The organism is Xenorhabdus szentirmaii DSM 16338 (assembly GCF_002632585.1).
GTDB classification, from domain to species: Bacteria; Pseudomonadota; Gammaproteobacteria; order Enterobacterales; family Enterobacteriaceae; genus Xenorhabdus; species Xenorhabdus szentirmaii.
The window spans coordinates 1,745,904-1,803,574 of record NZ_NIBV01000002.1; the positions used below are offsets into that span (position 1 = coordinate 1,745,904).

The following is a 57,671-nucleotide window of genomic DNA, read 5'->3' on the forward strand; positions in this document are numbered from 1 at the left end:
TTCACTGATCTCACTAATACATTCGGTATAATCATCTGATAAAAGATCACTTGCAATTGATAGCCAAATATCAGGAAGCTCATCAGGCATGTAAGGTTCTTTTACTCCCAATTCCAGAAGAGGCCGAGTTTTTACATTATGTTGATACCATTCTTGAGATCCTTTCTTACCAAGTGCTTCAGCAAGTTTACGCTGCGAATGATAAGTCCAGTGGTCAACCGGAAAATCATCATCAGAAATCATTTGCTTAAACGTATTATCGCAAATTGCCCAAGGTGAAGGATCATCATTGAGCTTCATATTTTTTAATGCATCCAGATTCAGAATATTAGCCATTTAATATATCTCCAATATAATCGCAGATTAATTTTTTACATATTCAATCCAGAGATAAACGCCGCCCAAGAATATAATCAATCGTTTGTTTCTGGAGTAATGATGGATGAAGTTCAGTTAAAGAAATTAATTGCTCAGAATGTCTCATTCCAACCAAAACAGAAATAATATCCTTATTTGACAATATGACTTCTAGCGCCAATACAGATGGAGAACGATTTAATTGTTGTGCCGCATATATCAATCGTTCAATAATCTTTTTTGTATGCGCATTACGGTAACCAAGCCCCTTATAACCTGACAAAGGATGTGTTCGAGGAACATCCAGCACAGAGCGGTAACGCCCACTCAACAACCCACGGGCCAAAGGAAGTGCTGCAAGCAAACCAAGCTGGCATGTACTAAGGGAAGAACGTATCTCTTCATAACTCTGGTAATTCAATATATTGACGGGATTTTGTATACTAGTAGGCAATATTCCCCCCATTGCCCGAGCTATATTGCAATAATGTTCTATTTCTGAAGATCTAACGTTACAAATACCATAACTTCGAATTTTCCCTTCTTTTACCCATAATTGAAAGGTAGAAATAGTTTCTTCAATAGGTGTTGACGGATCAGGTGCATGTAGCTGGTATAAATCGATATAGTCCGTTTTCAGGCGCTTAAGGCTATTGTGTAGGCTTCGTGTCATGGCTGCCCGGCCCGCACCTTTTGCCTCTTCATCATGACCAAATTTTGTCGCAATAACAACACGATGCCGACGGCCATACACTGCATCACCTAATGCACTTTCACTTTCACCTTTACCATAAATATCGGCAGTATCAAAAAAATTAACGCCAAAATCTAATGCCGTAGAAACGATACGCATAACATCTTTTCTACTGGCGCTCACACCAAAATGACTTCCACCAACAGCCAAGCGAGATACCCGCAACCCTATGGTTTCCAAGAAATGGGAATTGAAATCAATCATTACCAGCTAACTCTCATTTGCTGGATGTGCCTATCCGCTAACCCTTCATTGATCAAAGCATCTATATTACCCTCTGAAAGTGCACGGTATTGTGATGGGGTCAATTGATATTCTTGCATTACTTTTTCAGGTTCGTTTTCCCAACATAGCTGTACTTCAGGTTTAGAGATTAAATCATCAAGTAAATCATTCACATCTTTCATTTTATTTGGCATAGTCGTTTTCTCATTGATTAATATAAAAACATTGTGGAAGTTCAATTCTTATCTCTATCCTATAGAGGATAAATAGTTTTTATAAAAAATTAAGAGAGCCTCTAAGTATTATCTTATTTAGATATATTTTCAAAGCAGTAGCCATACTTCTTGCCTTACCGCTCGCGAGGCAAGGAATGCTACATGCACATTATTCCTCTCAATATTATAAAAAGCATATAATGTATATTACAAAAAAACTAAATTAACGACTTAACAAACATGTTTATCTGTTTTCTTAAGGTCTTATTTATTAACAATGAAGCTTAACTTTATAAAAAGCAATTAGATTTTTTTTATGGTCATTAACTAATGTGTTAATTAAGATAAAATCTATTAAACTTTAAAGAACTATGATGAAAACCTGAACATCCCTTCCTAATAGTTTCAACAACTTTAATAGATGAGGTTATTAGCCCTGTATGAGATATAAAATGACAGTACTATCACAGGCCACAAAGTGGCCTGAAAGATAACACGCTCTACGGAAGACCTGTAAAAATTAAAGGGAACATAAAAAGACTCTGTCAGTGGATAGTCAGACAAATTTCTTTTTACCCGCCCAGTCATTATCAAACATTATTACAGCAATCCCTTACTTTGAAATATACGTTGATAAATTTCATGTACAACTTGCTCTTTACGCTTATTATAATCCATTACTTGCTTGACATTATCTTTAGCCGTTATCTTTGCCGCAATATATCGTTCACAATCTTCAGGATGTTCTTTGAGCCAATCACGAAACCAAATATGCCGGATATGCTCGGGGCAATCAAGGCCAAAAACATGAAGATTAACTCTGGGTTTTGCCAGACGAAGGCAGCGGTGTTGATAAAAGCTTGGTTCACGAACCGTCAAAGTGTAACCAAGCCGCTCCAATGCCGGTACATATTTCTCTTCCTGAGTTGGATCTTCCACAATGAGGTCAATATCAATAACAGGCTTGGCAACCAGCCCAGGAACGGCTGTCGACCCCACGTGCTCAATATTCAAGACAACATTGCCAAGTGTTTCTTTGATAACTGAAGAAACCTGTTGCCATATAACCACCCATTCAGGGTTATACTCGACAACATCAATCACCTCTGTCACCGGTTTACCCTGTACCCAAGGGTTTTCATTGGGATCAGGCTCAGGAAAGAAAATAATATCTTTAGCATTTATCATTAACTCACTCCTTATTTCTTTGCTTAAAAAGGAACAGTAACCTCTGACGAACAACCTATCTGATTTGATATACAAATATTGTACTATATGTAAAGTACTTTTAAACATTAAATATAAAGCTTATTCAATTTAACTATACTAGACCATAAAATCAATCAGCGTGTGTTTGTTCTTCCCGAAAAGAATTGGATATTTCTTCAGATTATTTAATGCTCGTGGATCATTAAATAATCATTGGACATCTGAAACCATGTTAAATAATCATTATGCAGATAACCCACAACATCTTTTTATCGCCAGCGGATTTTTATCCTATATTTTCAAAAACCAACCGTGTTTTAAGTTGAGCCATTTTAAAAGATTATTTATGCCAACCTGATTTCTCATATATTTTAACCAACTAAATCGTGAACCCTGAAAATAGGGAATGAGAATTTTGAGAAAAAACATGAGGTAATAATTTTTGAGCATAACCATTTACTTTATACTATTAAATTTTATTATTGTGTAACGGTTATCTTCATGTTAGTTTGTCGGCACTCACCAATATATCTAACTATTTCAACCACACCGATAAATTTAAAAACCAACATCCACCCCCTATCATCAGCAATGATGATAAAAAACGAGCACAGAGTGATAAAACTAATCATATCCACGTCAAATAGAATCCATGTTATAAAAACATAACTTTTAAAGAAACGCACTTTGGGTCTTACATTTCAGGGAAAATGTTCCAATAATAATTTACTCAATACTATAAATAAATTAATTAATATATTCAAAAAATGCCAAATACCAAAATGACCATCATGTGGCTATTGATGTGAATTGAATAAACAACTGTTGCGAAGTATCAATGGCCACGATTAATTTACCTATTAATTGGAGAAGTGATTGTGATTTCTACCGATTCTATTTTAAAAAGACTTGAATCCACGGTTGATGCTTGTATGGAAGTTGAATTTCGCAAGGATGAGATCATGTCCAAATTCCATCAGGAAGATTGGTTTAACGAAAGCTATTACAAACGTCATATTCTGGAGTGCGTTATTCGCATTCACATGAATAATGAACTCGATGCCAGAGCCGTACAAGTCGCTGCCGTCAATAATATTCCAGCGGCCAAAAAACTTTCCTATTACCTCTATGATGAATTCGGGCATGACGAAATGTTTGGGCAAGATCTCATGACATATGGTTATAAACCTGACGATATAAAACCAGAATGTGCTTTTCCGGAAACCTGGAAGTTAATGGGATACCTTAATTTTTGCGTGAATAAATTCGGCCCACTTGCCTCCATTACCTGGGATTGGTTTTTAGAGTATTACGGTGACAAATACAACCCATTCATCACACAAAAAGCGAGCGCGAATATCGGAGTACAGGCTGTCAGTGGTGCTTCATCCCACGTCGCTTTTGATGAAGCAGAAGATCACAGCGGCATGATGAATGACATGCTCTCTTCCGTTATCAAAAATGAAAGCGATCTGGATAAAGCGGTGGCCCATATCAACGTTTTTGTCCCCCTGGTTGGCGAGTACTTTCAGGCATTGCGCGCTGAAACCTTATAAGCCATAAGCCACTGTGGATGAATGTTATGACAAAGGTGAGTATCCGCATTGGAGAGCGAATTTTCACCGCTGATTGTGGGCAGCCGCTTATTGATGCTATCCCTGATGGAGAGATCGTAAAAGGCTGCCTAAAAGGAATTTGCCGGGTATGTCGCTGCAAACTGATGTCAGGATCTGTGTCAGAAAATGGAAAACAAGTTGCGCTTAATTCAACATTTCTGCCCTGCATAAGCCAGGCGGAAACCGATGCTGAAATCAAACCTGCCATCAGTGACTTTCAGAAAGCCAAAATCAAAAGCAAGACACTTTTATCCGATCAGGTCCTTGAAATCACACTCGGTGTTAAGAGAGTTTTCTACAATGCTAAATCAGTCATCACCCTGAAACATCCGGAGATGCCGGTATCAAGAAGTTATTCTGTGGTTTCGTTGGGGAAAAAAGCCTACGACAGTCTGACATTCCATGTCAAATTACGCTCAAACGGATTATTTTCCAGACTGTTTGAGGCGTTATCTGTCGGCGATGAATTGGACTACACGCTCTTGAGTCCGGTTTTAACTGAATATACCGCGCTTATTCCGAATCTAAATGTAGTCAGTGGCGGGAGTGGTATGGGAGCTGCGCTCACCCGCGCGCTTGATCTTGTCGAAAAATACTCAATCCGGCAGGTTGATATTTATGCCATCAACCGTGCTGGTATCAGCGATTACCACCTTAATTGCATCAATATTTTTCGAAACCTGACCGGCAGCGACATAAATATAACAAATATTCCCTTCTTAACGTGGACACATGAAAAATTTGATATTGCTTCACATTTGGCACCTAACGTGCTGACGGTGGGAGTCGGCTCTGATCTCATCATCAGCAAACTACGCAATCTACCTTTATGTGAGTTGGAAAGTTTTGGATAATCGGAGAGTGAGCAATGTCTATTGTTGTTATCGATCCTGTCTCTTCTGGTATCACTTATCTCGCTGCTGCTCAGCACCTTGGCATTGATTTATATGTATTCTCTGCCGATGAAGGTGAGCGTCAGCTCAGCCATGATTTACGCACCAAGGCTAAGCAGGTCATCAAAATCGATACCACTGATTTTGAAAGCCAGTTCGTTAAGCTCTCCGAGCTTGGTCAAATAGACGCCATTTTACCGGGTGTCGAATATGCCGTTCCTATGGCATCCCGATTGGGCGCTGCATCCGGAAAAATCCACCTGAACAGCAACGCGGTACAGTGGGTTCGCAATAAATTCAATTTCCGGGAACGATTAACTGAAACTGGTCTTAGCCATATCAGTTACTTGCAGCTCCATGTCGGGCAAGAAATTGACGTCCCCGACAATTTTCCTTTTCCTGCCATCGTCAAACCCGTTGATATGGCGGGAAGTATCAATGTTCGCAAAGTGAATAACCGTGAGGAACTGACAGAGGCGGTTGAAGCCATTTGGTGTTTAATGCCGAATGATGTGGGTTTCACCACAAGTGGCAGTATCATTGTCGAAGAGTATATTTCAGGGAAGGAGTACAGTGTTGAAGGTATTGTGCACAGGGACAATAACATCACCATTGCTTCTATCACTGAAAAAATATTGGGTTCTGAACCCTATTTCATTGAAATCGGCCATATTGTCGGCCGGCATTACGATGATGCATTCCGGACTGTCGTGACTGATTATGCACAAGCGGTGATTCATTCGATTGGTTTAAATATTGGCGCATTTCATCTGGAGCTCCGTGTTACGCCAGAAGGTAACCCCGTTGCGATAGAGCTGGCAGCCCGGTTACCGGGAGACAATATCGTCGAGCTCATCAAGCAAGCCAACGGCATTGATCTCGCTGCGGCTACCCTGTGTGAATATTTGCATCTCAACTATCAAATTTTCAACCACCAAACACCACCGCACAGCGCTTCTGTCTCCGCAATCGCGTTTATTCCCCGCGGCCAGCATAAGTTCTTCGGCAGTCTTCATGGCCTTGATGAATTCATCAACCGGCCAGAATATTTTTCTCATCATCTCTATGTGAAACCCGGGGATACTTTAGGTTGCGCCGAAGATTGGACCTCCCGAATCGGTTACGTGATGTTTGTGAGCCGGGACGAAATTTTGATGCGTAGCTTGGTCAAGCTGGTACATGAAAAGGTAAAAATAGTATGACACACATACTCATCATTAACCGTTACGACGATGAATTATCCGATTACAAAAAATACATCAACCACCGTGAAGCCCATGTATCCTATATTTCATTGCAGGGGAAAACCCGATTAATCGATCCTGCGGTGAGCGCCGAAGTGTGCGAGGTAGAGCAGCTTGATCCCAATGTGGTATATCAAGAAGCAACCCGCATTCATTGCAATCGCCCTATCGATTTCGTTATCGCTTTTTCCGAATATGATCTCGATACGGCCGCCAAAATACGCACTGAGTTGAACATCAGGGGAGCAAAGATAAGTGATAATCTGCTATGCCGTAACAAAACATCGATGAAGGAAGCACTGCTCGGCTCTTCGGTACGTTATCCACAATATCGCCAGGTTGCCTCACGTCAGGAAATTGAAGCATTTTGTCTTGAAAAAGCACGTCCTGTCATTTTAAAACCTCAAGTCGGTGCAGCTTCTGACGGCGTGGTAAAAATAGAAAAGCTTGCCGATATTCCTGATCTATTGGATTTTTCCGGTTATGAAGTGGAAGAGTTTATTGAAGGCGAAATCTATCATGTTGATGCTATTTTATCCGGCAATACGATCCCTGACCCCAATACTCGTCCTTATTCCAGCACCATGCCCTATTTCAAAGTGTCAAAGTATATCAACACTTGTCTGGATTTCCGCAATGCAATGCCCCTTGGCTCAGTGACGGTTGATGACCCTGAATTTATCAGTAAGGTCAGATTATTCACCGAAGAAGTATGCCATCGGATGCATTTAAAAGATCAGGCTATTCATCTGGAATTCATTAAGTCAAACGAAGAGCTTGTTTTTCTGGAAGTCGGCGGACGGGTGGGTGGAGGGGAAATTCCTTTTATCACCCTGAGTCATGAATCTGTCGATTTGTTTGAGATGTGGTTTCAGGCTGCCCTGGGGATATCACTGGCACCTGTTAACACCAAGATCACCGGATTTTTGATGATGCCAAATCCGTTTAAAACCGGCTTTGCTTTCGAACCCAACATGACACTCTGCCACCCTCTGATTACCTACCAGAACATCAAACAAAGCGGGGAATATAGCAGCTTCAGTTATGACGATATTCCCGCCAGGGTGCATTTTATGGGAGAAAGCCAAGCTGCGGTAGAAGAAGCAATCATACACTGTATGGAAACATTACAACGCGCTATACACGCGGTTTAGTATTCACTTTTTAATGCAAAGCTTTTGATGTAATGCCGTAATATCTTGTCGGGATTTATACCCATTAAAATTTAATGGGTATAAGTCCGATTTTTTTATCATTCTATTTAAGGGACAGAATACACATCAGAAAACGATATTTTCTTATCCAAAGTCGTGCAGGCTGGGCATTAATCAAATTCAATCTAGCGGCTCATTCTGAGTGAGAAAGTAACGCCAAACGCGGCAATCATGCCCAATGTACAACTCAGATACATAGCCCTACTCCGGATAAACTGAGTAAATGGCCGTTTTTCTAAAAAGCGTAAGAGCTTGGTGGAACGGATATTATTAATATGGTTTATTGACAAGAATGGCGTGCGGATATAAAGCATTACGAAATGCAAGCGAATTAATATCTATTCCCTCCCCAGATTTTGGTAAAACGTTAGATAGTGCGTGCCCCCCACCTTGACTCTCTGCTAATTTTATATCAAACCCCATTCCTTCTAAAAATTGATGCATTTTTTTTCGTGTGGCTTTGGGTATTTCTTCAGCATTAGGTCACTTAAGTGCTAACGAATGCTTCCCACTTCTTGCAGGAGATTCTACTTCATAAATCCACGATTAAAAACAAATGCAGCTTCTCTTCTTGCCTTATTCAGATTCAGAGCCATTAGAGCAGCGGACCCTAAAGTCAGATTAAAACCGGATACAGCAGAAGCAAACCAGCCAGAAGCCAGCGACACTTCAGGATAACTTTCTATGGTTGCACTGCTGACAAGACTAGCCACATCTCCCGTAACAACCCGTCTTCCTGTGAAAGAGTCGTTCGGGTTGCCAATTGCCCCGTCCGGCCGTATAGCTCTGCTCTAATTCCAGCACATTCGCGCCACTCTCAATCCGGCGATGGATTTCCCGGCCAAAAAATACCATCATCCACATTGGCATATATAAATATTAGTCTTCACACGGTTATCTTGCCAAAATTCATTTTAAAAAAACATTGCATTGATTAAATCGTTTAGACTGCATGATGAAAATAAAAATAACAACACATTATTATTTAATGAAGTATGTATTTTCAATGTTATCCAATGATAAAAATCCATTAATAAATCGTTTATATGGGCACCGGTTTAATTCTAATCCATGAGTCACTTTTTGTGCCAATTTTTTATGCCAACTTTTTATGCCAATATAGTTGCAAACAGACATTCAGTTTCAACAAACCACGATGAGTGTCACACAGCGAGCGCGGAGAGACGGATAGCATTTCACCTCCCATTGCTGGGCAAACCACCATCAGAATTGATGAAAGAAACGGGAGAGACTATCGGACACATGTTACAAGGATTATATGGGTGGCATCGATACCCATTCCAGATACCGCAATGTCATTAGCCCAAAATTGAATTCAAGCAGCAAAATGATGAAAAACGGCAAGTATCCCGGAATAAAATCAGCGAATATACCCCCGCAGCTTTTTAAATTACAGCTTTTGGGGTTATACGACTTTATTTTTACCCCTACACCTCCGGTATTTTATAGATTTTTAAAGGTCATAGAAAATGCAAGTTATTCACCCAACAGATATTCATTTAACTCAAAGCCGAGAACAAAAAATATTGGGTATAAATCCGTATGATAACTTTGACCTTGTTTGCGAAGAAATAGGAAAGAATCCGTCTCTTACCCAATCCAAACTCATTATTGTCTCAGGCGATATTGCAAATGATGGTGATGTCGAATCCTACCGCTATTTTTTGCATAAAATGGAATTATTGAAGATACCTTGTATTGTTATCCTGGGTAATCATGACCAGAAAAATAACTTCGATTTATCCCTTAAAAAACAACAAACTCAATATTGCCGTATTTATGCACCACCACGTACTACCTGTTGTCACACCTCTTGTGGACAGTTGCATGTTGAACAACGCTGAGGCCCTGTTAAAAATGGGCGAAAAACACAAGATTCAGTTTATTGGCAGCGGCCATGCCCATACCCCACGTGTCTGGCATCATCACAATATAACAACCGCTGTTGCCCCCGCAGTTTCATTCCAATGGTTATTCGGCACTGGGACGGTAAAAATATCAAAGGGCTTCGGTTTCAATGTGATAGAACTTGCATCACAAATATCCATTGCATCATGTATTTATTAATTTTTCGCTGAAAATGGCATGTTGATCACAATTCGCATTCTGTGTGACTCTCCAACCGTGCAATTTAAGGTAAAACTTAGCATTCATTGAACATATACAAATTCACACTCATTTTTATAAAAGAAGGGCTATATGAAATCGCGTGCTGCCGTTGCTTTTGGGCCAAACCAACCACTTGAAATTGTCGAAATTGACGTTGCACCTCCCAAGGCAGGTGAAGTTCTGATAAAAATCAGCCACACCGGTGTTTGCCATACTGATGCTTTTACCCTCTCAGGCAGTGATCCCGAAGGCGTATTTCCTGTTGTTTTAGGGCATGAAGGGGCCGGTGTCGTCGTTGAGGTGGGTGAAGGCGTCACAAGCCTGAAAAAAGGGGATCATGTTATTCCTCTGTATACCGCTGAATGTGGTCAATGTGACTTCTGCCAATCAGGTAAAACCAATCTTTGCATCTCCGTTCGTGACACTCAGGGAAAAGGCCTTATGCCGGATGGCACAACCCGGTTCTCATATAACGGGCAACCGATATATCACTACATGGGGTGTTCAACATTCAGTGAATACACTGTTGTTGCTGAAGTTTCTCTGGCAAAAATCAACCCGGAAGCCAATCATGAACATGTTTGTCTATTGGGTTGTGGCGTTACAACCGGCATTGGCGCTGTGCATAATACAGCTAAGGTTCAATCCGGCGATTCTGTTGCCGTTTTCGGCCTTGGTGGGATCGGGCTGGCTGTTATTCAGGGGGCCCGTCAGGCAAAAGCAGGCCGCATCATTGCCATTGACACCAATCCGGCTAAATTCGAACTGGCCAGACAATTTGGTGCAACAGATTGCATTAATCCGAATGATCACGGCAAACCTGTCCAGCAGGTCATTCTGGATATGACTAAATGGGGCGTTGACCACACCTTCGAATGCATCGGCAATGTCAATGTCATGCGTGCCGCCCTTGAAAGCGCACACCGCGGTTGGGGGCAATCCATCATCATTGGTGTCGCAGGTGCCGGGCAGGAAATTTCGACCCGCCCATTCCAGCTGGTTACCGGGAGAACATGGAAAGGAACCGCTTTCGGCGGCGTAAAAGGACGCAGCCAATTGCCCGGAATGGTAGAAGATGCAATGGCAGGTAAAATTGAACTTGCGCCTTTTGTCACCCATACACTGCCTCTGGAAAACATCAACGATGCTTTCGATTTGATGCACGAAGGGAAATCTATTCGGACAGTAATTCACTATTAATGGCTCCTGAATTGCCGCGTTACTGACCAACGCGGTTTCTGGCAAAATCGTCGGTATTGACGCCATGATCATAGAGAGAAGGTAATGGAAAGAATCGAACATCATGCCTGTTTTAACGGGTGGCAGGATGTCTATCAACATGAATCACAGGTGCTGGGTTGCGGGATGCGCTTTTCCGTATTCCTGCCCCCTCAGGTTAAAGACCAAAAATTACCGGTGCTGTACTGGCTTTCCGGGCTGACCTGCACAGAACAAAATTTCATCACGAAATCCGGCATGCAACGTTATGCTGCTGAACATGGCATCGTCATCGTTGCACCTGATACCAGCCCGAGAGGTGACCATGTGGCTGATTCCCCGTCGTATGATTTGGGGAAAGGCGCGGGGTTTTATCTCAATGCCTTACAACAGCCATGGGCACCACATTATCGCATGTACGACTATGTGGTTTCAGAGCTGCCTGCCCTGATTGAAGCCAACTTTCCGGTAACGGAGATACGCGGGATCAGCGGGCATTCTATGGGGGGTCACGGTGCCTTGACCATTGCATTGAAAAACCCTGCACGCTATTGCAGCGTATCCGCCTTCTCCCCCATTGTTGCACCCAGTCAGGTGCCATGGGGGCAAAAGGCATTCTCAGCCTATCTTGGCGACGATCCATCAGAATGGAAACAATACGATACCGTCGAACTCATCAAAAATGCGAAAGCGCATTTGCCCATTCTGATTGACCAAGGCCTTAATGATGATTTTCTGGATGAACAATTGCGCCCTCATTTATTGCAGGATATTTGCGATGAAGTTGGCTATCCCATCACGCTGAACCTTCGTTCAGGTTATGACCATGGCTATTATTTTATTGCCAGTTTCATTGAAGAGCATATTCTTCATCATGCCAAAATCATGCAGAAACATAGTGAGAAATAATACGTTTTAGGCATTGAATATTCATGTCTAAAAGTAACGGGGCAAGCATTCTGCCCCGCGGCTTGTCACCGAATACAATTAGTTAAAAAGTAAGCCAGCCCCACCCACAACACCGTTTCCTGCTTTTCATCATCAAGAAAAACCGGTAATTTATTGATTTTTCAGTTAAATAAGGGAAGTTAAATGGCGAAATTTACTATCCGTGTAGAACTTCGTAATGCTGACAGTTCAGATTATGAAAAACTCCACAAGAAAATGGCAGCCAACGGATTCAAAAATATTATTTCAAGTGGTAGTGGCAATGAATACCGTTTGCCAACCTCTGAATATATTCATGAGTCTTCCACCCTCTCCAGAAGTGAACTGGCAGATTTGGTCTATGACATTGCTGAATCCATCAAAACACACCCTGCTGTTTTAGTGACAGAATCGGTCGGCAGGACATGGTTAGGATTGAAAAAAGCCAATCCTTTGAGTTTGAATTGAATTCATGTCAGTTTTCTAATTTTCGGGGGCCGCAGCCATTATGTTGTATATCCAATGGGTATGGCCCGTTTCTGCATCTCATCATCAAGTATCCGATAACAAATAATGCCCTTTCTATCCGCCCCATTTTCATGCAGAGCTTCTGTCGGTTCATTTTCTCGGGAATAAGAAGAGAGTGTCGCAATAATTGATCCAGTTTTACTTTTCCTGAAAGCATTGTAGTCCTGAAAACGTTGTGGTCCTGAAAGCATTGTGGCTGCGCTTCATAAAAAAATCCGGCAAGCCACACAATGATGAATTTTTCCTTAATCTGGCCCCCGGCTAAAGCAAGTATTCTGGCGTTTTCTCCGGTGAAAATATATCAAGTCATCTTGATGGGAAATCCTGAATTCTCAAGATCAACCGATACTCCGGCATCCCACTCATGCCAAAAAGATGATCAACAAAACCAACTGTGCCAGCATATTGTTCCCCTATCTTACGGCCCGCTCCGTTTATCGTCGGGAACGAATTTGAACAGCCAAAGGTCGAGAGGCAGGAACCTCTCATCATCCCCGGGAGCATAGATAACCGTGTGTTTATAAAAACGGTGACCGGAGTGAAGGAACGCAGCCAACAAAAAGGCAACTTGAAAGACGGCGGGTATATAACAAACCAATAATATTCCATACCGATATTATAAACGTAATATTGTAAATGATGACGTTAATATATTCTTAGAAAAGATATCAAACACTTCTTCAGATAATTTTTAATGGTATTAAACACAGTAAAAAAATATAGAAAAACAATCAAAAAAAATAAAGTAGCATTAAAAAATAAAATCCCATAAAATAAATTATTCATTTTTCCATTTTGGGAGATGGGATATTAAAAAACATTATCCAGACGTCAAAATAAAATATGATTTAAATCAAAACATGCAAAACATAAATAACTGCATACTAATAGGTGAATTGATTAATTCGTTAGAGCAACAACGAACACCTTCACGCTAACATATTAAAATCATTAAGATAATTTCAGCCATAATTTGTTTCCCATGTCAAATTTAACAATAGAATTAAATCACGGAACGAAAATAAACTCCGGCAAAAATATAGAAAAATCAAAACAATATTCACAAAGCATAACATTAACAAAAATATTCCATATTATTTTTAATAAAACACATCAAAATAAATAAACCAAACTTCTTTCACAATGGAAATTATAAAAATAAAGTATCCACCTGTAAAAAAGTTAGCCTTACAACTTTTTCAGTCAGTAGCAATATCATATAAACCAAATTTAATTTAACTAATTTACTAGCGTAGTCCATCAGCTTCATGTCCAGGAGTTAAGGAATGTCTATGTCATGTCACCGTATTAACAACGAAGCTCCCTCCTCAATGAATAAGGAGTCTTCTCACGATCAATTTTCTCTCAGCACAACTCAGCAAGTTGTCTGGCTTGACCAGATACTCCGACCGGACAGCCCTTGCTATAACATAGGTTCAGTTGTGCTCATTGAGGGAGAGTTGGATGAAGCGCTGTTGATGCGTGCTTTTGAAACCGTTGTTGACCGTCATGATGCATTGCGTTTACGACTCCTAAAAACTCAGGGACTCCCACTGCAAACGTTCAGAAAAACGGTGCCTGTGGAAATGACAATCCATGACTTTTCAGACTACGCCGATGCGGAAGAACACACTAAAAAGTTCCTGCGCAATGCCTTCATGCACCCGTTTGATTTAAACGGTGAACTATGGTTCTTTAACTTGATACGGGTAGGCAATAAGCGTTGGTACTGGCAGTTCCTTTGCCATCACCTCATCGGGGATTCTATTACATTAAAACTGATCCCCGAATACATTGCCGATGCTTATAACCATCTCCTCAGGGGTGAAGAATTCACCGAGATCCCCCCCTCCTATCTCGACTTTATGCAAGAAGATAGTGGCTATCTCAACTCACAGCGCTATATACAAGACAAGCAGTTCTGGCAGGAACGCTATAAACACGTCTCCCCCACATTAATCTCCCCCTCACTATCCACTGAAGTCAGCCAGCCTGAATCCACTGAACCACTATTCTGGGAACTGGATAAGGATCTGTTTCAGCGCATGGAAGAGACGGTGGCAGCACAAGGGCTATCTGTCCTGCACTTTATGTATGCCGTTATGGCTTGCTATTTCTTCCGCACCCTTCATTTCTCACGTACAGACAGTGCAGAAGAGATTGTGATTGGCATTCCCGTGCATAACCGTAAAAACATCAGACAAAAACGCACGGTGGGCATGTTTTCATCTGTTATTCCGGTCGGCGTCACCCTTGCCCCCCATGATACTTTCCTCGATATCATGAACAAGGCAGCCGCAGAATTACGGCGCTGTTATAAACGCCAGCGAATGCCAATCGCCGATATTAACCGCCACATACAAGTCCAGCAAAAGACCGGGCATGCGCAGCTCTTTGACATTATGCTGTCATACGAATGGGTTGAAGTGAATGCAGGCATCCCCAACGCCGCACTCAGCTACACACAAATACAACGCGGCACACCGTTTCCCCTGCTGGTAGCCCTCTACCAATACGCCTTTACTGACAGTGAGGACATCCATAAACCGGCCACCCTTGAGTTTAATTTTTCCCCTGATCATTTGAGCCGGGCTGACATTGAGGCACTGAAATCCCGTTTACTGCTGCTGATGGAAGCGGCCATAACCGCCCCTGACACCCAAATCCGGCATCTGCCCATCCTGCCACCCGCAGAGCATCAACAATTGTTGGTCAATTTCAATGCCACTCAGGCGGATTTCCCACCGCCAGCATTGATACACCCACAGATTGAAGCGCAGGCAGCTCGTTGCCCTGAGGCCCCCGCCGTCTCATTCGGCGAAACGACTCTCAGCTACGGTGAATTGAACCGGCGTGCCAATCGACTGGCTCACCATCTGATTGCGCAGGGAATAGGCCCTGATGAGCGGGTGGCGATTTATGTCGGACGCAGCCCGGAGATGGTGGTCGGGTTGTTGGCTATCCTCAAGGCCGGTGGAGCGTATGTTCCCCTTGATCCAGCCTATCCGGCTGAGCGCCTGGCCCATATACTCAAGGACTCGGCACCCAAGGCAGTGCTCACTCAGACGGATCTTCTTGATGCGCTGAGCCACATCATGAGCACGTCTGAGCACCCGCTGGCCTCCGCCCCGCCAGTGATAGCACTGGATGAAATTGCACTGAATGACCCGGCCTCCTCTCTGGCCCTGCTTCCCGATGATAATCCGGATACACAGGCATTAGGTCTGACACCCCACCATCTGGCCTACGTACTCTATACTTCCGGTTCAACGGGTTTGCCGAAAGGGGTAGAAATGCCGCTGTCGTCATTATCAAACCTATTGCAATGGCACAACCAAACCATTTCCGGTAACAGTCCCGCATCACATCCTTCCGGAACAGGCAGGACACTGCAATTCGCCGCACTGGGATTTGATGTCGCCTTTCAGGAAATCTTCACCACGCTGGGTGAAGGCGGCTGTTTGATCCTGATTAATGAAGAGATGCGTCAGGACCCCCATCAACTTCTCAGCCTGATCCGGCAAAAACAAATTGACAGGATTTTTCTTCCCTACATCGCCTTACAGAATCTGGCCGAAACCGCGACAGAGCGTATTAAAAATAACAGCACGGAAAATGATTTTTCTTGTCTGTCCCATATTGTGACTGCCGGTGAGCAACTGCGCATCACCCCCGCCATTCGTCAATTTTTACAGCACGCAGGAAATTGCCGGTTGCATAATCACTATGGCCCGACTGAAAGCCATGTCGTCACAACCTATACGCTGGACGAAGATATTGAGCACTGGGCAGCGCTGCCGCCCATCGGCCGCCCGATTGCCAACAACCAAATCTATATTCTTGATCAGGGAAAACAACCGGTTCCTCCCGGTGTCACCGGCGAAATCTATATTGCGGGCAGCGGCGTTGCCCGGGGTTATCTGAACCGGCCTGAACTGACGGCCGAACGTTTCCTGCCTGACCCATTCGCCGCAAACCCGGACGCCCGCATGTACAAAACCGGGGACTTAGGACGATGGCTGCCCGACGGCAATATTGAATACTTAGGCCGCAATGATTTTCAGATCAAACTGCGGGGATTCCGTGTTGAACCGGGTGAAATCGAGTTTCAGTTACTGCAATGCCACGGTGTGCGTGAAGCGGTGGTGGTTGCCAGAACAGACGGCAATACGGGCCAGAAACTGATTGCTTATCTCTTGCCACAAGATGGGGTTAAGTTAGTGCCGGCCGAATTGCGTCAGCAACTTTCCCGACACCTTGCCGAGTATATGCTGCCCAGTGCCTTTGTCATTCTTGATGCTTTCCCGTTGACGCCCAGCGGCAAACTCAATCGGCAGGCGCTCCCTGCACCCGATATATCCGCTATGGCAACCCGCAGTTATGAAGCACCTGCCGGCAAAATCGAAACGACTTTGGCACAAATCTGGCAAGACCTGCTGGGAGTGGAACGCATTGGCCGCCATGACCATTTCTTTGAACTTGGCGGCCATTCTCTGCTTGCCATTCAACTTTGCGCACGTGTGCGCCAAAGTCTGGCCCGGGTGGTGTCACTCCGGCAGCTCTTCGAGAACCCCATTTTGATGGAGTTGGCGCAGGTACTCTCAGAGATAACCGAAATTTCCCGGATTGTTATTCATCCGGCAGACCGAAGGCAACCACAGCCCCTGTCTCTTTTCCAACAACGCCTGTGGTTCTTGAGCCAACTTGATCCGGCGGCGAATTTGGCTTACCAGATCCCGGTGACATTGCGCCTGAGCGGTCAGCTAAATCGCCATGCGCTGATCTCTGCACTTGATCGTCTGGTTGCCCGTCATGAAAGTTTACGCACTCGCTTTATCTCAATACAAGCCCGGCCTTATCAATACATTGCCCCTGCCGATACCAGGTTTTCGTTATCCTGCCACGATTTGCGCCAATCAGACCCTGCTTTGCAGGCTGAGCATATTGCAGAATTTGCCGTTATCGAATCCCGACGTCCCTTCGATTTAACACAAGGCCCGTTAATTCGGGGGCAATTGTTGCAATTGGCGGAGACAGAACATGTTTTGCTGCTGAATCAACACCATATGATCTCTGATGGTTGGTCCATCGGCATACTGGTGCGCGAATTGGGCATGCTTTATCATGCCATTCTTAACGATGAGAATGATCCTTTGCCTCCTTTACCGGTCCAGTACATCGATTATGCCATTTGGCAACGCAAGGAATTATTGTCCGACAGTACGCTCACCACGCCTGTTTTCACGGCCCAGCGAGAATTCTGGCTGGAACAGCTCACAGATGCCCCTGCTCTGTTATCGCTTCCCACTGATCGCCCACGTCCGGCAACACAAACTTATGCGGGGCATTACCTTCCTTTCCGCCTTGGGCCCGGTTTACTGGAAGCACTGAAGACACTTGGGCAGCGCCATCACACAACCCTGTTTATGACCCTGCTGGCAGCCTGGAGCATTGTTCTTGCCCGGCTCAGTGGTCAGGATGATGTGGTTATCGGCACACCCGTTGCCAATCGTACCCATCATGAACTTGAAGGCATTATGGGGCCCTTTATCAACACACTGGCCTTGCGCATCAAATTAAGTGATGAACTGAATGTCGCCGATCTTTTGGCACAGGTACGGAAACAAGCACTTGCCGCCTATGCCAATCAGGATCTCCCTTTTGAACAAGTCGTGGAAGCACTGCAACCTGAGCGTAATTTAAGCTACAGTCCCATTTTTCAGGTGATGCTGACGCTGGATAACACACCCATTCAAGAGCAAATGCCCTCTGGTTTACAGATTTCCAGGGAAGAGCAGGCCTACTACACCACGCATTGCGATTTGATGTTGCTGCTGACTGAAACCGATGCCGGCGTATCGGGTGGATTGCAATATGCTATTGATTTGTTTGATGCCGCCACCGCTGAGCGTATGCTTGGTTATTTAACCCATGTACTGGCAGAAATGGTGGCGGATGATACTCAGGCCGCTGCTTTCCTGCCCATCATGCCCGGATCAGAGCGGAACCGGCTACTGACAGCATTTAACGACACTCAGGCTGATTTCCCGCACGATGCCTTAATTCACCAGTTGTTCGAAGCTCAGGCGGCACAGCACCCTTCAGCGACCGCACTCATATTCGGCGATCAGGCACTCAGTTATGATGAACTGAACCGCCGTGCCAATCGCTTGGCCCATTATTTGATTACACAAGGGGTGCGCCCTGATTCCCGGGTTGCAATTTGTGTCGAGCGCAGCCCGGATATGGTGATTGGTTTACTCGGCATCCTCAAGGCAGGGGGCGCTTATGTGCCGCTCGATCCTACTTACCCGACCAAGCGTCTGGCCCATATGCTCAAGGATTCAGCCCCCAACGTAGTGCTGACCCAGACTGACAAGCTTGATGCACTCAGCGAGATCATCGCTGAATCTGAATCACAAATGACCGCCCTTCCGTCAGTCATTGTGCTTGATGACCCCAATCCATCGCTGGCACAGCAACCGGATGATAATCCTGATATACCGGAATTGGGGTTAACACCACACCATCTGGCCTATGTCCTTTATACCTCCGGTTCAACAGGGTTGCCGAAAGGGGTGATGGTAGAACATATCAATGTCGTGAATCTGCTTTGCTCCATGCAAGGCATCTTGCATATCACTGCTGATGATACGATGCTCGCCTCAACAACCATCGGCTTTGACATTGCCGGTCTGGAACTTTATCTTCCTTTGATCAGCGGCAACCGCCTCGTTTTGGCTCCCTCTAAGGCAATCCAAAATCCGCAGAAACTGGCCACATTAATCACCGCCCACAATATCAAAATCGTGCAGGCAACCCCTTCTGCGTGGCGCATATTGCTCGCTTCCGGCTGGGCTGACACCACTATCAAGGCAATCAGTGGCGGAGAGGCATTGCCTTACGAACTCGCTCAACGTCTGAAAGCCAAAACCCACAGTCTCTGGAATCTGTACGGGCCAACGGAAACCACAATCTGGTCAACAGCCTCCGCCAACCTGTCCATCAAACAGGAAAACGAACGCCCTCAATGCCAGATAACGATTGGCCGACCCATCGCCAATACCCAGATTTACATACTGGATAAGTATAACCAACCCGTTGCCATCGGAGAAACCGGAGAACTTCACATTGGGGGAACCGGTGTGGCACGCGGGTACTTAAACCGCCCTGACCTGACAAACGAACGTTTCCTGCGTGATCCCTTCTCATCAAGCCCAAGCGCCCGCATGTACAAGACCGGCGACTTGGGTCGCTGGCTGCCGGATGGCAATATCGAATACCTGGGCCGCAATGACTTTCAGGTCAAGGTCCGTGGTTTCCGCATTGAACTGGGTGAAATCGAAGCTAAATTGATGGAATACCACGGCGTGCGTGAAGCGGTCGTCCTCGCCCGCCCGGATGAATCCGGCCAGCAAAATCTGGTCGCCTATTCGCAGCCGCACACAGGTATTGAACTGACGCCCGCAGAACTGCGCCAATACCTGACCCAGCATCTTTCCGACTCTATGCTGCCCGGTGCTTATGTCATTCTGGAAAATTTCCCGCTGACACCGAACGGCAAACTGGATCGTCAGGCGCTTCCGGCACCGGATGCATCCGCCGTCGTGATGCACCGCTATGAAGCCCCGGAAGGGGAAACAGAAACCGCACTGGCCCAGATTTGGCAAAAGTTACTGAAACTGGAACGCGTGGGTCGTCATGACCATTTCTTTGAGCTGGGCGGGCATTCCTTGATTGCCATTCAACTCATTGCACACATCCGTCAGGATATGGCACGGGAGCTGTCACTCCAGCAACTCTTTGACCAGCCTGTTTTGTTGAGCTTAGCCAGAACACTCACGGAACTCCCGGTAACGAACCAGATAACGATCCCCGTCGCTGACCGCAATCAACAGCTGCCTTTATCTTTTGCCCAACAAAGATTGTGGTTCTTGTGCCAGATCGATCAGGCTGCCAGTCTGGCCTATAACATTCCTTTCGCCCTGCGCCTGACAAGCCAGCTCAATCACCTTGCTTTATCCGGTGCACTGGACAGTCTGGTTGCACGGCATGAAATTCTGCGTACCCGCTTTGCCGTCGTTGCGGGTCATCCTTACCAACATATTGCCCCTGCTGACAGCGGCTTTACCCTGTCTCACCAAGATCTGCGCTCACTGGCACCCGAAACGCAGACTCAGCGCGTTGAGGAACTGACGGTGCTTGAGGCACAAACACCGTTTGACTTCACCCAAGGCCCCCTGATCCGTGGAAAACTGTTGCAGTTGGCCGATGAAGAACATGTATTGCTGATCACTCAGCACCATATGATTTCTGATGGCTGGTCGGTTGGGGTACTGATGCATGAACTGAGTGCCCTTTACCACGCCGCTCTCGACGGTCGGGAAAATCCGCTGGCGCCATTGCCGGTTCAGTATGCCGACTACGCCCTCTGGCAGCGAGAGCAGTTACAGAAAACCAGCATCACGGAACAACGCAATTTCTGGCATGGCCAGCTTGAAGGCGCTCCCGATTTACTGACACTGCCGACAGATTTCCCCCGTCCGGCAATGCAGTCTTTTGCCGGTGGCTTGATTCCGGTTTGCTTTGATGCCGATTTGCTGGCATCACTCAAGGCATTTGGGCAACGCCATAACACCACGCTGTTTATGACGGTACTGGGCGCATGGAGCATTGTGCTTGCCCGGCTCAGTGGTCAGGATGATATCGTTATTGGTACGCCGGTCGCTAACCGTCCGTATCAGGAACTGGAGGGATTGATTGGTTTCTTCGTCAATACACTGGCCTTGCGTGTCAGATTCAATGACAGTGACACCGTCACTGATCTGCTCCGCCAGATCCGGAAACAGACACTTGCCACCTATGCCCATCAGAATCTGCCTTTTGAGCAGGTGGTGGAAGCGCTGCAATCTGAACGTAGCCTGAGTTACAACCCAATCTTTCAGGTCATGCTGATCTTAAATAATACGCCGGCTCACACATCAGAGTTACCCGATCTGCAATTTACCTCAGTGGGTCAGGCATACCGCAGTACCCATTTCGATGTCACACTTTCCCTGACAGAAACCGCATCAGGTCTGGCCGGAGAACTTATCTATGCCACAGACCTGTTCAAGGCGGAAACCGCTGAGCGTATGCTCGGCTATTTAACCCATGTACTGGCAGAAATGGTGGCAGATGACACTCAGGCCGTCGCTCTCCTGCCCATCATGCCCGAATCAGAGCGGAACCGGCTGCTGACAGTGTTTAATGACACTCAGGCTGATTTCCCGCACGATGCCCTAATCCACCAGCTGTTCGAAGCTCAGGCGGCGCAGAGTCCTTCCGCCACCGCACTCGTATGCGGTGATCGGACACTCAGTTATGATGAACTGAACCGCCAGGCCAATCGCTTGGCCCACTATTTGATTAAACAAGGGGTGTGCCCTGATTCCCGGGTTGCAATTTGCGTCGAACGCAGCCCGGACATGGTGATTGGTTTACTCGGCATCCTCAAGGCAGGGGGCGCTTATGTTCCGCTCGATCCTGCTTACCCGACCGAGCGTCTGGCCTATATGCTTGAAGATGCCAACCCCATCGTACTGCTAACCCAGACAGCGCTCAGTGATAAGCTGAACACCGCCATTTCCACTGTATTGCTTGACCGTGTGCTTTATCCCCAAGAGCCGTTCACCGCGGCACAACCGGAGCGCAATTCTGATACAAACAATTCTGATACAAACAATCCTGACAGCCAGACGCTTGGGTTAACATCACAGCATCTGGCGTATACGATTTATACCTCCGGCTCAACAGGCCTGCCTAAAGGGGTGGCGATTGCCCACCGCAATACAGTGAACTTCCTGACGTGGGCACAACGCACATTTAAACCGGAAGAATTGGCACATACGCTTTTTGCCACTTCACTGAATTTTGATTTGGCGGTGTTTGAATGCCTTGCGCCCCTGTTTTCTGGCGGCACAGTGCATCTTGTGCCTGATGTACTGTCATTGATCGCGCAAAAATCAGGTGTGCCTGAGCAATCTGTCAGCCTGATCAACACCGTGCCTTCTGCCATCAGCCAATTAATTGAGTCCAACGCCGTTCCTGCAAGTGTCCGGGCGGTCAACTTAGCCGGTGAAGCCCTGAAATCACATATTGTTGATCGGTTATTTACCCACACCGCTGTGCAGCAGGTATGCAACCTGTACGGACCTTCTGAAACAACAACGTATTCGACCTGGACCCGGATGACACCGGAAACCGGATTCGTCAGCCATATCGGCCGGCCCATCGCGAATACCCGGATTTATATTCTTGACCGTCACGGTCAGCCTGCACCGATTGGAGTTGTTGGCGAAATCTACATTGCCGGAGAAGGGGTTGCCCGTGGGTATCTGAACCGCCCTGAACTCACGGCTGAACGCTTCCTTGTTGATCCCTTCTCCCAAGAGACCGGCGCACGCATGTACAAAACCGGCGATTTGGGCCGTTGGCTGTCCGATGGCAATATTGAATACCTGGGCCGCAATGACTTTCAGGTCAAAATCCGGGGCTTCCGCATTGAACTGGGTGAAATCGAGGCTCAGCTGATGCGCTGCCACAACGTACAGGAAGCGGTGGTGATTGTCCGTGAGGATGCATCGAATGAAAACCCGGCTGCCCTGAAACAGCTGGTGGCTTATTTGCGCTCTAAAAACGGTCTGGAACTGATCCCTGCGGAACTGCGCCGGCAGCTTTCCCAGCACCTTGCTGAATATATGCTCCCCAGTGCCTTTGTCACACTGGATACTTTCCCGTTGACAGCCAACGGGAAACTTGATCGTCAGGCACTCCCCGCCCCCGATGCGTTTGCTGTCATCACCCGCCATTATGAAAAGCCCCTTCATGAGGTGGAAATCATTTTGGCGCAGATTTGGCAAGAGTTGCTGCAACGGGATCGGATTAGCCGCCATGATCATTTCTTTGAGCTGGGCGGGCATTCGTTGTTGCTGGTCAGCTTAATTGAACGGCTGTACAGCTTCGGCTGGAAACTGGACATACGCAGTGTATTTTCTACGCCAATCCTGTCCGACATGGCACGGGCGATTAAAGAGAACATTGATACATCCGTTGTGCCACCTAACCGCATTCCTGCCGATTGTACGGCCATTACTCCCGACATGCTGCCGTTAGTCTCGCTCACCCAGACTGAAATTGATGCCATTGTTGCGGCTACCCCCGGCGGGGCTGGCAATATACAAGATATCTACCCGCTTGCACCATTGCAGGAAGGCGTTCTGTACCATCACTTGCGGCAGGCTCAGGGAGATACTTATCTGTTGCAGTGCCTGCTTGCCTTCGATTCACGTCAGCGCCTTGACGGCTTCCTGTCCGCCTTCCAGCAGGTCATCAATCGCCACGATATTCTGCGTACCGCCACCTGTTGGCAGGGGCTGATTCAGCCTGTCCAGGTCGTTTGGCGTCAGGCCCAGCTGAATATCAATACATTTGTTCCTGACTCAGACGATGATGTTCTGTCCCGGCTAAAAGCCCATACCGATCCGCGCCGGCATCGCCTCGACCTGAGTCAGGCTCCGCTGTTTGTTGCGGATACCGCTTACGATCCGGCACGGGGAGAATGGCTGCTGGCACTGCGTTTCCATCATCTGGTCTGTGACCATATGACACTGGAACTGATTTTTGCCGAAATTGCCCAGATACAGCACGGGAATGCAAAAACAGATGAAAATACAAACACACTGCCCGCCGCATTGCCTTACCGCAATTTTATTGCCCAGCTCCTGAGCGTGCCGGCAGATAAACATGAAGCCTATTTCCGTGCCCAACTTGCTGATATTGATACCCCGACCGCGCCATTCGGCATACTGTCCATACAGAATGAGAACGAAGCCATTGCAGAAGCCCGTCTTTCCGTAGAACCCGCCCTGGCGAAGATTGTCCGGGCACAGGCCCGCCATCTGGGCGTCAGTCCGGGGGTCCTGTTCCATGTTGCATGGGCACAAGTATTGGCAAAAACCAGCGGCAGCAACAATGTTGTCTTTGGTTCTGTACTGCTGGGGCGTTTACAGGGCGGCGCCGGGACTTCCCGTACCATGGGCATGTTTATCAATACCCTGCCAATACGCATCCCGCTTGCTGATCGCACTGTCCAGGATGTTGTTCAGGCCACTTACCACACTCTAACAACACTGTTGGAACATGAACAGGCCCCCCTGGCCATGGCACAACGTTGCAGCAATGTGCCTCAGTCAGTGCCGCTGTTCAGTGCCGTGCTCAATTATCGTCATACCCGGCTCAATGAAACTGACGTGATTGACCTGCACCAAGAAGGAATAAGTGTCATTTCTGCGCAGGAACGGACGAATTACCCGATCACGTTATCTGTGGATGATACCGGCGTAGGTTTCCGCCTGACGGCTCAATCTGTGACAAGCATTGATCCTGCACGCATCATCTCTTATCTGGAAACCACCATCCGTGGACTGGTCGACGCGCTGGCACACAAACCACAACAGCTGATCCAAGAAATCACGGTTCTGCCGGTGAGTGAGCGGCAACAACTTTTGGCTGATTTCAATGATACTCAGGCAGACTTCCCACAGCATGCGTTAATCCACCAGCTGTTCGAAGCTCAGGCAGCACAGCATCCCCATGCCACAGCCTTGGTATTTGGCAACCAGTCACTGAGTTATGCCGAACTCAACGGTCGGGCCAACCGACTGGCCCACCATTTAATTGATCTGGGTGTGCGTCCTGATTCCCGCGTCGCAATCTGCCTTGAGCGTCACCCGGATTTAATTATCGGCCTGCTGGCGATCTTAAAAGCAGGCGGAGCGTACCTGCCACTTGATCCGGCTTATCCGGCTGAACGACTGGCGCATATCCTCAAGGATGCAGAGCCGGTTGTTTTGCTCACCCAAACGCCACATGCCGGCAAACTGGACAGTGCCATACCCACATTTTTACTTGATGCACATGAACCGTTCCTGCCGGAACAGCCATCCCATAACCCGGACGCGCAGGCACTGGCACTGACATCGCGCCATCTGGCGTATGTTATCTATACCTCCGGTTCAACGGGCCTGCCTAAAGGGGTGATGGTTGAACACCGCAATGTCCTGCGCCTGATTGTCAACAGCGGTTTTGCGGAACTCGGCCAAGATGATTGTGTGGCCCATTGCGCCAATATTGCCTTTGATGCCTCAACATGGGAAATCTGGTCGGCCCTGCTCAATGGTGGGCGCCTGCATCTGGTTTCACAATCCGAACTGCTTGATCCGGTACGTTTCCGCGACTCATTAATTCAAGGACAGGTTACCGCTCTTTGGCTCACTTCAGGTTTGTTCAACGAGTACCTCAACACGCTCACCCCCCTGTTCGGTCAATTGCGTTACCTGCTTATTGGCGGTGATGTCATTGATCCACGGAAAATCCGGCAAGTACAACAGGCTGAGTCACAACCGGCACATTTACTCAATGCCTACGGCCCGACGGAAACGACAACATTTGCGACGATGTATGAGATCACGTCCCCTGTTGATGCAATCCATGCCATCCCCATCGGTCGCCCGATTGGCAATACCCGGATTTATCTCCTTGATCCACAGGGTCAGCCTGTACCACAGGGCGTGACCGGCGAAATTTACATTGCCGGAGCGGGGGTGGCCCGTGGTTATCTGAACCGCCCAGAGTTGACGGCTGAACGTTTCCTTGCTGATCCATTCTCTCTGGATGCCAATGAACGCATGTATAAAACCGGCGATTTGGGCCGTTGGCTGCCCGATGGCAATCTTGAATATCTGGGCCGCAATGATTTTCAGGTGAAATTACGTGGTTTCCGCATCGAACTGGGTGAAATCGAAGCCAAGTTGATGGAACACCATGGTGTGCGTGAAGCCGTTGTCCTCGCTCGCCCTGATGAGTCAGGCCAGAAACATCTGGTTGCGTATTTGCAGCCGCACACAGGTATTGAACTGACCCCCGCTGAGCTGCGCCAATATCTTGCGCAGCATCTTGCCGACTATATGCTGCCCGGTGCTTTTGTGATCTTGGCGCATTTCCCGCTGACACCGAACGGCAAACTGGATCGCCAGGCGCTTCCGGCGCCGGATGCATCCGCCGTCGTGATGCAGCGCTATGAAGCCCCGGAGGGGGAAACAGAACTTGCACTGGCCCGGATTTGGCAGAAATTACTGAAACTGGAACACATTGGCCGCCATGACCATTTCTTTGAATTGGGCGGCCATTCCTTGCTTGCCATTCAGTTGATTGCGCATATCCGTCAGGATATGGCACGGGAATTATCCCTACAGCAACTCTTTGACCACCCTGTGTTGCTGGATTTAGCCAAAACGCTCACGGAAACCTCAGTCACTGACCAGATAACAATCGCCATCGCCGACCGGGATCAACGGTTGCCTTTATCTTTTGCCCAGCAACGATTGTGGTTCCTGAGCCAGCTTGATCAGGCTGCCAGTCTGGCCTACCACATTCCCATCGCCCTGCGCCTGACGGGTCAGCTCAGTCACTCTGCGTTGTCCGGGGCGCTGGACAGCCTGGTTGCACGACAGGAAATTCTGCGCACCCGCTTCGTGTTGGTCGCCGGTCATCCTTACCAGCACATTGATCCTGCTGATACGGGCTTTACCCTGTCTTACCAGGATCTGCGGCCATTGGCACCCGAAACACAGACTCACCGTGTTGAGGGACTGACGGTGCTTGAGGCACAAACACCGTTTGATTTTACCCAAGGCCCCCTGATCCGCGGACACTTGCTGCAACTGGCCGACAACGAGCATGTATTGCTGCTCACTCAGCATCACATTATTTCTGATGGCTGGTCGGTTGGGATACTGATGCATGAGCTGAGCGTCCTTTACCGCGCCGCTCTTGACGGGCGTGAAGATCCGCTGGCGCCATTGCCGGTTCAGTATGCCGACTACGCCCTCTGGCAGCGAGAGCAGTTACAGAAAACCAGCATCACGGAACAGCGTGATTTCTGGCATGCCCAACTTGCAGGTGCTCCCGCCCTGTTGACATTGCCGACTGATCGCCCCCGTCCGGCAACACAATCTTTTGCCGGCGGCTTAATTCCGGTTCGCCTTGAGGCTGATTTGCTGGCATCGCTTAAAGCGCTTGGGCAACGCCATAACACCACTTTGTTTATGACGGTACTGGGCGCATGGAGTATTGTGCTCGCCCGGCTCAGTGGTCAGGATGATATCGTTATCGGCACCCCCGTTGCCAACCGACCGCATCATGAGCTTGAAAGCGTGATCGGTTTCTTTGTCAACACGCTGGCGTTGCGCGTCAAATTCCATCATGCCAAAAACGTCACTGACCTGCTCACCCACGTCCGGCAACAAGCACTGGCTGCCTACACCCATCAGGATCTGCCCTTTGAACAGGTGGTGGAAGCACTGCAACCTGAGCGTGACCTGAGTTACAGCCCGATCTTTCAGGTTATGCTGGCCCTGAATAACACTCCCGCAGAAAAACCGGTGTTACCTGAACTGCAATTGTCCCTGGTTGAGCAGGCACACCGCAGTGCCCATTTCGATCTCATTCTGTCCCTGACTGAAACCGAATCAGGCCTGACGGGAGATTTGACCTATTCTTCCGATCTCTTTGATGCCGCCACGGCTGAACGTCTGGCCGGCTATTTGGTCAATGTGCTGACCGCAATGGCGGCAGATGAAACTCAACCCCTTGCAACATTACCCATGTTGCCGGGATCGGAACGACAACAGCTGCTGGTGGATTTCAATGACACCCAAGCGGATTTCCCCCAAGGCACGCTGGTCCACCAGCTTTTTGAGGCTCAGGCGTTGCATTGTCCTGATGCCACTGCCGTTGTCTTTGAGGGGCAACAACTCAGTTATGCTGAACTGAATCGTCAGGCAAATCGTCTGGCACACTATTTAATTGCGCAGGGTGTGCGCCCGGACTCCCGGGTCGCTGTCTGTACTGAACGCAACCCCCAGATGGTGATTGGCTTACTGGCCACCCTAAAAGCGGGTGGGACCTATGTACCGCTTGATCCCGCTTATCCGGCTGAACGACTGGTTTATATGCTTGACGATGCGGCACCGGTGATTTTGCTGACCCAAACCGAATGGAAGGACAAACTTTCCACGGCACTTTCCACGACTTTTTCCACGGTTTTGCTGGATAACGATGAACAGCTTTGGGCATCGCAACCCGCAGACAATCCTGACCCTCAGGATTTGGGGCTGACACCCCGTCATCTGGCTTACGTAATCTACACATCAGGTTCAACCGGTCAGCCGAAAGGGGTGATGATCGAACACCAGAATCTGTGTAATCTGATGACGACCCAGCAAAGCAGGCTGGCACTCACACCGGACAGCCGCATTCTGCAATTCGCGTCAAACAGCTTCGATGCCTGCATTTGGGAATGCTGCATGGCTTTCCAGTCAGGAGGCCGCCTCTATTTGGCCAAACGTGCCGATATTCTGCCCGGAGAGAGGTTATCCGCCTATTTGAGCGACAACCTCATCAGCCATGTACTTTTATCGCCGACCGCCCTGGCCGTCATGGACTCCCTGCCCGAAACCCTGCATACCTTGCTGGTGGGCGGTGAGGCCTGCCCGCCGACCCTTGTCAAACGCTGGGCACAAGACCGCCAAATGCTCAATGCGTATGGCCCGACGGAAATCACCGTCTGTGCCACACTCTATTCCTGCCATCATGCAGAAGATAATCCGCCGCCGATTGGCCGCCCTATCGCCAATACGCAAATCTATATTCTTGATGCCCACGGGCAGCCTGTTCCGCGTGGTGTCATTGGCGAAATCTATATTGCCGGGGCGGGCGTAGCCCGTGGCTATCTCAACCGTCCTGAGCTGACTGCTGAACGCTTCCTGGCCGATCCCTTCTCCACCAGCCCTGACGCCCGCATGTACAAAACCGGCGATTTGGGCCGTTGGCTGCCGGACGGCAATATTGAATACCTCGGCCGCAATGATTTTCAGATCAAATTGCGGGGTTTCCGCATTGAGCTGGGCGAAATTGAAGCTCGCCTCAGACAGTGCCACGGTGTCCGTGAAGCCGTGGTTTTGGCGCGTGAAGACCGTGAAACACAGCAAAAACGTCTGGTGGCTTATTTGCTGCCACAGGCAGGCGCTGGGCTGGAACCTGCCAAACTGCGCCAACAGCTTGCCCGACATCTTGCTGAGCACATGTTGCCCGGTGCATTTGTCACACTGGATGCGTTCCCGCTCACCCCGAACGGAAAACTCGATCAGCAGGCGCTTCCGGAACCGGCGTTATCCGCGATTGTGTCACGTGATCACGAACCCCCAACCGGGGAAGCAGAAATATCTCTGGCTCACATCTGGCAAAAACTTCTGGGTGTGAAACTGATTGGCCGCCACGACCACTTCTTTGAGCTGGGCGGGCATTCACTGATGATTGTCAGCCTGATTGAAGAACTGCGCAGTATCGGCCGGCAGCTCGATGTACGTAGTGTCTTTGCCGCCCCAGTCCTTGCGGATATGGCGCAGGCTATCCAGCATGAAACGGATACTTTTGTCGTGCCTGCCAACCTTATCCCGGACAATTGCACCGCCATCGCACCGGATATGCTGCCGCTGGTTTCCCTGTCCCAGACAGAAATTGATGCCATCGTCGCAACGGTTTCCGGCGGGGCATCCAATGTGCAGGATATCTACCCGCTTGCCCCCTTACAGGAAGGTATCCTGTTCCATCACCTGCTACAGACACAAGGTGACGACTATTTGCTGCGAGTTTTACTCGCCTTCAACACACGTGATCAATTGGAGGGTATCCTGAATGCCTTGCAGCAAGTGATTGACCGCCATGACATCTTGCGAACCTCGGCTTACTGGCAGGATCTGGCACAACCGGTTCAGGTAGTCTGGCGTCAGGCTACGTTAAGTGTCAACGTATTTATGCCTGATTCAGGTGACGATATTTTGTCTCAGTTACAGGCTCACACTGATCCGCGCCTGCATCGCATCAACCTGAATCAGGCCCCCTTGTTCACCGCAGATATCGCTCATGACACCTTGCAGGACGAATGGCTGCTGGCACTGCGTTTTCATCATCTGGTCAGTGACCATATCACGCTGGATCTGATTTTTGCTGAAATGGCGCTGATCCTGAAAGGCAATGGGCTGAAGAGAGTTGAATTGCAAGGAACGGCGCAGGCACTGCCTGCAACACAGCCCTACCGTAACTTTATTGCCCAGACCCTGAATGCATCGCCTTCAGTGCATGAAGCTTACTTCCGTGAACAACTCTCCGGCATTCATGAGCCCACCGCACCTTTTGGTATATTCACGCTACCGAAGGAAGCGCCAAAACAGGGAACATCCACTAGCATCAGTCAATCTGTCGCAAGACACCGGATCTTACTGCCTTCTGAGCTGTCTGATGCGGTCCGCCTCCAGGCCCGTCATTTAGGCATCAGCCCCAGTGTCTTGTTCCACGTTGCGTGGGCTCAGGTTCTGGCACAAACCAGCGGACACAACGATGTTGTGTTCGGCTCAGTCCTGCTGGGACGTTTACAAGGTGGCGCCGGAGCAGACCGGATTCTGGGTATGTTCATCAATACCCTGCCAGTCCGCATTTCCCTGAACGGGCGCAATGCACGGGACACCGTGCAACAGGCTTACCAGGATCTTACAGCCCTGCTGGAACACGAACAGGCACCGCTGGCACTGGCACAACGATGCAGTGATGTGGCACAACCCATGCCGCTGTTCAGTACCTTGCTGAATTATCGTCATAGCCAGGCAGCCAAAGGCCAGACCGGTGATGCCGTTAATGCCATGTGGGCAGATGTGCGTTTGCTCTCCGCGGAAGAGAGGACCAGTTACCCGATTACGTTGTCCGTGGATGATTTAGGCCAGGATTTCCAACTGACCGCCCTGACCGTCGCTGACATTGTGCCGGAACAGATCACAACCTATCTGGCTACCGCCATCAAAGGCCTGATCGATGCCCTGACCTGCGAACCGAATAAATTGATTCTGGATATCCCCATTTTGCCGGAAACTGGGCGGCAAAAATTGTTGGTGGATTTCAATGCCACCCGGACGGATTTCCCCCAGGATGCATTGATTCACCAACGGGTTGAGGATCAGGTTTTACAGCGCCCTGATGCCACCGCAGTCATCCATGAAGGGCAAAGGTTAAGCTATAACGAGCTGAACCAGCGCGCCAATCGTCTGGCCCATCATCTGATTGTACTTGGTGTGCGTCCTGACGCGCGGGTTGCCATCTGCCTCGAGCGCAGCCCCGAAATGGTGATTGGCCTGCTGGCAATCCTCAAGGCCGGTGGGGCTTATGTTCCCCTTGACCCGAGTTATCCGGCTGAGCGGCTGGCCTATATGTTTGAGGATGCCGCACCGATGGCTTTACTGATCCAGACAACATGGGCAGACAAGTTCGCCGGCATTCTGCCGGCAACCCTGCCAACGGTCTTGCTGGATAATGCCCTTCATGAACCCGACGCGTTCTTGCCGGCTGAATCGAACGAAAACCCGGATATTCAGGCATTGGGGCTAACGTCACGCCATCTGGCCTATGTCATTTATACGTCAGGATCAACCGGCCAGCCGAAAGGCGTGATGGTCGAACATCGCAATGTGCTGCGCTTGGTCATCAACAACAATTTTGCCGATATCGGGCCGAATGACTGCATCGCCCACTGCGCCAATGTTTCATTCGACGCCGCCACTTGGGAGGTGTGGGGAGCATTGGTTCAGGGCGCACGCATCCTGCTGATCCCCGAAAAATCATTGTTGCAGCCTGATGATTTCGGTGAGCATCTGACTAAAGCCGGTGCCAGTGCGTTATTCCTGACAACCGCCCTGTTCAACCAATATGCGAATTTAATCGCCCCTGCGTTATCCGGTCTGCGCTACATCCTTTTCGGCGGCGAAAAAACAGATACCCGTGCCGCAATCCGCCTCAGGTCTGAACATTCACCTGACCACTTACTGCATGTTTATGGCCCGACGGAAACCACCACTTTCGCCACCGCCTATGAAATCCCTCTGATGGAAAATGATGAAACTGAAAGGTCAATTCCCATTGGTCATCCTATCGCCAATACTCAGGCCTATATTTTGGATGAAAAAGGCCAGCCCGTTCCTGTTGGCGTTGCGGGTGAAATTTATATTGCCGGAGACGGTGTCGCACGGGGTTATCTGAATCGCCCTGAACTGACAGCTGAACGTTTCCTTACCGATCCGTTCTCTCCCGGTCCAGAAGCAAGAATGTACAAAACCGGCGATCTCGGCCGCTGGTTGCCGGATGGCAATATCGAATACCTCAGCCGCAACGATTCTCAGGTGAAGTTACGTGGCTTCCGCATTGAGCTGGGGGAAATAGAAACCCGCCTCCGGCAATGTCACGGTGTGAGCGAGGCCCTGGTCTTGATCCGCGGAGATATGGCAAACGGCAATACGGGAGAACAAAAACGCCTTGTGGCCTATCTGCGGCCACAGGCCGGAACGAAATTGATCCCGGCTGAACTGCGCCAGCAACTTGCCCAGCACCTTGCTGACTATATGCTGCCCAGTGCATTTGTGATGCTGGAGAGTTTCCCGCTGACCCCCAACGGCAAGCTCGACCGTCAGGCGCTTCCTGCCCCTGATGCCTCTGCCGTCGTGTCACGCCATTACGAAGCCCCTGCCGGTGAAACTGAAATCGCACTGGCCCGGATTTGGCAAGACTTGCTGGGGCTGGAGCGTGTGGGCCGCCACGATCATTTCTTTGAACTGGGCGGGCATTCATTGCTTGCCGTCCAGCTGGCATCACGCATACGTCAGGTATTGGCAAAAGAGTTGTCATTGCAACAACTGTTTGACCATCCCTTGTTGGCAAATCTGGCTCATGCATTAACCGACGCTTCCGTGACGTCCCAGGCAACCATTCCCGTCGCTGACCGTCATCAACCGCTGCCTCTCTCCTTTGCCCAGCAACGGTTATGGTTCTTGGGCCAGCTCGATCCGGCGGCCAGCCTCGCCTACCACATTCCTGCCGCATTGCGCCTGAGCGGGCAACTCAACCACCCTGCGTTGTCCGGCGCCCTCGACCGTTTAGTTGCCCGGCAGGAAATTCTGCGCACCCGCTTTGTATTGAACGGGGGTCAGCCCTGCCAGCACATTGATCCTGCTGATACCGGTTTTACCCTGTCTTATCACGATCTGCGGCCACTGGCACCCGAAACACAGACTCACCGCATTGGGGAACTGACGGTGCTTGAAGCACAAACACCGTTTGATTTTACCCAAGGCCCCCTGATCCGCGGCCATTTGCTGCAACTGGCCGATGAAGAGCACATATTGCTGATCACTCAGCACCACATTATTTCTGATGGCTGGTCCATCGGGGTGTTGATGCATGAACTGGGCCTGCTCTACAGCGCCGAACTCACCGGGCAAGATCCATGCTTACCACCACTGCCCGTTCAATACGCCGATTATGCCGTCTGGCAACGTCACTGGCTGCAAGAAACCACCCTGACAGCTCAGCGCGATTTCTGGTGCAAGGCCCTGTCAGGAGCACCGGCGTTATTAACCCTGCCGACAGACCGTCCGCGTCCGGCAGTGCATAGCTATGTGGGTAACCGGATACCTGTTTGTTTTGGTGCTGACTTGCTGGCTCCACTAAAAGCGCTCGGGCAGCGCCATAACACCACGCTGTTCATGACGGTACTGGGCGCATGGAGCATTGTGCTTGCCCGGCTCAGTGGTCAGGATGATATCGTTATCGGTACCCCCGTTGCCAACCGCCCTCACCATGAACTTGAGGGAATGATCGGTTTCTTCGTCAACACACTGGCCTTGCGCATCAGATTCAGCCATGAACTCAGTGTGGCAGACCTTCTGACGCACGTTAAAGATCAGGCATTTGCTGCCTATGCGAATCAGGACCTGCCTTTTGAGCAAGTGGTGGAAGCACTCCAGCCTGAACGCAGCCTGAGTTACAGCCCGGTCTTCCAAGTGATGCTGTCGTTAAACAACATGCCGGCCCAAACGCTGACACTGCCTGATCTGCAACTCATTCCAATGGAACAGGAGCACCATAGCGCCCACTTTGATTTGACCCTGTCACTCACCGAAACTGAGGGGGGTCTGGTCGGTGAACTGGCTTATGCCGTTGATTTATTCGATTCCTCATCCGTTGAACGCATGGTCGGCTATTTGGGCCATGTGCTGACAGCGATGGTGACAAATGAAACACAAGCGGTGGCAACGCTGCCAATGCTGCCGGAATCAGAGCGGCAACAACTGCTGACAGGCTTCAACCGCCCCCGGATGAGTTTCCCGCAAGACAGACTGATCCACCAGCTGTTTGAGGCTCAGGCTACAGCCCGGCCTGACGCGGTGGCGGTAGTATGGGAAGGGCAAACCCTCAGCTATGGTGAACTGAACCGCTGCGCCAACCGGCTGGCACACCATTTAATGGAACAAGGTGTCCGTCCTGACACCCGGGTCGCCATCTGTGTTGAACGCGGCCTGGAAATGGTCGTCGGCCTGCTGGCAATCCTCAAAGCCGGCGGTGCTTATGTTCCGCTTGATCCGGCCTATCCTGCCGATCGGCTGGCCTATACCCTTGAAGATGCAGCGCCCGTTGCACTGCTGACCCAATCTGAATGGCTGAGTAAACTCGCTGATGCGCTTTCTGACGTGGCATTGCCGACAACCTTGCTCGACAAGCTTCTTGATCGCCAAGACCCCTTGCTGGCAACACAATCCAGTGAAAATCCGGATGCACAGGCATTGGGACTGACACCACACCATCTGGCCTATATCATTTATACTTCCGGCTCAACGGGCCAGCCTAAAGGGGTGATGGTCGAACACACCAATATTACCCGCTTGTTTGCCGCAACACAGGCACGTTTTCAGTTCGATAATCACGATGTCTGGACACTGTTCCACTCTTTCGCATTCGATTTCTCCGTCTGGGAATTGTGGGGTGCTTTGGCCTATGGCGGCCGGCTTGTTGTTATTCCGGCAGACTGTGCACGTTCCCCCCAGGTGTTCTATTCGCTGCTATGCCGTGAACAAGTGACAGTACTGAACCAAACCCCAAGCGCCTTCCGCCAGTTGATTTCTGCTCAGGATGCAACACCGCATTCTCTGCGCTGCATCATTTTCGGCGGGGAAGCATTGGAATTGCATACCCTTGCCCCGTGGGTTGACCGTAACCCGACTCAGCAAACCCGTCTGGTGAATATGTACGGCATCACCGAAATTACGGTACATGCCACCTATCGGGAACTGACGGAAACCGACATTCACTCAGGGCGCGGCAGCCTGATTGGACAACCCCTTCCTGATCTGCAGATTTACATTCTTGATGCCTGCGGCCAGCCCGTTCCCCTCGGTGTCGCCGGTGAGCTTTATATCGTCGGGGCCGGTGTTGCACGGGGATATCTGAACCGTGCTGAGCTGACTGCCGAAAGATTCCTTGTTGATCCGTTCACGCCTGACTCACAGGCACATATGTATAAAACCGGTGACCTCGGTCGTTGGTTGCCGGACGGCAATATCGAATATCTCGGCCGCAATGATTTTCAGGTCAAGATCCGCGGATTCCGGATTGAGCTGGGTGAAATTGAAGCCAGGCTGGAACAATGTCACGGGGTGCGCGAAGCCGTTGTTCTGGCACGTACCGATGACAACAACCAAAAACGCCTGATCGCCTATTTGTTGCCGCAGGGCAATGCGGAGCTGGTCCCCGCAGAACTGCGCCAGCAGCTCAGCCAGCACCTTGCTGACTATATGCTGCCCGGTGCCTTTGTCACGCTGGACAGTTTCCCGCTGACAACCAACGGCAAACTGGATCGTCAGGCATTGCCCGCACCGGATTCCTCCGCGATTGTCGTACACCGTTATGAAGCGCCGATCGGGGAGGTGGAAATCGTTCTCGCCCGAATTTGGCAAAATCTCCTGAAACTGGAGCGGGTCGGCCGCCATGACCATTTCTTCGAACTCGGCGGGCATTCTCTGCTGATTGTCAGCCTGATCGAAGAGCTGCGCCGTCTGGGCTGGCAACTCGATGTCCGCGGTGTGTTTGTTGCGCCGGTGCTGGCCGAAATGGCACAAACCATCCAACGTGATGCCCGTGCTTTCGTCGTGCCAGACAATCTTATTCCCGCAGGTTGCAGCGCGATCACGCCTGATATGTTGCCGCTGGTTTCCCTGTCTCAGGCGGAAATCGATGCCATCACCGCCACTGTCCCCGGCGGAGCGGGCAATGTGCAGGACATTTACCCGCTTGCTCCGTTGCAGGAAGGTATCCTGTTCCACCACTTATTGCAGGCACAAGGGGATAATTACCTGCTGCAAAGTCTGTTTGCATTTGATAGCCGCGAACGCCTTGATGACTTCCTCGCAACGCTGCAACAGGTTATCGACCGCCATGATATTCTGCGCACGGCGGCCTACTGGCAGGATTTGGAACAGCCGGTCCAGGTGGTCTGGCGTCAGGCAACACTGGCCGTCAATGTATTCAATCCGGAAACTGCGGATAACGTGCTTGCGCAGCTCAGGGCACATACTGACCCGCGCCTGCATCGTCTCGCTCTGGATCGCGCACCCTTGTTCACCGCAGATATCGCCCACGATCCGGCACAGGCTGAATGGTTGCTGGCACTGCGTTTCCATCATCTGGTCAGTGACCACATGACACTGGAACTGATTTTTGCCGAAATGGCGCTGTTGCTGAAACAGAACAAGTCTGAAGGGAGTAACGCTGACAGGAATGAATCACCGCGTCACAGTGAGCCATTGCCGGTTGCCCTGCCTTATCGCAACTTTGTTGCCCGGACATTAAACATGCCGACTGCCGATCACGAAGCCTATTTCCGTGCCCAGCTGGCAGATATTCATGAACCGACCGCGCCATTCGGTGTTCTGAAAGTTCAGGCTGAGGGTGGTTCCGTTACCGAAGATCACCTCTTTGTCGCCCCTGATTTGGCAAAATCCATCCGTGTTCAGGCTCGCCGCCACAGGGTCAGCCCGAGTGTGTTGTTCCATGCTGCATGGGCGCTGGTATTGGCTCAAACCTGTGACCGTGATGATGTGGTCTTTGGCTCTGTGCTATTGGGCCGGCTTCAGGGCGGTGCGGGTGCTGAGCAAGTGCTGGGAATGTTCATCAATACCCTGCCAATGCGGGTTTCTCTGGCACAACGTACTGTCGGGGAGGTAATACAGGATACTTACCACAGTCTCATGATGTTGCTGGAACATGAGCAAGCCCCGTTGGTGCTGGCCCAGCAATGCAGCGGTATGCCGCAATCCATGCCGTTGTTCAGCACCTTGCTGAATTATCGCCACAGTCAATCCGGCAATTCTGTCGGTTCCGGCAATAGCAACAATGCGGAGACGGCTGACTCCCTTTGGGCAGGCATCCGTATTTTGGCCGCAGAAGAGCGCACTAACTATCCGGTGACATTGTCAGTGGATGATCTGGGTGAGCGTTTCCGCCTGACAGCCCAGACTGTGGCGGGTATCGACCCCACACGCGTTATCCATTATCTGGTCACGGCTGTCCGTGGGTTGATCAACGCCCTGGATCGCGAACCGCAGGGGCTGATTCGGAATATCTCCATCCTGCCGGCCACAGAGCGGCAACAATTGCTGGTGGATTTCAATGCCACTGAATCAGATTTCCCACAAAATGCGCTGATTCACCAACTGTTTGAAACGCAGGCCGCACGCAATCCCGACGCCATTGCCATTGCATTTGAAGGACACTCTTTCAGCTATGGTGAAGTAAACCGCCGCGCCAATCGTCTGGCACATTATCTGATTGCACTTGGTGTATGTTCGGATTCCCGGGTTGCAATATGCATTGAGCGCAGTCCGGAGTTGATTATCGGCCTGCTCGCAATCCTCAAGGCCGGTGGTGCCTATGTTCCGCTCGATCCTAATTACCCGCCTGAGCGATTGGCCTATATGCTGGGGGATTCGGCACCGGTGGCACTGCTGACGCAGGAAACTCACCTCAATGGGCTTTTCAATCAACGTCCTGATGCGTTGCCAATGGTCTTATTGGATAACGATGACACCTTCCTGTCCGCAATGTCGTTATCAACAGGTTCATTGCCAACAAAAGAAACTGGGAATCCAGACCCACAGGCTCTGGGACTGAAATCACGCCATCTGGCCTGTGTCCTTTATACTTCAGGTTCGACCGGACAGCCGAAAGGGGTCATGGTTGAACACCGCAATGTCCTCCGCCTGATTGTCAACAGCGGTTTTGCGGAACTCGGCCAAGAGGATTGTGTGGCCCATTGCGCCAATATTGCCTTTGATGCCTCGACATGGGAAATCTGGTCGGCCCTGCTCAATGGCGGACGCTTGCATGTGGTTCCATCTTCCACGCTGCTTGATCCGCTGCGCTTCTGTGATTCATTGGTTCAAGGGAAAGTCACCGCACTTTGGCTGACTGCCGGTTTGTTCAACGAATATCTCGACGCACTCAGGCCCCTGTATGGACAATTACACTATTTACTGGTTGGCGGTGATGTCCTCGAACCGAAAAAAATCCGGCAAGTGAAACTGGCGGGATCACAACCGGTTCATTTGATTAATGGCTATGGCCCGACCGAAACCACAACGTTTGCCACAACCTATGAGATTGCCGCTCCGGTTGATGTAACACGTTCTGTTCCGATTGGCCGGCCGATAGGAAATACCCGGATTTATCTCCTTGATTCACAGGGCCAGCCTGTACCTCTCGGTGTTGCCGGCGAAATTCACATTGCCGGCGCGGGTGTTACCCGTGGTTATCTGAATCGCCCGGGACTCACCGCTGAACGTTTCCTGATTGATCCGTTCTCTCAGGAAACCGATGCCCGCATGTACAAAACCGGTGATCTCGGGCGCTGGCTGCCGGATGGCAATATTGAGTACATCGGCCGCAATGATTTTCAGATCAAATTGCGGGGTTTCCGCATTGAGCCGGGGGAAATTGAAGCCAGACTCAGACAATGCCACGGTGTACATGAAGCGGTGGTTCTCCTTCGTGAAGACCTCTGTGAAGACCTTCGCGAAAACCACCACGAAAACCACCGCAAAGAGGAAACCGGACAGAAACGACTGGTGGCTTATTTGCAACCTTTGGACGGTGTTGAGCTGATACCGGCTGAATTGCGCCGGCAACTCGCCCAACAGCTTGCTGACTATATGTTGCCCAGTGCCTTCGTGATCCTTGATACCTTCCCATTGACCCCCAACGGCAAGCTCGACCGTCAGGCACTGCCGGCACCGGATGCGTCGGCGGTCGCTGCCCGTGAATATGAGTCCCCCAAAGGAAGGATAGAAACGGCGCTAGCCCAAATCTGGCAGGAATTATTAGATCTCTCCCGTATCAGCCGCCACGACAACTTCTTTGACATCGGCGGTCATTCGCTGATGGTTGTGCGGCTGATAACACGCATTCAGCACAAATTATCAGTCAGCATCCCGCTCACCGCCCTGTTTGCCGCTCCCACCCTGAAGGAGCAGGCGGACACCATCCTTGCCGCACAAATGGATGTGATTGGGAATGGTGAGATTGAATCTATGCAAGACGACCTTGATTCAATGTCAGCAGAGGAACTGATGGCACTTTTAGGCAATGAAAATATAGGCGACGAAAATCCCCGCGGAGACGGTAGATAATGAAAAGAAAAAATATGAACCTTGAGGAATTGAAACGGGCTGTTCTGGAAAAAAGAATTGAGGAACAGTTGAAATCTCGTGGGTCCCAGCAACCATCATTAATCAAAAAGGCCGAAAGACATCGGCCACTCCCGTTGTCTTTTGCACAACAGCGGTTATGGTTTCTCTGCCAGCTCGATCCGGCTGCCAGCCTTGCCTATCATCTGCCGGTGACATTGCGCCTTACCGGTCAGCTCAACCGGCAGGCGCTGACCCTGTCGCTCAACAACCTGATCGCCCGACATGAAAGTCTGCGCACCCGCTTTGTCTTAATAGACGGGCAACCTTGTCAGCATATCGAACCTGCCGACACCGGCTTTGCCTTGTCCTGCCATGACTTGCAGCAGCTCGATCCGGCCTTGCACGACAGCCGTGTGGCCGAGATTGCCGAACTTGAAGCCCGAGCGCCCTTTGATTTGATTCAGGGGCCACTGATCCGTGGTCAGTTGCTGCAACTGGCAGATGAGGAGCATGTGTTGTTGCTCACTTTGCACCACATTATCACTGACGGCTGGTCCGTCGGGGTATTGGTGCGTGAACTGGGCGATTATTACCGCGCAGCGCTGAATAACGAAGATGTTTCCCTGCCGGCGTTGCCGGTTCAGTATGCGGACTATGCCGTCTGGCAGCATGAGCAGTTACAGGGCAGCCAACAGCAGGAAACGCTCCTGACGAAACAACGTGACTTTTGGTGTACCCGACTTGAAGGTGCGCCAAATTTGCTGGAATTGCCCACGGATCGGCCACGCCCAGCGGTACAGAGCTATATCGGGGGACACGTTTCTTTCTGCCTCAATGCGTCATTGCTGGCATCCCTCAAGAAGCTCGGACAGCGCCACCATACCACGCTGTTTATGACCCTGATGGGCGCATGGAGTATCGTCCTCGCCCGAATCAGTGGTCAGGATGATATCGTTATTGGCACCCCCGTTGCTAACCGACCTCACCATGAGCTTGAAGGATTGCTCGGGTTTTTCGTCAATACGCTGGTTTTACGCATCAGATTCCGTCGTGATCTCACTGTGGCTGATCTGCTGGCACAGGTACGGGAACAGGCCCTCAGCGCCTTTGCCCATCAGGATCTGCCTTTCGAGCAGATTGTCGAAGCCTTGCAGCCGGAACGCAGCCTGAGCTACAGCCCGATTTTTCAAGTCATGCTGGCTTTCAATAACACCCAGTCCCAAACACTGACTTTACCGGGTTTGCAACTGACCCCGATGGAGCAGAAAAGCCGCGGTGCACACTTTGACTTAACCTTATCCCTGAGTGAAACCGAAACGGGTTTAATGGGTGATCTGGAATATGCCGCCGATTTGTTTGATGCCACAACCGTGGAACGCATGGTCAGCTATTTAACCCACGTATTAACAGCAATGGTTGCCGATGAAAAACAACCCGTTGCTACCCTGCCGATGCTGCCGGCGCCAGAGCGGCAACGACTGTTGCTGGATTTCAATGCGACTCAGGCGGATTTTCCGCAAGATGCCCTGATCCACCAGCTGTTTGAAACGCAGGCGGCACGGCATCCCGACGCCATTGCCATTTCATGTGAAGAACAAACGCTCAGTTATGGTGAATTAAACCGTCGTGCCAATCAGTTGGCGCATTATTTGATTGCGCAAGGTGTTCTCCCTGACTCTCGGGTGGCAATTTGTGCAGAGCGCAGTCTGGACACTATCGTGGGTTTACTCGGTACCCTGAAAGCGGGCGGTGCCTATGTGCCGCTTGATCCGGCCTACCCGACCGAACGGCTGGCTCATATGCTCGAAGACGCCGAACCCAAGGTTTTACTCACCGAATCAGCCCAGCTCGACAGATTAGCCAACATCTTGTCTGCCGGGATGCCTGTCGTGATACTTGATGAACAAAGCGCGTTATTGTCCGCCCCCGGATCAGCAAAACAACCATTGGCAACATGGCCCGACCATAACCCAGAGGCACAAAAATCAGGGCTGACATCACGTCATCTGGCCTATGTTATCTATACCTCCGGTTCAACGGGTCAGCCTAAAGGGGTGATGGTTGAACACCGCAATGTCCTCCGCCTTATCGTCAACAGCGGTTTTGCGGAACTCGGGCAAGAGGATTGTGTGGCCCATTGCGCCAATGTCGCCTTTGATGCGTCTACGTGGGAGATCTGGTCTGCCCTGCTCAACGGCGGGCGCTTGCACATCGTTCCACAATCCGTGTTGCTTGATCCGGAACAGTTCCGCAATGCGCTGGTCAGGGGGAAAGTCTCCGCGCTTTGGCTGACTGCCGGTTTGTTTAATGAATATCTTGAAATACTCAAGCCTGTGCTCGGTCAACTGCGCTACCTGCTGACCGGCGGAGATGTCATTGATCCAAGGAAAATCCAACTCGTCCAACGGGCTGAATCTCAGCCAAAACAGCTGATCAATGGCTATGGCCCGACGGAAAGCACCACTTTTTCCACCACTTATTGTATTGACTCTCCCGTCAATATTGCCCATTCCATCCCCATTGGCCGGCCAATTTCGAATACCCAAATATATATTCTTGACGCATTGGGTCAGCCAGCGCCCCTCGGCGTGACGGGAGAGATTTATATCGCCGGTTCCGGTGTGGCCCGTGGTTATCTGAACCGCCCCGAATTGACGGCAGAACGCTTCCTCACCGATCCGTTTTCGTCAACCCCACATGCCCGCATGTACAAAACCGGCGATCTCGGTCGCTGGTTGCCCGACGGGAATATTGAATTCCGGGGACGCAATGATTTTCAGGTTAAGATCCGTGGCTTCCGCATTGAACCGGGGGAAATAGAAAACCAACTCAAACAATGCCCCGGTGTACAAGAAGCAGTGGTCTTGGTACGGGAAGACTCGCTTGATAAAAGCACCACAACGAAAAGCACCACAGCGCAAAAATATCTGGTGGCGTATTTACTGCCCCAAGAAGGGGTTGAACTCGTTCCGTCCGAACTGCGCCAGCAACTTGCCCGGCATCTTGCCGACCACATGGTGCCCAGTGCATTTGTCATATTGGAAAGCTTTCCGCTGACACCGAATGGCAAACTTGATCGTCAGGCACTGCCTGCACCGGACGCATCCGCTGTCGTCAGCCGTAAATATGAAGTGCCGGTTGGCGAAGTAGAAACCGCATTAGCGCAAATCTGGCAGGATTTGCTGAAATTGGACCAAGTCAGCCGCCATGACCATTTCTTTGAACTGGGCGGACATTCACTGATGATTGTCAGCCTGATGGAAAATCTCCGCCATGCCGGCTGGCAACTCGAGGCCCGCAACGTGTTCGCCACACCGGTCCTTGCAGATATGGCACAGACCATTCAGCGCGACACACACGCGTTTGCAGTTCCTCCGAACCTGATCCCTGAAAGTTGCACGGCCATTACACCCGATATGCTGCCGCTGGTTTCCCTTTCCCAGAAGGAAATTGACGGCATTGTGGACATCATTCCGGACGGGGCCAGTCAGGTACAGGATATCTACCCGTTGTCACCCTTGCAGGAAGGCATCCTGTTCCACTATCTGACGCAGGAGCAGGGAGACACCTATCTCTTGCACAGCCTGCTGGCATTCGATAGCCGCAACCGCCTCGACGAATTTTTAGATGCGTTGCAACAGGTGATTGATCGCCATGATATTCTGCGCACCGCAGTCTACTGGCAAGGATTGGAAAAACCGGTACAGGCCGTTTGGCGCAATGCGCCCTTGGATGTCAACCTGTTCACCCCAACGGCAGGACACGATGTTCCCGCACAATTGCAGGCCCACACCGATCCGCGCCGGCACCGGATCAACCTGAACCAGGCGCCGCTGTTTGCGGCTGATATTGCCCATGATCCTGAACAGGATGAATGGCTGCTGGCTTTGCGTTTCCATCATCTGGTCTGCGATCACATGACACTGGAGTTGATTTTGGCTGAAATTTCCCTGATTTTGCAGGGAAATGCAGAAAACCTGCCCACAGTCTTACCTTACCGCAATTTTATCGCCCAGACGCTGAATGTGCCGAAAGAAGAGCATGAAGCCTATTTCCGCACCCAGCTCGCCGACATTGATGAACCAACCGCCCCTTTTGGGATACTTTCTGTTGCAAGCCCTGATGACACCATCACAGAAAATAACCTGTCCCTCAATCCTGATTTGGCTGAAGCCATCCGCAGCCATGCCCGGCGTTTGAAAGTCAGCCCGGGAGTGCTGTTCCATGTCGCATGGGCACAGGTGCTGGCACAAACCAGCAGCCGCGATGATGTGGTCTTCGGTTCAGTGTTATTGGGGCGTTTGCAGGGAGGAGCGGGAGCTGATCAGATACTGGGGATGTTCATCAATACCCTGCCTGTGCGCATTTCACTGGCAAATCAGACGGTTCAGGACGTGATCCAATCCACTTACCAAAATTTGATGGCATTGCTGGAGCATGAACAGGCCCCGCTGGCACTGGCGCAAAGTTGCAGCGCAATGGCACAATCTGGTCCGCTGTTCAGTACCTTGCTGAATTACCGCCATTCCCAGCCCAGTGAAACACATACCGCCAGAGAGCTTTGGGCCGGCATACGGGCTATCTTGACAAAAGAACAAACTAACTATCCGGTTACCTTATCGGTGGATGATTTCGGGACTGACTTTTCTTTAACTGCCCAGACCGTCGCCAGTCTCGATCCGGCCCGGATAACGCACTATCTGATGACTGCCTTGCAGGGATTGGTTGCTGCCCTGGATCACCATCCCCGGCAAGCGATCCTGGATATTCCTGTTTTGCCGGAAACAGAGCGGAGACAGGTACTGATAGATTTCAACGCCACCCAAACCGATTTTCCGCAAGATGCCCTGATCCACCAGCTGTTTGAAGCCCGGGCAGCAAACCATCCTGAAGCGATTGCGGCCGTATTTGAAGACAACACCCTGAGCTACGGCGAACTCAACTGTCGTGCCAACCAGCTGGCCCATCATCTGATTGCACTGGGTGTGCAGCCGGACGATCCCGTCGCAATTTGTGCTGAACGCAGTCTGGAAATGGTGGTGGGTTTACTGGGGACCCTTAAAGCGGGTGGGGCTTATGTTCCGCTCGATCCGGCCTCCCCCGCCGAACGGCTGGCCTGCATGCTTGAAGATGCAACGCCTGTGGTTTTACTGGCTCAGTCCAAGCAGGTTGACAGACTTTCTTGCTTGATTCCAAAAGGTTGTGCGCTTCCGGTTGTCGTCATTGATGGTACTGATGGTACTGATGCCCGGGAACCCTGCTTGGCGGAACAACCCAGCCACAATCCGGATGCACAGGCATTGGGGTTGACGTCACGTCATCTGGCCTATGTGATCTACACGTCCGGCTCCACCGGGCAACCCAAGGGGGTGATGGTTGAGCACCGCAGTGTCAATCGGCTGATCATCAATAATGGCTATGCCAATATTACGGCTGATGATTGCATTGCCCATTGCGCCAATATTGCTTTTGATGCCTCAACATGGGAAATCTGGGCAGCCTTGCTCAACGGCGGATGCCTGCACATCGTTTCACAACCCGTATTGCTTGATCCGACACAGTTCCGTGATTCCCTGATCAAAGGGAAAGTCACCGCCCTCTGGCTGACTGTCGGTTTGTTTAATGAATATCTCGACGTACTCAAACCGGTATTCGGGCAACTGCGCTATCTGCTTATCGGCGGAGATGTCATTGACCCGAGGAAAATCCAACATGTGCAATCAGCAAATTTACAACCCGCGCACTTTATTAATGGCTATGGACCAACCGAAACAACAACATTTGCCACCACTTATGCCATGGTTGCGCCGATGGATATTCACCACTCAATCCCCATTGGCCGCCCGATTGCGAATACCCGGATTTATATTTTGGACCCCCGCGGCAGACCTGTCCCGACAGGCGTAAGCGGTGAAATTCATATTGGCGGCGCCGGTGTTGCCCGGGGTTACCTGAATCGTCCCGAGCTGACCGCAGAGCGTTTCCTGCCAGATCCCTTCTCTCAGGATGCCGGTGCCCGCATGTACAAGAGCGGTGACCTCGGTCGCTGGCTGCCGGATGGCAATATCGAATATCTTGGCCGCAATGACCTGCAAATCAAACTGCGTGGTTTCCGCATCGAACTGGGTGAAATCGAAGCCAGACTAAAACAGTGCCATGGGATACAGGATGCCATCGTCCTTGCCCGTGATACCCATGAAGATACCCAGGAAGGCAGGGCCGATGAGAATGCCGCAGTCCAGAAACGTCTGGTCGCCTATCTGTTGCCGCACAATGGCGCAAAACTGATCCCCGCCGACGTGCATCAGCAACTGGCCCAGTACCTTGCTGACTATATGCTTCCCAGTGCATTTGTCACGCTGGACAGTTTCCCACTGACACCCAACGGCAAACTGGATCGCCGGGCGCTTCCTGTGCCGGATGCATCTTCACTTGTTGTACATGGTTACGAAGCACCGGACAGTGACGAAGAAATTATGCTGGCTCAGATTTGGCAGGATTTACTGGGATTGACACAGGTCGGGCGTCATGATCATTTCTTCGAACTCGGCGGTCACTCCCTGATGCTCGTGCAATTGGCAACCCGCATACAAGACGAATTTTTGGTTGATATTCCCATCTCTTCATTGTTCCTTTTCCCACAATTGTCGGAACAGGCCGGGGTCATTTTAACGGCGCAAATGGAAGCCATTGGGGAAAACAACATGGTATCGCTCCAGAACACATTAGATTTAATGTCTGAAGATGAATTAATGGCAATTTTAGGCGGAGACAATAACAAATGATAAGGAATGAAATGGATCTCGATAACCTGAAACGGGCAGTTCTGAAAAAGAAAATCAAGGAACAGCTACAGGCCCGGAAACACCAAAACCGGCCATCCATTAAGCCGGTTGCACGTGATCTTCCTGTCCCTTTGTCTTTCGCCCAACAACGCCTGTGGTTCCTGAACCAGCTCGATCCTGCCGCCAGTCTGGCATACCACCTTCCCGTGGCCCTGCGCCTGATCGGCCGGCTTAACCATGATGCCCTGACGCAGACGCTTAATCAGCTGGTCGCCCGCCACGAGAGCCTGCGCACCCGCTTTATGCTTGTCGAAGGTCAACCCTGCCAATATATTGACCCTGCTGACATCGGTTTCACGCTGTCCCGTGAAGATCTGCGCCCGCTGGATACGGCAACACGCCTTGCCCGGGTTGCTGAACTTACGGCTCTCGAAGCAAAAACGCCATTTGATTTGACACAAGGCCCGTTGATCCGCGGTCAATTATTGCAACTGACTGACAAGGAGCATGTGCTGTTGCTCACTCAGCATCACATTATCTCTGATGGCTGGTCAATTGGGGTACTGGTGCATGAATTGGGTGTTCTCTACCGGGCTGCATTCGACGGCCTTGATGACCCGCTGCGCCCTGTTCCCATTCAGTACGCGGACTATGCTGTTTGGCAGCGTGAATGGTTACAGGGGGCGGTTCTGGCCCAGCAGCGTGATTTCTGGTGTACCCAACTCAAAGGTGCGCCAGCCTTGCTGGATCTGCCGACAGACAGGCCACGCCCACCAGTGCAATCCTATGCCGGCCGCCAAATCCCTGTTGAATTCGATGCCGCCTTGCTGAATGCGCTGAAATCGCTCGGACAGCGCCATAATACGACCTTGTTCATGACCGTACTGGCGGCCTGGGGCATTGTGCTCGCGCGGCTCAGTGGCCAGGATGATATTGTCATCGGCACACCGGTGGCTAACCGCCCACACCGGGAGATTGAAGGTTTAATTGGTTTTTTTGTCAATACACTGGCCTTGCGCGTGACGCTGGACAATACCCTGCGCGTCACCGATCTGCTGACTCAAGTCCGTGAACGGGCACTTTCTGCCTATGCCCATCAGGATCTGCCTTTTGAACAAGTTGTGGAAGCCCTGCAACCTGAGCGCAGCCTCAGTTACAGCCCTATCTTCCAAGTGATGCTGGCCTTCAATAACACACCGGCCAAGACCCTGACATTACCCGATCTGCAACTCGCTCCGGCAGAACAAAAGCGCCACAGCACTCACTTCGATATGACATTGTCATTGACTGAAACGGATACCGGCCTGTTTGGTGAACTGGAATATGCCGTTGATTTATTTGATGCCGCAACCATAAAACGCATAGTCAGCTATCTGAAACATGTCTTGGTTGGGATGACGAAAGATGAAACACAATTTATCACCCATCTGACAATGTTGCCGGATGCGGAACGTCAGCAACTGCTGGTGGAATTCAACGCTACCGCATCAGATTTTCCACAGGATGCGCTCATTCACCAACTTTTTGAAGCACAGGCCGCAAACACCCCCGACGCCACAGCAATCGTCTGCGATGAGCAATCACTCAGCTATGAAGAACTGAACCGGCGAGCCAATCGTCTGGCACATCATTTGATTGCTCTGGGCGTATGTCCGGATGACCGCGTGGCAATTTGCATTGAACGCAATCTGGAAACCGTGGTGGGATTGCTGGGTATTCTCAAGGCAGGCGGAGCTTATGTTTCCCTCGATCCCGCATACCCGTCAGAGCGGCTGGCCTATATCCTTGAAGATGCAGCGCCGGTTGTCATTGTGGCCCAAAAAACACTGGCGGATAAAGTGTCGGGTTCCATGCCTGTGGTATTTATCGAAGACATAATCAACGCCCCGGGCTTCGCAGAACCGCAGCCAATTACAGCCCTCCCAAAAACGCAATGCCCTGCTAACCCGGATGCGCAGGCACGGGGATTGACTGCATCCCATCTGGCTTACGTCATTTACACTTCCGGCTCTACCGGACTGCCGAAAGGGGTTGCCATCGCCCATCGCAATACCGTGAATTTCCTCTGTTGGGCAAAACACACTTTCAGCCCTGAAGAATTGAACCAGACCCTGTTTGCGACGTCATTGAATTTTGACTTAGCGGTGTACGAATGTTTTACCCCGCTGATTTCAGGTGGCACGGTTCACATTATTCCCGATGCGCTATCGCTCATTGCCACAGAGCATTCAGCAGCGAAATATGGCCCAACAAAACACGCCATCAGCCTGATCAATACCGTACCATCAGCCATTGCCCATTTAATTGAGGCCAATGCAATCCCTACAGGCGTTCAGACAGTCAATTTAGCCGGAGAAGCTCTGAAATCCCACCTCGTGGAACATCTGTTTTCCCGCTCCACTGTCCGGAGTGTATGCAATCTCTATGGCCCTTCAGAGACAACAACTTATTCAACATGGGTACGCATGGAGCGGGAGACAGGCTTTGTCAATCACATCGGCCGCCCCATTGCCAATACCCGAATTTATGTCCTTGATTCACAGGGACAACCTGTGCCAATCGGTGTCGCCGGGGAAATTTATATTGCCGGCAGCGGTGTTGCCCGTGGTTACCTCAATCGTCCGGAGTTGACAGCGGAACGTTTCCTTGTCGATCCCTTCTCCTCTGACCTGAATGCGCGCATGTACAAAACCGGTGATCTGGGGCGTTGGTTGCCTGAGGGGAATATCGAATATCTCGGGCGTAACGATTTTCAGGTTAAATTACGGGGTTTCCGCATTGAACTGGGCGAAATCGAATCACAGCTCATGAAATGTGACGGGGTACGTGAAGCCGTGGTCATCGTAAGAGAAGCGCTTTCTGATGAAAATATCGCGGATCAGAAACGTCTGGTTGCTTACCTGCGGCCTCTGGAAGGGGTTACGCTCATTCCTGCGGAACTGCGCCAGACACTGACTCAGCATCTTGCGGAATATATGATCCCCAGTGCCTTTGTGGTGCTCAATGCTTTCCCGCTCACCCCCAATGGCAAACTCGACCGTCAGGCCCTGCCTGCGCCGGACGCATCCGCTGTCGTCAGCCGTGAATATGAAGCGCCGGTTGGCGAAGTGGAAACCGCATTAGCGCACATCTGGCAGGGTTTGCTGAAACTGGACCAAGTCGGCCGACATGACCATTTCTTTGAACTCGGCGGGCATTCATTGATGATCGTCAGCCTGACTGAGCAACTGCATAACCTCGGCTGGCGGCTTGAAGTCCGCAATGTATTTGCCACACCGGTTCTCAGCGAGCTGGCACACGCTATTCTGGCCTCGCAAAATGACACTCATGATTTTGTTGTGCCCCCCAATCTTATTTCCGCAGGCTGTACTGAGATAACACCGGATATGCTGCCGCTGGTTTCCCTTTCCCGGGATGAAATCAACGCGATTGCAAAGACAATCCCCGGAGGGGTAAGCAATATACAGGATATCTACCCGCTGGCACCGTTGCAGAAAGGTATTCTGTTCCAGCATTTGTTGCAGACTCAGGGAGATGATTATTTATTGCAAAGTATGCTCGCTTTCGATACCCGCGAGCGCCTTGATGCCTTTCTGGATGCCCTGCAGGGAGTCATCAATCGCCATGATATTCTGCGAACCTCTGTCTATTGGCAGGATCTGGCTGAACCAGTGCAAGTGGTTTGGCGTCAGGCAACGTTGCCTGCCCGTCTGTTGCCTTCTTCCCCATTGACACCAGAAACCACGGATGATGTTGCCTCTCAGTTACGTGCTTATACTGATCCACGCCGGCATCGCCTCGACCTGAACCGTGCACCTTTGTTCGCTGCCGATTTTGCCCATGAACCGGTACAAAATGAGTGGCTGCTCTCTTTGCGCTTTCATCATCTGGTCAGTGACCATATGACACTGGAGCTGATTTTTTCTGAAATTGCCCTTCTTTTGCACCGGAATAAATTGCACCAGAATAAATTGCACGGTGGCAAATCACAGGGACAGGCCGATATGCTGCCTCCCGCATTGCCTTACCGTAACTTTATCGCCCAAACGTTAACTATGCCGATGGCAGCACATGAGGATTATTTCCGTACCCAATTTGCTGACATTGATGAACCAACCGCGCCTTTCGGGATACTCAACGTACAGAGCAATCACTGTTCCATCAGAGAATCCCGCCGTCCGGTGGGATCAGAACTGGCGAGCACCATTCGCGCTCAGGCCCGGCGTCTGGGCATCAGCCCCAGTGTCCTGTTCCATGTCGCCTTGGCGCAAGTGCTGGCACAAACCAGCGGTCATGATGATGTGGTCTTTGGTTCCGTCTTATTGGGCCGTCTTCAGGGAATTTCAGGAGCGGGCAGGATGCTGGGAATGTTCATCAATACCCTGCCCATGCGGATTTCCCTGAGCGGACATTCCGTGAACGGATATAGTGCACTGGAGGTGGTACAAGCCACCTACCGGAACCTGACCGAATTGCTGGAGCACGAACAGGCACCGTTATCACTGGCCCAACAGTGCAGCGGAGTGGCGCAACCCACGCCATTGTTCAGTGTATTGCTGAATTATCGCCACAGTCAGGCCAGTGGATCCGATACCGTTAACGCAGCCTGGCAGGGAATGCGCGTCTTAACCGCGGAAGAACGCACCAACTACCCCATCAGCCTGTCAGTGGATGATTCAGGAACCGATTTCCACCTGATGGCGCAAACTGTTGATGCCCTCGATCCTGACCGCATTATCAACTATCTGGTTACTGCCATCAGTGGGCTGGTTGACACGCTGGCCCGTAACCCGCAACAACCCATTTTGCAAATTCCTGTCTTGCCCGAGGCGGAACAGCAAAAACTGTTGGTGGACTTCAATGCCACACAGGCAGATTTTCCGCAAAACAGGCTGACCCACCAGCTGTTTGAAATCGCAGTCCTACACCATCCTGCGGATACCGCCATTATTTGCAGCGATACCGAACACGGGGATCAATCGCTCAGTTACGCTGAATTGAATCGCCGTGCCAATCGCCTGGCCCATTATTTAATCACATTGGGTGTACGCCCGAATGACAGGGTGGCAATGTGCACCGAACGCAGCCCGGACATGGTGATCGGGTTGCTCGCCATTCTCAAGGCAGGCGGTGCTTATGTGCCCCTTGATCCGGCTTATCCCGCTGAACGGCTGTTCTATATGCTCGAAGATTCAGCACCGGTCGTGTTGCTGACCCAGACCGCCACACGCAATATCTTTGCCCGTGCTGACGTTATATCCATCCCCATCGTCATGCTGGATGCCCAAACATCATTGATGGCAACACAACCCGACCATAATCCGGTTGTATCCGCACTCACCAAAGACAGTCCGGCCTATGTTGTTTATACTTCCGGTTCAACCGGGCTGCCCAAAGGGGTCGTGAACAGTCACCACGCCTTATGCAACCGACTGCTGTGGTTTGTACGTGACATTGTCACCCACCCTTTGGTAACCGCACTGAAAACCAGTATCAGCTTTGTCGACTCACTGACTGAAACACTGGGTTCGTTGTTGTCTGGCACAGAATTACCAGGTGAGGAATTATCAGATGGAAAATCGTTGGCGGGTGGCAAACTGGTGGTTTTCAGCGATCATGAAGTAAAAGATCCTGCGCTTTTCTGTGAAGGATTACAGCGTCTTGCTGTTAACCACTTGGTGGTCGTTCCTTCATTGCTGAAACTCTTGGTACAAAATCACGGTGAAAGCCTGAAAACAATCAGGACGCTGATTTGCAGTGGTGAGAGACTTGCGCCTGAATTGGCCCGTGAGGCTATAACTCACTGCCCTTGGCTCCGGTTACTCAACTTCTATGGTTCATCTGAAATCACCGGCGATGCCACTTGGTACGAATATTCCGCTGAAGTCGGTGTACCAGACGCGTCTGTCATTGGCCGCCCCATCGCCAATACCCGAAGCTATATTCTCGATACCCACGGCCGTCCGGTCCCCCTCGGTGTCACCGGGGAAATTTATATCGCAGGCGATGGCGTTGCCTGTGGTTACCTGAACCGCCCTGAACTGACCGCAGAACGCTTCCTTCCCGATCCGTTCTCTGCAAATCCGGATGCCCGCATGTATAAAACCGGTGACCTTGGGCGCTGGTTGCCGGATGGCAATATCGAATATCTCGGCCGCAATGATTTTCAGGTTAAATTACGGGGATTCCGGATTGAGCTGGGTGAAATTGAAGCGAGATTGATGACATGCCACGGTGTGCGTGAAGCCGTTGTGCTCGCCCGTGAAGATGAACCGGGACAAAAACGTCTGGTTGCCTATTTGCGGCCACAAGAAGGCGTTGAACTGAAACCGGCTGAACTGCGGCAAGAACTCGCCCAACATCTGGCGGACTACATGCTGCCCAGTGCCTTTGTCACACTTGATGCGTTCCCGCTGACCCCCAATGGCAAACTTAACCGACAGGCGTTTCCCGCTCCGGACCCGTCGTCGGTCATCGCTCAGCGCTATGAAATGCCTGCCGGTGACATAGAAACCACGCTGGCGCAAATCTGGCAAACGTTATTGGGACTGGAACGCGTCGGGCGTCATGATAATTTCTTTGAATTGGGCGGTCACTCTCTGCTTGCCGTTCAACTTGTCGCGCGCATACGCCAGACACTGGGACGCGAACTGCCATTACACAAAATCTTTGCTCAGCCTGTTCTGATGATGATGGCTCATGCGCTGGGTGACATTGACCAAACAGCCCAGGCTTTGATCCCGACAGCCGATCGCAGCCAACCCCTGCCTTTGTCTTTTGCCCAGCAGCGCCTGTGGTTCTTGGGCCAGCTCGATCCTTCTGCCAGTCAGGCCTACCATCTTCCCGCCGCACTGCGTCTTGCGGGTTCACTCAATCGCCACGCGCTGACTTTTGCGCTGAACAGTCTGGTTACCCGACATGAGAGCCTGCGTACCCGCTTTGTCGCCATTGAAGGACGACCCTTCCAGCATATCGATCCGGCAGATAGCGGATTTTCGCTGTCATATCAGGATTTGCGGCAACTTCCTGCAACATTGCACGACCAACGTATCGCTGAACTTATTGCGCTTGAAGCGAGAACTCACTTTGACTTTGCCCATGGCCCCCTGATCCGTGGTCAGTTGCTGCAACTGGCAAACGAAGAACATGTCTTGTTGCTTACCCAGCACCACATTATCACTGACGGCTGGTCTGTCAGTATACTGGTGCGCGAGCTGGGCGATTATTACCGTGCAGCGCTGAATAACGATGAAGTTTCCCTGCCGGCATTGCCGGTCCAGTACGCTGACTACGCCGTCTGGCAACGCGACCCGAAACAGGGGGCGATGCTGAAGGCACAACGTGATTTCTGGTGTGCCCAGCTTGAGGGTATCCCGGCCTTACTGACACTGCCGACCGACCGGCCCCGCCCTGCGGTGCAAACGTATATCGGTGGCCAGGTTCCTTTCTGCTTCGATGCCCCGCTACTGGCATCACTTAAAGAACTCGGGCAGCGCCATAACACCACGCTGTTTATGACGCTGCTGAGCGCCTGGAGCATCGTCCTCGCCCGTTTCAGTGGTCAGGATGATGTGGTTATCGGTACACCGGTCGCCAACCGCCCGCATCAGGAACTGGAGGGGCTGATTGGTTTCTTTGTCAATACACTGGCATTGCGCATCAGGTTCCGTGATGACCTCAGTGTGACTGAGTTACTTGCACAGGTCAGAGAGCAGGCACTGGCTGCCTATGCACATCAGGCACTGCCTTTCGAACAAATAGTCGAAGCATTGCAACCTGAACGCAGTCTGAGCTACAGCCCGATCTTTCAGGTGATGATGACCTTAAACAATACCCCGCCCCAACAATTGACATTGCCTGATTTACAGCTCTCATCGGTTGAGCAGGGACATTATGGCGCGCTGTTTGATTTAACACTGGCCCTGATTGAAACGGATTCCGCGCTCGTGGGTTCACTGTCCTACGCCGCAGATTTATTCGATTCTGCAACTATTGAACGAATGGTCGGGTATCTGAAAAATATACTGACCGCAATGAGCGCAGATGACACGCAATCTGTTGCCACCTTGCCCCTGTTGTCGGATGCGGAACGGCAAAAACTGCTGGTGCATTTCAATGCCCCTGAAGATTTCAATGCCTCTGAAGAAAACTATACGGAAGACACCTTTATTCATCGCCTGTTTGAGCATCAATCTGCCCAAAACCCCGATGCGGCAGCCGTGGTATTTGGCAATCAGTCACTGAAATATGGTGAGCTGAATCGCCGGGCCAACCAGTTGGCGCATTATTTAATCACATTGGGTGTCCGCCCTGATGAACGAGTGGCAATTTGTGTTGAACGCAGCCTCGATATGGTGGTGGGATTGCTCGCCATTCTTAAAGCGGGTGGCGCTTACGTACCGCTTGATCCGGCTTATCCGGCTGAGCGGCTGGCCTATATGCTCGGCGATGCGAAGCCGGTCGCTTTGCTCACCCAACGTGCCCTTGCTGGCAGGCTGAACAACGTCATCCCCTCAACCGAGCATGTTATGGTGGTGCTGGATGCCGAAGAACAGAACCAACGCCTGATGACGCAACCCGTTTTCAACCCCGATCCCCTTGCGCGGGGGTTAGCTTCACACCATCTGGCTTATGTTATTTATACTTCAGGCTCGACAGGATTGCCCAAAGGGGTGGAAATGCCGCTGGCGGCGTTGTCAAACTTACTGCAATGGCACCGCCATGCCCCCTCACAACCTTCCGGAGCCGGTAAAACCCTGCAATTTGCCGCGCTGGGTTTTGATGTGGCCTTTCAGGAAACCTTTACAACGCTGTGTGAAGGTGGCTGTTTAGTTCTGATTAATGAAACGGTGCGCCGCGAACCGCACCAACTGCTCAGGCTGATTGAACAGGAACACATTGATCGCATTTTTCTTCCCTATATCGCTCTCCAGCAACTTGCAGAGGCAGCCAACGACCAGCAAGAAGCTGTTTCTTGTCTGAGAAATATTATCACGGCCGGGGAACAACTGCGTATTACGCCTGCCATTCAGCACCTTTTACAACGGGCTGATCACTGTCGGCTGCACAATCATTATGGCCCGACAGAAAGTCACGTTGTCACGTCTTATATTCTGGACAAAGAACGCCACTCATGGCCCCTGCTTCCCCCTATCGGACGCCCGATAGCCAACGCCAGAATCTATATTCTTGACGGATACGGCCAGCCTGTCCCCCTTGGTGTCGCAGGAGAAATTTATATCGCAGGTGCAGGCATAGCCCGTGGCTACCTCAATCGTCCGGAGTTGACAGCGGAACGTTTCCTTATCGATCCGTTCTCGGCAGACCCGAATGCCCGCATGTACAAAACCGGCGATCTCGGGCGCTGGTTGCCAGATGGCAATATCGAATGCCTCGGCCGTAATGACTTTCAGGTTAAAATCCGTGGGTTCCGGATTGAACTGGGTGAAATTGAAGCTAAATTAATGGCGTGCCGGGGAGTGCGCAAAGCCGTTGTTATCACCCGCGAAGATGAACCGGGACAAAAAAGGTTGGTTGCGTATCTCCAACCTCAGGATGGCATTGAATTAGTCCCCGCGGAACTGCGCGAGCAACTCGCCCGGCATCTGGCGGACTATATGCTGCCCGGTGCCTTTGTCACACTTGATGCTTTCCCACTCACACCGAATGGCAAGCTTGATCGGCAGTCACTCCCTGCGCCGGATTCTTCTTCCGTGGCAACGCGCGATTATGTTGCCCCCGTCGGCGAAACAGAAACCACGCTGGCGCAAATCTGGCAAACATTGCTGGGACTGGAGCGTGTCGGGCGCCATGATCATTTCTTTGAGCTCGGCGGCCATTCCCTACTGGCTGTCCAGCTTGTCGCACGCATTCGCCAGACACTGGCACGAGAATTATCCTTACGGCAATTGTTTGCCCAGCCCGTTCTGATGCAGTTGGCTCATACATTGATGGATAACACCACATTGATGGATAACGCCACATTGACGGAGCATGACACATTGACAGATCACGCCATCGAAATGCAGGCCGTCATTCCTGTGGCAGACCGCAGCCAGCCGCTGCCGCTGTCTTTTTCCCAGCAACGCCTGTGGTTCATCGGACAGCTCGATCCGTCAGCAAGTCAGGCTTACCATCTGCCAACAGCACTGCGCCTGAGTGGTTTGCTTGATCATCATGCCCTGACGGTTGCACTGAACCGTCTGGTCGCCCGCCATGAGAGCCTGCGTACCCGTTTTCTCCTGGTCGAGGGTCAACCTTGCCAGCATGTTGATCCCGCTGACATTGGTTTTACTCTCTCATTCCATGACTTGCGCCAGCTTGGGCCGGAACTGCATGAGCAGCGTGTTGCCGGACTCGCTGAACAAGAAGCGCAAATGCCGTTTGATTTCATTCAAGGCCCGCTGATCCGTGGGCAGTTGCTGAAACTGGCAGATGAAGAACATGTGCTGTTGCTCACCATGCACCACATTATCACTGATGGCTGGTCCATCGGTGTGTTGGTACGTGAATTGGGCGAGTTCTACTGTGCTGCCCTCAATCATGCTGCCCTTAATGGCCACGGCGATCCTCTGCCTCCTTTGCCGATTCAGTACGCGGATTATGCGGTCTGGCAACATAAGATACTGCAAGGCACCCGTCTCACTGAACAACGTGATTTTTGGTGCCATCAGCTAGATGGCATTCCGGCCTTGCTGACG

17 protein-coding genes and 3 pseudogenes (2 of these 20 cut by a window edge) are annotated in these 57,671 nt (G+C 50.7%); 14 read left to right on the forward strand and 6 right to left on the reverse strand.

All coding sequences use genetic code 11. The annotated features are described in order from the left end of the window. From Xsze_RS17510 to Xsze_RS17525, 4 genes are all read right to left on the reverse strand, one after another. A protein-coding gene (locus Xsze_RS17510; RefSeq protein ID WP_038239440.1) for a 2OG-Fe(II) oxygenase crosses the window boundary here: on the reverse strand, nt 1-336 show its 5' portion. It extends 330 nt beyond the left edge of the window; 336 of the gene's 666 nt are visible here — the first part of the coding sequence; its start codon is at nt 334-336; the stop codon falls past the left edge of the window. A 43-nt stretch (nt 337-379) separates the two neighbouring features. Beyond that, the gene (locus Xsze_RS17515) at nt 380-1,315 is read right to left on the reverse strand and encodes an aldo/keto reductase (protein WP_051462443.1); all 936 of its coding nucleotides are present in this window, start codon (nt 1,313-1,315) and stop codon (nt 380-382) included. After that, the gene (locus tag Xsze_RS17520; protein ID WP_038239443.1) at nt 1,315-1,530 is read right to left on the reverse strand and encodes a hypothetical protein; all 216 of its coding nucleotides are present in this window, start codon (nt 1,528-1,530) and stop codon (nt 1,315-1,317) included. Before Xsze_RS17520 ends, Xsze_RS17515 begins: the two co-directional genes overlap by 1 nt. Before the next feature lie 621 nt (nt 1,531-2,151). Beyond that, nucleotides 2,152-2,739 carry a GrpB family protein gene (locus tag Xsze_RS17525; protein ID WP_038239445.1) on the reverse strand — a complete coding sequence of 196 codons (588 nt, stop codon included), beginning with the start codon at nt 2,737-2,739 and terminating at the stop codon, nt 2,152-2,154. 899 nt (nt 2,740-3,638) lie between these two features. Between Xsze_RS17525 and Xsze_RS17530 the strand changes: the two genes are divergently transcribed. From Xsze_RS17530 to Xsze_RS17545, 4 genes are read left to right on the forward strand one after another with little or no spacing between them, the layout of a single operon-like run. After that, nucleotides 3,639-4,316 carry a hypothetical protein gene (locus Xsze_RS17530; protein ID WP_038239447.1) on the forward strand — a complete coding sequence of 226 codons (678 nt, stop codon included), beginning with the start codon at nt 3,639-3,641 and terminating at the stop codon, nt 4,314-4,316. A 26-nt stretch (nt 4,317-4,342) separates the two neighbouring features. Next, nucleotides 4,343-5,230, forward strand: coding sequence for a 2Fe-2S iron-sulfur cluster-binding protein (locus Xsze_RS17535; RefSeq protein WP_038239451.1), 888 nt, complete (start codon nt 4,343-4,345; stop codon nt 5,228-5,230). Between the two features lie 14 nt (nt 5,231-5,244). Next, nucleotides 5,245-6,471, forward strand: coding sequence for an ATP-grasp domain-containing protein (locus Xsze_RS17540; protein WP_038239456.1), 1,227 nt, complete (start codon nt 5,245-5,247; stop codon nt 6,469-6,471). Then, the gene (locus Xsze_RS17545; protein ID WP_038239458.1) at nt 6,468-7,667 is read left to right on the forward strand and encodes an ATP-grasp domain-containing protein; all 1,200 of its coding nucleotides are present in this window, start codon (nt 6,468-6,470) and stop codon (nt 7,665-7,667) included. The genes Xsze_RS17540 and Xsze_RS17545 overlap by 4 nt, the downstream gene beginning before the upstream one ends. A 587-nt stretch (nt 7,668-8,254) precedes the next feature. Here the strand turns inward: Xsze_RS17545 and Xsze_RS17550 are convergent. Beyond that, complete coding sequence (locus tag Xsze_RS17550; RefSeq protein ID WP_038239459.1) at nt 8,255-8,440, reverse strand: hypothetical protein; 186 nt, start codon at nt 8,438-8,440, stop codon at nt 8,255-8,257. A 777-nt stretch (nt 8,441-9,217) separates the two neighbouring features. On the opposite strand from Xsze_RS17550, the gene Xsze_RS17555 reads away from it, so the two are divergent. The 5 genes from Xsze_RS17555 (at nt 9,218) to ghoS (ending at nt 12,470) form a co-directional block, all read left to right on the forward strand. Then, a complete protein-coding gene (locus Xsze_RS17555) occupies nt 9,218-9,592 on the forward strand; it encodes a metallophosphoesterase (protein ID WP_038239460.1) in 375 nt (124 codons plus the stop codon). Then, nucleotides 9,576-9,815, forward strand: a complete 240-nt coding sequence (locus tag Xsze_RS17560) for a metallophosphoesterase family protein (RefSeq protein ID WP_038239465.1) — start codon at nt 9,576-9,578, stop codon at nt 9,813-9,815. Before Xsze_RS17555 ends, Xsze_RS17560 begins: the two co-directional genes overlap by 17 nt. A 132-nt stretch (nt 9,816-9,947) precedes the next feature. Then, nucleotides 9,948-11,057 (forward strand): S-(hydroxymethyl)glutathione dehydrogenase/class III alcohol dehydrogenase, encoded by a 1,110-nt coding sequence (locus Xsze_RS17565; protein WP_038239470.1) that lies wholly within the window; start codon nt 9,948-9,950, stop codon nt 11,055-11,057. 84 nt (nt 11,058-11,141) lie between these two features. After that, a complete protein-coding gene (gene fghA / locus Xsze_RS17570) occupies nt 11,142-11,984 on the forward strand; it encodes an S-formylglutathione hydrolase (RefSeq protein WP_038239472.1) in 843 nt (280 codons plus the stop codon). A 183-nt stretch (nt 11,985-12,167) separates the two neighbouring features. Further along, nucleotides 12,168-12,470: a type V toxin-antitoxin system endoribonuclease antitoxin GhoS gene (ghoS, locus tag Xsze_RS17575; RefSeq protein ID WP_038239475.1), complete on the forward strand. Its 303-nt coding sequence runs from the start codon at nt 12,168-12,170 to the stop codon at nt 12,468-12,470. Nucleotides 12,471-12,508: 38 nt separating this feature from the next. Here ghoS and Xsze_RS17580 read toward each other — a convergent pair whose 3' ends face one another. Further along, nucleotides 12,509-12,721, reverse strand: coding sequence for a hypothetical protein (locus Xsze_RS17580; protein ID WP_038239481.1), 213 nt, complete (start codon nt 12,719-12,721; stop codon nt 12,509-12,511). 1,095 nt (nt 12,722-13,816) lie between these two features. Here Xsze_RS17580 and Xsze_RS17590 point away from each other — a divergent pair. From Xsze_RS17590 to Xsze_RS23515, 5 genes and pseudogenes are all read left to right on the forward strand, one after another. Next, on the forward strand, nt 13,817-40,186 hold the full coding sequence (locus tag Xsze_RS17590; protein WP_099139151.1) for a non-ribosomal peptide synthetase: 26,370 nt from the start codon (nt 13,817-13,819) through the stop codon (nt 40,184-40,186). Continuing rightward, a complete protein-coding gene (locus Xsze_RS17595; RefSeq protein WP_244590081.1) occupies nt 40,186-46,971 on the forward strand; it encodes a non-ribosomal peptide synthetase in 6,786 nt (2,261 codons plus the stop codon). The genes Xsze_RS17590 and Xsze_RS17595 overlap by 1 nt, the downstream gene beginning before the upstream one ends. A gap of 113 nt (nt 46,972-47,084) precedes the next feature. Continuing rightward, nucleotides 47,085-53,669 (forward strand): annotated as a pseudogene (locus Xsze_RS23505) (amino acid adenylation domain-containing protein); the annotation flags it as partial. A 123-nt stretch (nt 53,670-53,792) separates the two neighbouring features. Further along, a pseudogene (locus Xsze_RS23510) lies at nt 53,793-56,603 on the forward strand (non-ribosomal peptide synthetase); the annotation flags it as partial. Nucleotides 56,604-56,789: 186 nt separating this feature from the next. Next, a pseudogene (locus tag Xsze_RS23515) lies at nt 56,790-57,671 on the forward strand (non-ribosomal peptide synthetase); its annotated part runs 2,313 nt beyond the window's last position; the annotation flags it as partial.

Bases quoted from the DNA above. Each gene is read 5' to 3' on its own strand.
- Xsze_RS17515 (WP_051462443.1), bottom strand. From the start codon at position 1,315: ATGATTGATTTCAATTCCCATTTCTTGGAAACCATAGGGTTGCGGGTA.
- Xsze_RS17520 (WP_038239443.1), bottom strand. From the start codon at position 1,530: ATGCCAAATAAAATGAAAGATGTGAATGATTTACTTGATGATTTAATC.
- Xsze_RS17525 (WP_038239445.1), bottom strand. From the start codon at position 2,739: ATGATAAATGCTAAAGATATTATTTTCTTTCCTGAGCCTGATCCCAAT.
- Xsze_RS17535 (WP_038239451.1), top strand. From the start codon at position 4,343: ATGACAAAGGTGAGTATCCGCATTGGAGAGCGAATTTTCACCGCTGAT.
- Xsze_RS17540 (WP_038239456.1), top strand. From the start codon at position 5,245: ATGTCTATTGTTGTTATCGATCCTGTCTCTTCTGGTATCACTTATCTC.
- Xsze_RS17545 (WP_038239458.1), top strand. From the start codon at position 6,468: ATGACACACATACTCATCATTAACCGTTACGACGATGAATTATCCGAT.
- Xsze_RS17555 (WP_038239460.1), top strand. From the start codon at position 9,218: ATGCAAGTTATTCACCCAACAGATATTCATTTAACTCAAAGCCGAGAA.
- Xsze_RS17560 (WP_038239465.1), top strand. From the start codon at position 9,576: ATGTTGAACAACGCTGAGGCCCTGTTAAAAATGGGCGAAAAACACAAG.
- Xsze_RS17565 (WP_038239470.1), top strand. From the start codon at position 9,948: ATGAAATCGCGTGCTGCCGTTGCTTTTGGGCCAAACCAACCACTTGAA.
- fghA (WP_038239472.1), top strand. From the start codon at position 11,142: ATGGAAAGAATCGAACATCATGCCTGTTTTAACGGGTGGCAGGATGTC.
- ghoS (WP_038239475.1), top strand. From the start codon at position 12,168: ATGGCGAAATTTACTATCCGTGTAGAACTTCGTAATGCTGACAGTTCA.
- Xsze_RS17580 (WP_038239481.1), bottom strand. From the start codon at position 12,721: ATGCTTTCAGGACCACAACGTTTTCAGGACTACAATGCTTTCAGGAAA.
- Xsze_RS17590 (WP_099139151.1), top strand. From the start codon at position 13,817: ATGTCTATGTCATGTCACCGTATTAACAACGAAGCTCCCTCCTCAATG.
- Xsze_RS17595 (WP_244590081.1), top strand. From the start codon at position 40,186: ATGAAAAGAAAAAATATGAACCTTGAGGAATTGAAACGGGCTGTTCTG.